Raw genomic sequence first — 57,516 nt, forward strand, 5'->3', positions numbered from 1 at the left:
GCGCCTTCAAGTGGCGGGAGGAGTACTACCCCTACGGCGAGAAGCGGCGCGTAGTTTTTGTCGGGAAGTACGCCTTGCTCGCCTCGGAGGTAGGGTTCAGGTGCCACCTTCGGCTCCTCCGGTCAGCCTCCTTGACCTACCGGTCGCGACAGAACGTCTTTCGGCCGAAGCACGGAGGTCGCCATGACACTCTATATCAGCTACGAACCTCAAGAAAGTTGCAAGCTATCGTGGACACCGAAGGCTGGGAGTCAGCTGGCATTGATTAAGCCGAGTCGAACAAGCGTTCCGATTAAGAAATGAGACCATGATGAAATTCCTGACGTCAGTCGTGATCTCTGTGGCACTCGCTTGGCTCTGTTCGGACGACGCAAAAGCACAGCCCTTTCCACCTGGGTTCGATGTTCGGAATAATGCTGTACGAGGCGCTGACTTCGGCGAGGCGTCCGAGGTAAGGATCGTTCCTTACAATGCCGGTGAGACCCTCTTCGAGAACGAACGGTTTGCAGTCCGCGAAAGGATCAATTTTCTTTCGACCGACCTGCAAACGCATGGCGACGCTATCTGCACGATCACCAAACCCGGTGAGAGATACGAGTATCAGGCCTCTCGACTGGTAGTCATAGTCAAGGCCGAACGGGATGAACCGATCACGCGCGAGTTCCTCTGGAACGAGGTCCGCCCCGTTCTGCGCCGGCTGGTTCATGAGGAGGGCCATTGCCCGATGGCCCACGGCATCACCGCTCATATCTATCTGGAAGGTTGGGATGTCTCCGCCAATGGCGTGCCTTACATACCCGAGGCCTTCTAAATGCCGATCCTGACCATCCCGGCTCTTCAATCATCCGACATCGACGATGGCTACAACTTCCGAAACCGGCGGGCCTATGATTCAATCCATGCCCTCGTGTCAGAGGGTATGATGGTAGCAAGCTTCGCCTTCGCTATCGGGCAGAACCACGCCTGCGGGGAAAATGGCAATGCAGGTGTGAACTGTTCCTTCGAGCTTTTCTCACCAGTCTACCACGGCGCACCCGCTCAGATGCAGATGTACTACGCAGCCAATAAAGCCGCACGGAGCTGGACAAAGGAAGAACGCCAGGCCGTGCGCGTGCACCTCGATGAGGTTCGCCGCGAGTACGTACAGTATGAAAGCTTCGACGGGCACCTTCAGGGAATCGCCTATCGTATCCAGCGAGAGGAATACATTCGCAAACGGAATGCACAGCGGCAAGCCACACTCGCTCAGTGGAATGCAATTCTCGAAGAGGGGATGAGGATCGCGGAGGAAGTCGGCTGGAGCAAGGCTCTGATTTATGGCCTTTTCTCCGGTAGCAATGGCACCTCTGGCGTTTGCGGGACCCGGAGCAATTCGATGATCGACCGCTGTACCGAAGACGCGCTGTTTAACGCGCTCACTCTTTAGGTCGTCAATTCAAATCACTTAGCGTTCCCGCAGCTGCAACTTGCCGGCCACTATTAAGGTGGCGTCCCAGGCGTTCCCTAGTCGAGTTCTTCGAGTGCCGTTTCGAGCCTGGCGCTGAGCTCATGAAATGGAGGATTGTCCTCGAGCATCTTCATGTGAACGATGTCATTGGTTACTGCGAGCGGAGGTCGTCCGTCTCCCGCGAAGTGTTCCGTCAAGAAACGGAACCCTGGATCCATGGCATCCCACCACCATAGAACGTCTTCGCTGAAGTCATTTGGGCTCGATGCCCGCCAACCAGTCGATTTCTGAATGGCGTTTCGCATCGGTTTGTAGTGAGTTTGAATGGTTTCAGCATCAATAGTCGTGATGCGGAACGTATAATGTTTCGGGGCGGCTCGCGGGTCAGCTAAGGCGTCGAAACCCGCTAGATAGTTATTGCCGTCATCATCGACGAATTGAATGAAGTCGGGATGTCTCCACTGCGCTCGACTTCTTCTATGAAACTCTTGCCAATCATCGAATAGCGCGGCGACGTCACTGGCTGAGTAGGTTCGTCCCCCTGAGCGAAAAGTCACCGCTTCCATACCCGTCGCCCAAGTCGCGTTAGGTGCAGGCGTATTCTCGACATACAGTGGAACTCCAGCCTCTCGGCAGGTTCCGATGTAATCCTGTGGAGCGCTTTGCAATCTCCGATAGACCGTCGCTTGATTTTCCTCCGTCAGATTCCGAATCAAGGAGAGTATGCCGTAGCATTCATTGTTTATGCTGAGTTGGCGACCATTGTACCGCTGCCATATCGCCGCGAGGCCCAGACCGTTTCCTTTCCCCAAATAGCGGTCGGACTGCGCCTCATACCGACTGATCCGGTGGCCCCTCAGCGTCCGCTGGTTGCTGAGAAGCGGATCAACGAACCCCTCGATATCGCTCCAGTAGAGGTTAAGGATTAAGGTGGCTCCCATGAGTCCGATGATCTCTCCTCCTTCAGCGACGAGCACCATCGTATCGAAGAGCCAGAGGGGATCGACCGGGCCGAGCGACCCAGCCCGACCGGTGCGGTCCAGTGTTCTGATGAACAGGGCCATCGCGTCCTGCTGAGCTCCGCACGCGGCAATCGCCTGGCGGTCCGCCGTCGTCATCGACAGTTGGTTGGCACCGGTCAGGTAGTCGCCCAAACTCTCCATATCGAGCGCGACGAGATACGGCGCAGTGGCGGCGATGCACTTTGGGTCACGCCCATCGTCCGTCGAAGAAACATTACTGTCCGTGGCGGTCCGAGAAAAAACCGATGTGACAACCGAAATGAGAGCGTTCCGTTCTGCTTCCGCCTTCTCGAGTTCTTCACGCAGCTCGCGTCGGCGCTGCTCAAGCGCCTCAATCTCGGCCTGCACCGTGTCGCGAAGCTGTTTGAGCGCAACGCTGTCAGGCGTCGGCTCTTTGTCGTCGGCTTCGTGCTGATCAGCCAGCAGTCTGTCGATCTCTTCACCGCTCGGAGGTTCCTGACTCGCCCATCCTAGCACCGGCCACAGCACGATGCATAAGATCGATAGAGGCACCATTGCTCTTGACATGAACGTGTCCTCCGCTCGTTCAAACGCTAGATCACGACTGTTCGGAAATCAAAACTTCCCGTCGAAGAGTGGCCTTTGGGGACGATGATGGACGGGGAGGACCCTCGAAGCCATGCCAGATTCTGGCATTTCGCCATGCGTAGCCTGTAGATCAATCGTCGCCCATCCGAAGATTCCGTGCATAGGCTGGCAGTTAGGTAGCCGAGACGATCGCCGCGCTTCGGCGGAGTGAGACAGCGAAGGTGGTGAACGCCCGCCAAGGGAGGTGTGCGGACGCAAATTGTTGTAATCGTGGCGCCAACGGGGGAGCATGGTTGAGGCTATCGAAGGCCTCCTCATTCAATAGCTCATCCTGCAGTCAGCCGTTGAACGACTCGATGAACGCGTTCTTGGGTCGGCTTGCCCGGCTGGATGTAGTGCCAGGCGATGTTCTGATCACTCTGCCAGCGGAGGATCGCGCGACCGGTTAGCTCCGTGCCGTTATCGCTGACAATCGTCTCAGGCTTCCCATAGAGCCGTATCACCGCATCGAGTTAGCGCGCCACCCGCTGCCTTAAGATCGACGTATCGGCCATAAGAGCCAGACACTCGCGGGTGTAGTCGTCGATAACAGCGAAGATCCGAAAGCGGCGGACGTCCCCGAAGGGGTCGGCCAGGAAGTCGAGGAACCAACGCTAATCGGCGCCTGCTGGAACTGGCATGGGCTCTCGCGGTCCGTTGCACTAGGGCATCTCTTTATAGGTTCGACCAAATAGAAACCTTCGGGTTCAGACCCGCTTCAGAGAGTACACGCTTGATCTCATCGAACGGTTCAGCTTCCATCTTCCCAAATGCGATAGCAGAGGCGCGCAAGATATCTTCATCGGACACCTCGTCAGCAGAACCAATATCCGTGTAAGGGTATTTCATCGGCTCGTCTTTGGGGTCGTTCCTGCCTAGTTTCTCTCGGGCCACCCGCGCAATCGCATTAGCGAAGGCACAGCGTTGGTGAGCGCCTATACGAATGAGATCATCCGTCCCAGGCTCGCTCCGCACTATCGCGAAACTGTCCCTCTCAGCCGTGATTGACACAGTTAGTACCTCGTCGCGGTACAGATACAATGTTTGATGCACGCATCTCGCCTTTCAGCTTTCAGTGGACCGCAACCGAGGGTGTGTAGCCATCTCGGCTTTTGAATCAACATACAGGGATGGGCGGCCTTGCCGACGCATGGCCTGATGCCGATCGAACACTCATTTTCGCAATCAGAATAGGAACCTTGCGCAGTCCTCAAGCGAAAAGCAGGCGGTGCGGAAGGCGCAAAAGCGGCCATCGACGATCCCGTTCGCTTCAGGTCTTTACGGCTCGTCGATGCGCACTTCGAGCTAACGCCACGGCGTTTCCAGTCGGGCGAGACGGACAACCCCGGCAAGATATCGAAGGCCGAGGACCTAGACGTGAGATCGACGCCCTACACGGCGGCGAACTCGCTCCTGCTTCGATGCAAGAGACCCTCTGCATCATCTGTCACACACATCCGTGCAGCGGCTTCGACCCTGATGAAGCTACCTCAGACTGCGAAGAGAAGCGTGACCGAGACACCGACGTGAACCAAGCACAACCAACGGAGCTTGACTGCCATGTCCGATGAGAGAAACGGACGTGAAGTGCGAGCAGAAAAGTAGTTGAGATGGTCGACGTATCTACCAGCTCCGTGGCTACTGGATGACAGGATTTCCTATAAGGTACTCACCTGAGTAAAAGTCTTGTCTCATCCACCGAAGTCGCAGTCCTAGTTGCCAGTCTTAAGATCCAAGAGCCGATCGGAATGCGTAGACTATACTTCGTTCGCGCCGATTTGGTTTCAAGCCTCGCCCAGTTGTCCGTCCACCCCGATCGGCTCGACGTTCCCGTCGCGCTCGCCGTCCAAGAGAATGGTCGGTCCCGCGATGGTCTCGACCAGACGGTGGTGCGCTTCGTGGCCCAGATCGAACCGCGTGAGAATGAGTACCACGAACAGCGAACCGGCGGCGGGCACGAGCGTCATGATCGCCTCCAACCCTCCTAGGGTGCTGGCCGTCTGGCTTGTGTTGGCAACGAAACCTGCTGCCGAAAGAAGGAGACCAAGCAGTCCCACACCGAGACCGTTACCGAGCTTAAGAGAAAAGGTGAAACAGCCGAAGACCCCCGCTTCGATCCGGCGGCCAGTTCTTGCCTGACCGTACTCGATGACGTCCGGTACCAAAGCCATGGTCAGCATGTTCGCTCCGCCCACCCCCATACCGACTACAACCGATAAGCCTAGCAGAGCGCCGAACCCGTTCATCGGAAGGGCATAGAACGTCACTAGAGCCAAAGCGACAAGACCGTGTGCGAACTGGAGGGCTCTCGCCTTGTCGATCCTCCGTGCCAGGAGGCCCCATCCGGGGATAGCCAGGAACGTGGCTAGGGTGAACGCGAAGAGAGCTATACCGCCCGCTTCCTCCCGGCCGAGATTGTACTTCGCATAGTAGAGCACCATCTTCGCAAAATTAGGGAGAAGAAGCATTGCTAGAATAGCACAAACGGCGATCATCTGAAGATAGCGGTTTGCCTTCAGCGTACCGACTGCCTCGCCGAGCCCGATAGGGTCCGAACCTGCCTTACCTGGTGCGTCGATCTTTCGGAAAGCTGCTGCGTTCTGCCAGACCAGGACAACGCAGAGAACCGCACCCACCCCCGCGAAAAGCTGAAAGAGGCGCGCCTCTTCCCCCGCGCCGTCTCCGGCCAGGATCGGCCGTGTAGCGAGAGCTATGACGATCAGTGCGGCGCTGCTGAACATCATCTTGACCGCTGCCAAGGTCGCTCGCTCACGGCTGTCCTTGACCGCCTTGGCCATCAGGCTGTTGTGCGGCACGTCGATGATGGTCAGGCTGGTGCGGAAGAGGATCGCAAAAAAGAGCGTCGTCCAGAACGCCGGTAGCCCTAAGATGGCGGGGTCGGTAAAGAAAAGAACGAAGAGACCCGCTGCCACTGGTGCCCCGGCGATCATATAGGGTCTATACTGACCGTACCTTGTCCTCGTGCGGTCGGCGATGTATCCGAACAGAGGGTCGGTTACTGCGTCCCAGAGCAGCGGGATCAATGCGACGAGACCCGCTGCCGCCGGGGCAAGCCCGACGACATCCGTCAGGAAGAATAACCAGACCAGGTTCGGCGCATGAAAGAGCAGCGCCTTGCCGAACTCGCCGAAACCGTAGGAGAGCTTGAGGCGGCGAGAAAGTTCGGGCCTGGTGGTCATCCTTGAGCCACCGGCTTTCTTAAAGCGCGAGAAGTTTCCATCTGCGCAGCTACTAAGCGTTCGAACATGGAGGTGCGCAAAGACGCAGAGGCGGGATCGCCATAGATATTATGCATCTCGTCGCGATCCTCGCCGTGGTCGTAGAGATCGCCGATCAGCTCCTCGCCTCGGCGAAGGGTAAGGCGGCCCTCATCGGTGACGAGGGTCAGCATATCGATGGGTGCGCCGGTGGCAGGGTCGGGGAAGATCTGCTGCTCTTCAACCAGAACATGGTCGCGTACGGACGCCTCCCGTTCTTGCAGCACGGGTGCGAGGTCGTGACCAGCGATGCCGTAATAGGGCTCGAGCCCCATGGCGCCGATCAGGGTCGGGCAAAGGTCGATGGAGCTGGCAAAGGAATCCGTCCGCCCACTGCTCACACCAGGACCCGCGATGACGAGCGGAACGCGGATACAGGCATCGTAGTGGAGGCTGACCTTCAGCATCAGGCCATGATCGCCGAACATGTCGCCGTGGTCTGCCGTGAAGACGATCAACGTATCGTCCGCCTGTCCGCTTTCTTCCAGAGCCGTAAGCACCCGCCCGACTGCGTCGTCGATCATCGTGATCATGCCGTACTCAGCGGCGGCCATCCGCTTGAACTGGTCCTCCGTCGGGCTGAAGGGCATCATCAGATGCACACCGTCGCCCCGGTTCCTGGTCATCTTTCTGAGGCTGGGCACGGAGCTGTCGTGAGGGTCGTAGAACGTCTTCGGCAGGGGAATATCTGCCGCATCGTACATATCGAAATAGCGCCCAGGAGGTGTGAACGGATGGTGTGGGTCGGGGAAGCTTACCTTCAATAAAAAGGGGTCGTCCGAACCTTCTTGATCCCTGAGGAAGGACACTGCCTCTTCCGCCACATAGGTAGTGGGGTAGAGCTCCTCGGGCATGGAAGTACGCCAGACCTGCTGCGTGCCGAAGTCGCCGTCGAGCGCAACGGCCCTACCCTGAATATTCTTCGGATCGACTCCCTTCTCAAGAAGCCAGCGATAGTAGTGACCCGAGCAAAGGTCGGAGTGGAAGACGGTGAGACGCACATGATCGAAGCCGTAGAAGTCTTCTGGAACCTCCACATCGCCCTGACGCCAGAGGTCCATGCGTTCATGGTCAGCCCACCCGTCAGGCCAACCGAGCCGACGGCCATCCTCGGGAGGTTCGGATCCGAGGATGGCCCTGACGGCTTCCGCCGCATCATTCATCACCTGAAGGTGCGACTTACCGACGAGACCCGTCTTGTAGCCTGCTTTCCTCGCCACGCGCGCGAACGTATTGATGCCCCAATCGAGGTCGATGCCGTTCATCCGCGTACCGTGTCCGGACGGCATCATGCCAGTCATGATCGAAGCTCTATTCGGCATGCAGATGGGGTTGGCAACATAGGCCCGGTCAAAGACCCTGCCCCTGTCTGCCAATGCGTCAAGGTTCGGCGTTCGGACGATCTGGTTACCGCCAAAGCCCACATGATCCGCCCGGTGCTGGTCCGTCATGAACAGGAGAATATTGGGACGGCGCGCGGTCACAGCGCCTCTTCTTTGCCCAAGGTCTCGCGCCATGCGGCAATGCGCTCCGTGCCCGCACGGCCTGCCTCGTTCATGGCAGCGACCTTCTCGGAACGCTCCACATCGGCGAGGGCTGTGCGGTAGGACGCCCGGCTCTGAAGGGAAGCCCACCAGTCCGCCAGATGAGGGCGCTCCGCCCACAGCCAGTCGAGGCCTAGATGGGCGAAACGGTTAAGGTAGGGTGTCCACGCCGCATCAGCGAGGGAGTAGCTGCCTGCAAGGTAAGATGCTTCCGTCAGCCGTGCCTCTGCTTCGGCGATAGCACCGTCGACCACGGCGAATGCCTTGCCGACACCAGGAAAATCAAGCCCCTGGTCAAGAAGGGCCGCTCGGATCATGCGCTCCTGGGGGTCCTTGGTTGCCTCGAGCATGGCCTTGCCGCCATCGGGACGCTCGAGATGATCCTGACGGAAAGCGATCGCGTAGGAGAGCACCCCCGTCATGCGGTGAAGGTCGTCGTCGATCCGCTTCATCCACCAACGCATGGCCGCCCTCTTCCCCGCATCCGCCGGACGTAGAGCCGGGTCGGGAAAGGCGTCGTCTAAATACTCGATGATCACCGTGCTCTCGGTGACCACGGTGTCGCCATGCACCAGAGTCGGCACGACACCGCGAGGATTGAGCGCTTTATAAGAGGGATCACGCTGGTCCCCCGCCCTCAGATCAAGCTCCCTCCCCTCCCATGCGATAGCCTTTTCGGCGAGCACCAGGCGCACTTTCTGGGCGCAGGTGGAAAGGTCGTTGTGGTAGAGGGTCAGGCTCAAGCTTTTCCTCCTTAGGCGATCAGTGTCTCGGCCTTCTCGGCCACGATGCGGTTCTCGATGGTTCCTATGCGGTCGAACGCCACCTTCATGACGTCACCCACTTGGCGGAAGACCGGCGGCTTCATAGCCACGCCGACACCGCCGGAAGTACCGGTGAAGATCAGATCCCCAGGCTCCAGGGTAAAGGCCCTGCTGAGATGGGCAATCTGATCCCAGCAGTCGAAAACCATGTGTTTCGTGTTCGAACGTTGTTTCTCCTCGCCATTGACGTGGCAGGTGAAGTCGAGGTCATGCGGGTCTCCGATCTCGTCCGCCGTAACGATCCATGGACCGGTGGGCCCATGGGTGTCGAAACTCTTACCCATGGTCATGGTAGGCGTGGCGAGCTGCCAGTCGCGTACCGAAACATCGTTGCCGCACATGTAGCCGAACACGACCTCATGCGCCCGCTCCCGCGGGACATGCTTGGCGCGCTTGCCGATCACCATGACAAGTTCCGCCTCGTAATCGAGGTAGTGGGAGACCGAAGGCATGTTCACATCCGCATAGGGACCGTTGACGCTGCCGCGCTGCTTGTTGAACCAGATCTGCTCCTTCGGTTTGTCGAGGCCCGTCTCTTCGATGTGGTCGGCATAGTTCAGCCCGATGGCGAGAATCTTTCCAGGCGATGGCACAGGCGCCTCGAGGGCTACCGCCGACAGGGGAAACGACGTCGCCTTACCGGCAACCTGCCTCAGCCCGTCCATCGCCTGCTCGCCTCCCTCGATCAGGGAGATCATTTCCGTCGGAACAGTGCCGCTAGCGGAGATATCAAGCACTTGTTCGCCCTCGACCACTCCGATACGCGTGCGGCCACCTTGCGTGAAGGTTGCGAGCTTCATGACCGTGCTCCTCTGAGAAGGGGGTGCACCGGTCCCCATTGAGTGTCCAGCAGGGACATCAGCGTGTGCTGCTGCTTCTGATCGGTGGCGTCTATCCGGTCGCCATCGGTCCAGTGCTCCAGAATGAAGCCGAAGGGATCGCGCCAGTAGTCGAACATATGTGCACCGACGACATGGCGCCCGACACCCCAGTCATGCTTGTAGCCTTCCCGTTCGAGATGGGCGTGGCCACGCATCAGATCGTCGATCCCCTCCACCTCGAAGGCGGCATGTTCGAAGGCCGGCTCCCCGCCTTCCATGATGAAGAGGGTGTGATGGTCCGTCGTAGCCTTTCCCCGGTCGCAGCGCAGGAAGGCACCGACGACGGTTTTGTCGTCCATGCCTAGGGCTTCATCCGAGACGAGAACACCGAAACGGTCCTGATACCAAGCAAGGCTCTCCCGATAGCTTCCTACCTTGAGGACCACATGGCCGAGACGCCTGACCGACGAGGAGCCGGGCGGCAGAACCAGACGGCCGCCCGGTCTACCCTCGCGGCCATGCTCATTACGTAGATAGCCAGGCTCCTTCGAGGGGGGCTCATTGGAGGGAGCCACCGCAGTGACACTCCAGCCATCAGGATCGGTGAGGCACACGGATGGACCTGCATCGCTGTCCTCGACAGTCCGACCATCTATCTCTGCAAGCGCCTCGAGACCCTCGCGGCTGACGGCGAAGCTGAAGCCGCGAAAGCGTGCCGTATCGCCCTTATCCGCCCGGTAGATGACTGGGCCCCCATGGCTTCCCGCCATACCCAGCACCTGGCTGTTGCTGACTACCTCGGTAAGCCCGAAATCCGTGAGGAAGCAGCGAGCAGTCTCGAGATCCGGCACGTCGAAGTGCACGGCAAGAATATCGTCCGCCTTCGCCGCAGAGGGAACGCTGCGCAAGGTCATGACACGGCCTTTAGCCTACCTGGAAGCGGGTTGGCGTGGATGAAATCCACGATGCCTCGTACCAGCTCCTCGGGGGCGTCTTCCTGGATGAAGTGGTGGCCTCCTTCGATGGTGCGGTGGGCCTGACCGGCGGCACCTGGCATGTTGTTCTGAAGCTGCTTGTCCCAGCCCGCCGTCACCGGGTCGCTATCGCCAAAGAGCGTGAGCACCGGACCGCCAAAGCGCGAGAGAGTCGTCCAGGCCGCCCGGTTGTCGGCCGCGCCCGGATCGTTGGCCTTCACCGGGACGAGGCTTGGAAAGATCCTGGCCGCCGCCTTGTACGAGCCTTTCGGGAAAGGCGCCTCGTAAGCCGCGACCTCCTCATCGCTTAACGTCCTCGTGCTCGCCCGTTGCAGCACTCGGCCGATGGGCATGATCGGCGACCATTTGGCGATGCGCTGCCAACGCATGAAAGCGTCCGACATGCCCTCGCCGCGCGGAAGGCCCGAATTGCTGACCACCACACGGGCAAAGCGCTCAGGTTGCTCCGCCACTAGACGAAGACCAATGAGACCGCCCCAGTCTTGGCAGAAGAGTGTCACACCGCGAAGGTCCATGGCCGTAAGAAAGCTCAGCATCCACTGCACATTGCGGCGATAGCTGTAGACTGACTTGTCCGATGGCTTGTCCGACCGCCCGAAACCGATGAGATCAGGCGCAACCACGCGGAATCCAGCCTCGGCCAGGGGTGGGATCATGTGCCGGTAGAGATAGGACCAGCTCGGCTCACCATGCATGAGAAGCACGACCTCGCCATCCTTCGGCCCCTCATCCACATAGTGCTGACGAAGCGTGCCCAGGCCCTCATCGACGATATCGACATAGTTCGGCGCGAACGGATAATCCGGTAGATTCTCGAAACGCGCATCAGGCGTGCGCAGGACCTGTCCCATGGTTCAACTCCTCGCAAAGCTCGGCAGGAAGCTGCCGTCATCGGTGCCGATCTCCTCGGCGATAAGCGTCTCGAGTCGACGGCTCATCTCCAGAACTTTCTTCTGGTAGAGAGGGTCGTAGGCTAAGTTGACGACCTGGTTCGGATCGGCCCGGTCGTCGTAGAGCTCGATGTCGTTGAGCCCAGTGAGCTCGTCCCACCCTTGCGGGCTGTGATGTTTCTTGGGGCTGAAATAGCGTGCGAAGGTATAGCCGCTGCCGGTGATGCCGCGCATCTGACCTCGCTTCTCGGCAGCGTCCGCCAGCTCTTCTCGCTGCATCTTCCAGTAGGCGTAGGCACGTCCGAGCCCCTCGCGTTCTCGCACCTCCTCCCAGGCATTGGCCGCCTGATGGTCGATGAAAGCGAGGCTGGTCCAGTGGACGAGGACACCGTCGGCACGCGGACCGAGGCCGCTGCCTCCAGCCGCCTGGGCGGACAAGTCCTGGCCCACCACGGTTGGGACATTGCTTTTGATCTCCGCAGTATCGACACCGGCCAGACCCAGGAGGGTCGGCACCAAGTCCACATGGCTGATCGGCGCTTCTGTAGTCCCTGACCCTCCGCCGAGCATGCTGACCAGCATCGGTACACGGCTCGCCTCGGCATAAGGGGTCACGCCCTTTCCGCGCAGGCCGTGGGCGCCGAGAAACTCGCCGTGATCGGAAGTGAAGACCACGATGGTATCATCCATGGCCCCCATCGCCTCAAGACCGCTCAGCAGCGTCTCAAGCCGCCGATCGCAGTCCCGCATGGCGTTCCAATAGTAGTTCTGAAAGCTCCTGGCGATCTCTTCGTCATCATAGGGAAGAACGCCGAAGATCTGCTCATAGGCCCTGGCATACTCCGCCACCGCCGCGGGCTTGCCCTTACGGGTTGCCGGTCCCCATGAACCGAAGACATCATAGCCGAGGTCTTCGGCATAGAGCGGGTCGTCCGGGGGCGGTAGGATGCGCTGAAGCTTGACTTTCTGTGAGCGGACCATAGCATCGTTGGCCGCGAAATACATGATATCGTGGGGATTGACGAGGTTCACCGCCATGAAGAGCGGCTTGCCTTCTTCACCCCTCCTCGCCGCCATGGACAGCGCCTGACCCACCGTGCGCTCGTCGTGGCGGTAGCCGGCCCAAGGGCCGTCTACCTCCATGGTGGTGAGCGGATGGTCGAAGCCAGCCGCCCTCACCGCTTCCTTCACGCGGTCTTCCGGGTAGGGACTTCCCCCTTTACCTAGACGGCTGAGATGCCACTTGCCGCAATAGGCCGTCTCGTAGCCTGCATCCTGGAAGAGGCTACCCATGGTGGCGATGTCCTGCCGGATGTCGGTGGCGTAGGGGATTGGCACGTTCTCCCAGACGGCCGAGGCCTGGGGGTGAGCGCCGGTGTAGATCGTGCCCCTGGCCATGGAGCAGAGCTGGCTTGGCGTGAAGGCGTTCTTGAACGAGATGCTTCGCTCGGCGAGCCGCGCCCTTGCCGGACAGTGGGTCTCGATGAAACCCGAAGGCATAAGGTCCCAAGAGCGCTCCTGATCCGAGGTGATCAGAATTACGTTCGGTCGGCGTGACGTGCTCCGTGCGATCGCCGCATGGGGACGTTCAGCTTTCTTCTCTCTCGTGATCCCATACGCGGCAGCGGCAGCGCCCGTCATCAGTCCAGCGCCGATCAGTATATCGCGGCGGCGGGGCACCCTACGAAACCTCCCCATTGGTGATCCGCAGACGGATAGCGACAAGGGAGTCGATGAGGAGTTCCCGATCTATCTTGCTCTGGTCCGACAGCCACCAGCTCAGAATCTCGTTCATCAAACCGGTCTCGGTTCTAGCCGCCATCTCAGGGTCAATCCCCGCGCGGTAGAAGCCTGTTGCCATACCTCGCTTCAAGCCTGCAGCCCGTTGATGGATGAACATCTCGGTGACGTTCTGCTCAGTCAGGCGCTTGGCGCCCTCGTCACGCAGGGCGATGCGGATGAGATCGGAGTTTTCGGCAGTGAAATCGACGATGATCGTCACATCGCGCCTGTGCTGCTCTTCCGCGTTGGATGCTTCGCCGTCCGCATCACGAAGCTTGGCAGCCAACCCTTCATAGGCCTCAGTCAGGAACTCCGCGACCAGCTCGGACTTGTTGCGGTAGAAATTATAGAACGTACCGTTGGCTACCTCGGCATCGCGGCAGATCTGAGCGACTGAAACAGCCTCTACGCCCTTCTCTGCAAACAGCTTGAGACCGGCATCGCGTATCACCAGCTTGTAGTCGTAGAACGGATCGTCGCTCATGGCCTTCCTCAGAACCCCTGTGTGATGCCGACATAGACCAGACGGCCACGGGGGTCGGCAAGAAGCGGGTCGTAGCCGCCACGGTCTAACACGAAGGGCGGGTCCTCATCGGTAACGTTGATCGCACCGATACGGATCAGTGTGTCCTTGTCACCGAACGTATCGTTCATGGTCAGCGCGTACTGAAGATCGAGAGTGGTGAAGCTGTCGATCTCGGCGCCGCCGTTGAGGTCGTCCTCGTAGCTGTCCGTGTAGCGCGTGATGGCCGTGAAGCGGTGTGGCCCCAGTTCCCAGCCAAGCTGCAGGTTGCCGCGCAGCTCGGGGGCCGGCCTGGTGAAGCTGGTCACGTTGCGGCTGCCCAACCTGTCGACACTGGGGCCGTCTGGCGTTTCAGCGACATCGAAGCTTGCCACCCACGTCCCCATGAGGTCAGCGCTGAAGCTGCCCCAACTGTCCGTATCGCGTGTGTAGCCTAGGGACACATCAAGGCCGTCGGTCTCGATCTCGCCAGCATTGACAAAGTTCACTTCGATCTGACTGATCTGTCCAGTGGCCGGGTTGACGCTAAGGCCGTCCGCGACCGGAACGACAACGCCTGGCGCGACAGTCTGGCAGGTTGCACCGGCTGCCACCGCCTCGACGCTCTCACGGGTGATCACATCCTCATAGTCGTAGCGCCAGTAGTCAGCCGAGAAACGGAAGCCCGCTCGGCGGTTGTCATAGGCGAAGCCCGCCGAGTAGGTGACGGCTTCCTCCGGATTAAGATCACTGTTGCCATTCGTCACCAGCGATGCGGCCACGCGTTGCCCTGTGCAGGGGTTGACGATGGGTCCAACCTGGTTGGTCGTGCCGCCGGTCTGAAGCGGGGTCGGCGCCCGGAAGGAGGTGCCCACCGAACCTCTGAGCAGAAGACCGTCCGCCACCTCAGCGGTCACCGCCACCTTCGGATCGAGTGTATCACCAATACCGTCGGAGTAGCTTTCATACCGGAGCGCCGCTTGCAGATCGACACGATCCGTCAGCGGTATCTGCGCCTCGCCATATACAGAGGCGGCACTGATCGTCTCTTCTTCGAAGTCGTCGGTGGGGAACAGAAAGACGAGCTGTCCAGGTGTGTTGAACAGGTCGTCCGCATCGAAACCAGAACGGTTGGCGCGCCATTGGACACCGAGAGCGTAGCCGATGGGACCGCTATCGAGCAGACCTCCTGCTGCACCGGAGATGCTGGCATCGACCACATCCATCGAGCTCTCGAAGTCGATCGGCACGGACACCGTTGCCGCCTCGACGATGGCAGGGTCGTTAGCAAGAGCGGGATCGGTCTGGGCCGTGCCGAAGACGTTGATATCGTTTCTGATAACGTTCGTGCCAGGAAGGAAGAACACAGATGCCAGAAGATCGTTGAACGCGATGGTGAAGTCGTTCTCGGCGTGGACGTAGGAAATCTCAGCACGCCTGCCGCTGTCCGTCTCATGGGAGATGCCGGTAGCGACCCGCCAGGTCTCACTTTCAGAGGTCTCATCGACCCCGCCCTCGGTCAGGTCGAACGGCCTGCCGACAAACACTGCGGGAGCGCCGAACGGGTTGAACTGGTTGGCTGGCGAGACGACGAGCGCGCCTGACGCCCCTGCACCAGGAAGCGAGGGCGGACGGCCCGTCACCGTGGCCTCCGAGTCGGCATAGGAGACTTCGACAAAGGCCCCGAAGCCGTTCGGCGCCTCGTGGCGGATATCGCCCCAGAGGGCCAGACGCTCCTCGTTGGGCACCAGCGAGAACTGTTCCCTTGTGGAGACTTGACAGAACTGACCACCAGGGGTCGTCAGCGGATTGCCTCCGGCCGCCGCACAGGATGGATCGACGATCGGCCGACCTACCGGCGTGCCCGCGAAATCCGGATCGGCAGGCGGAGCCAGCAGCACGAAGCTGCCTGGGCGAGCCGTGGCGATCTCGAACTCCGTCCCCTGATCGGTGAAGTCACGATCGGTGAAGCGTAGCTCGCTGCGATCGAAATAGGTGGCCGCTAGGGTCACATGGGTGCTGTCACTACCAAAGCCCGCGAGGAAGTTGAGGGTGAGGTCCTCCTGGCTGTCCTCGGTCGTCGTTTGATACTGCGCATCGAGCTCGATTCCCTCGAAGCCCTGGCGGGTCACGAAGTTGACCACACCAGCGACCGCATCCGAGCCGTAGACTGCCGAAGCACCGGTTTTCACCACTTCGGCCCGTTCGATAAGGGACAGAGGGATCTGGTTGATGTCGACGAACTGACTGCCATCGTTGGCAAAGGTCGAAGACAATGTGTTGCGGCGACCGTTGGTCAAGACCAGTGTCGCCCCAAGCCCCAGACCGCGCAGGTTCACCTGCGCCGTACCCAGCGTATTGTTCTGCGTGAAAGCCGAGCGGTTGGCTTCGGAGCCGTAGTTTGCAGGGATGTCGGTGACCAAGTCGGACGCCGTGGAGAAGCCTGCGGACAGAACATCCTCCCGGCCATAGACATCGACGGGCGTCACGGCCTGGAACTGATCACCTTTGATATTCGTCCCCGTAACGACAATCTCGTCGATCTCCTGCTCGTCAAGCTCCTGACCGCTAGCAGTACCTATCAATGCCGCTACGCAGCAGCTACCCAACAGCAACCGATAAGACATTCTGCGCCCCTTTCCACACGGATGATCACGCTCTTCCCTGACATGCCGCTTCTTGATGAGCGACCTCTCATGGCAGTTGAATGCAAACCTCTACTTCTGTCAACTCTAATTATATGCTGCACTGCGGTACGATACTTCACGAACGTGGCGCCGTATCAGCTATGTTCTTGATGACAGACCTCTCATTTCGTGAAAGGGTTGCCTTCGATGTTGAGGTGAGGGGTGCTGGTTCGCCACATACCGCCCCAGGGATAGAGCGATGAAGCTGGTCACTTTCCGACGTTCGGACCACCGCATACCAGAACTCGGTGTCCTGACAGAAGGGCGCGTCGCGAGTCTGACCGCGCTGGAGAAAGGGCCTGCCTTCTCTTCCATGCAAGCCTTGATCGATGCAGGACCGGAAGCGTGGGAGGCTGCCAGACAAGCCGAAAGCACCCTACCCGCCAGCGCCTTTCTGAGAGAAGGCAGCTTCACCTTACTGGCTCCCCTACCCATTCCTGTGCAGATCAGGGACTTCATGGCTTTCGAGCTGCACCTTCGGCAGTCTCTGGAAAGCGTAGCCCGGCTCCGCGCTATGGCCGCCGGGACGGACCAGGAAGAGGCGGTCGAAGCCGCCCGCCGCGCTGGTCAGTTGGAGCCGCCGCCGGTTTGGTTCGACCAGCCGGTCTACTACAAGGCCAACCGCTTTGCCGTCTCCGGTCCGGACGACACTATCTTATGGCCGTCCTACTCATCACTAATGGACTACGAGTGCGAACTTGCCTGCGTGATCGGCAGGCAAGGACGTGATATCGGCAAGAAAAACGCGGCCGCGCATATCTTCGGCTATACGGTGTTCAACGATTTTTCCGCGCGTGATGCTCAGTTTGCTGAGATGGCTGGGATGCTGGGTCCGGCAAAAGGAAAGGATTTCGATGGCGCCAACGCTATGGGGCCATGTATCGTTACCCCGGACGAGATTGGCGACCCCTATGATCTGGACATGACCGTTACCGTGAACGGCGAACACCGCTCGACGGGCAGCTCTTCTTCGATGCATCATCGCTTCGAAGACATGATCGCCTGGGTCAGCCGCTCGGAAACGCTGCAGCCTGGCGAGATTTTCGGGTCAGGTACGGTCGGCGGAGGATGCGGCCTCGAGATGATGCGGTTGTTGGAGGACGGCGATTGCGTCGAGATCACCATCGAGAAGATTGGCACGCTTACCAATACCATCCGAACAAAGGCGCCCTAGCCTATTGTCCGGCCACTGCCGTAGATATGTTCGATACAAACCAGCCTCACTTCGGCAAACTCTCTATCCTAAATGAAGAGATCCAATGATACGGGATCGAAATTGGCTCTGTTAGGGAGCGCGGCAGCGATCTCGTCACTCGTGAGGCCCCACCACCGGCCTAAGGGATCGGCAAACTGTTCCACGGCGAGGGTGGGGATGAGGCGCCCTCCGCCTGCATCCTGATCATGGCCGAACAAAGGCTCAGGAATGTCTCCCAGGATCTTCCGCCCCCTGACGGCACCGCCCATGACAAGATGGTGACCACCCCATCCATGGTCGGTGCCATCCCCGTTCACGGCCAGCGTTCTGCCGAAATCGGAGGCGGTAAAGGTGGTCACCTGGTCCGAAAGACCAAGCTCCTTCAACGCGCCATCGAAAGCAGAGAATGCGCCGTCGATTTGAGAGAGGAGGCCAGGCACCGTATCCGCTTGTCCTGAATGGCTGTCAAAACCGCCAGTGCCGACGAAGAAGATCTGGCGATGTGCAGAGAGGGCTCCCCTGATCGACATGGTTTCGGCGACGGCCTTAAGCTGACTACCCAACGAGCTTTCCGGAAAGGCGGTCGAGAAGCCGGCGGCACCGACACGCGCGGCATCGAAGGCGGTATTGGCGTCAATTCCTGAACGGAACTTTTGCGCCATATCACGGGCAAGGATGTTCGATCCCGTGAAACCATCCGCTCGGAAACGGTTCTTGGCTGCTTCGAGGAAGCTGCTGAACCCTAGCGCTTCGAAGCTTTCGATCGCAGTGATACCCGCGGAGCCGCTGAGCGAGACTTGATAGGGGGAAGCAATCCGGCCCGTGAGAAACGGCCCGACACCTGCTGTGGCCAAGGTCGTGAAGGCGGCGCCGCCCGAGTTGGCGCCGGAGGCGAGGACTGCGTCGGCGAAGAGGCCGCCCCATCCGAGCTGCGCACCTTCCGGAGCACTGGCCTGCCAGACGGACTGCTGATCGTTGTGAGAAAAAAGACGGGGCGGAAGCTTGACGCCTCCCTCTACCGTGGCCGCGGTAACAGGCTCGATCAGTGGACCGACATTGCCGATGACAGCGACACGCCCCTCGTCGAAGAGTGCCTTGATGAAAGGCATTTCCGGCGGCAAAGCAAACTGTCGGCTGCCGAAGGAAGAGGCGTTGTCGGGGTTCAGCGGCAGGAGGTTCTCACGTGACCTTCCCCCGCCATAGCCGTTCAGAAGGGTCTGTCTGATGCCCGCGAAACTATCGTAAGAGGGCTGGTCGTAGGGAAGGATCAGATCGTGACCGTCGAGACCCCCGAACAGGAAGACGCAGACCAAAGCCTTGTAGCCGCCCGTATCTGCCGCGTGAGCTGTCAGAGTACCCGGAAGGCCGGCCATGGCAGATCCGGCGAGGGCGGAGGCAAGGAACTTCCTTCTGTCGAGCCGCATTTTCTTCTCCCTTAGCGTTGCACGAGGTAGTCGGGCGAGGACATGACCATGGTCACAGCAAAGGCCACAGCATCCTCCCGCCCGTCTTCGCTGGCGAAAACATTGTGCGGTAACTCTTCCATCGTTTCGATCAGTAGGCGGCGGGTGTCGGCGGTCATGCTGCCGTAAAGCAGAAGGTTATCGAGGTGGTCGATCAGCGCGGCTGGATCATCGACTAGAGCCAGCTCCTCGGTATAGTCAGGCACGAAGGTCGTTCGTGCTCGCTCTTGGTCGAAGGGTACGGAGAAGTTCGTGAAGACCGGTCGCATGCTGGCGAACTCCTCACGCTGGGTACCAAAGGCGCCGTAGGAGAGAAGGTTGATGTAGCCCGGCGTAGACGAGGCGTTGACGATCTGCAGCTCAGGCGCGTGCAAACCTAGCTCTCCCGATAGCGTACCAGGCGCCACGTAACCTGGCCTGTAGAAATTGAACACCGAAGGCGAGCGGAAGGGATGCTGGCCTAGGACGTTGATCGGCGCCGTGTCGTAGAGCGCCCTTACATATTCAGGACTCGACATATCGGTATCGAACGCACGCATGAAGTGAACGAGACGTATGACCGGCTCTCGGACTTTGCCGAACTGGTCGTCAGGAAGTGCGGCAGCGGGCTGGGCAGCGTCGTCAAACAGAATGGCGGCGATGGTAGCGGCGAGGTCGCCCTTACGCCCCTCACCAACTAAAGCGCCATCAGGAAGGGTATAGAGCCCCTGATCGAACGCGGCAGCCACACGCTCCACATAGGCTGGAGACGGATTGCTTGTCACAAAGCGCTGAATAATTTGTCTACCGACAAACGGCCCTACATTCGGGTGATCCATGATATGGTCAAGGGCGAGACTGATGCTCTGGCGACCCGGTGTATTCTCAGGAATAGTGGTCCCGAGAAAACTCTTCTCCTTCGGAGAGTGCCTGCTCTCGATCATAGGCAGCGGCTGGGTCACCGCAGTTGTAATGGTCGGGATGCGCCCAGCGATGCCGTCGAGGTCGAGGCTGAGATCGGCGCTTGCAAGCCCGGTGAAAACCCTGGCGAGGCCGGTGATGTCTTCATTCGTGTAGAGCTCGATCGGTTTGCCGTCCGGCCCGAGGCGGGGCGTGCCATCCGGGTTCAGCTCTACGAGGCCAATGGTGAAGAGCTGCAGAATCTCGCGAGCGTAGTTCTCGTCCGGCACACGGCCTGCAGCAGAATCGCCCTTCTGGTTGCCAAGATAGGTGAGGTACTCTGCCATCGCGACAGAGTAGGTGACGTCTTCTAAGAGATCGCGGTAGTTGCCGAAGGCATGCTCGGAGAGAATCTCCTGGTAGCGGCCTAGGGTCTGGGGAAAGATGCCCAGAAGCCCGCCGCTGCCGTTCGATACGACAAGAACCTGTGACAGGGCGAAGATCATTCGCTGGCGGAGTTGATCCTCACCTTGTGCGGCATTGCGCCAGAAGACCCAGGAGGTCGAACCCTGGTCGAAGCCGTCAGCCAGCATCATCGGGCGGCGTGTACCCATGCCATAATAGACTTCCACCTCCGAAAGATAAGGGGAGCGAGTGAGAGCGAACTGCTCCTTGATCCAAGCTGATGCATCGGTGCCGGTAAGGCGCGCTACCTCATCAGGCACAGGCCCGAATGTGGCCATGGTTAGGAACCTCGACGTACTCTGTTCCGTGGCGAAGTGGGTGGACGCTGACGGCGGCGGCGGTGCGGGAACTGGGTTCTCATTCTGAGGCGGGACGGGCGGAACACCGTCGCCGCCGCCCCCACCGCATGCTGCCGCGACGAGCAACATCGCAGTCATCATCAGCAGTCTTGATCGTCCCTGCACGTTGCGCATCCCTTCCTTCGTTCGCAGAGGTAGGATACCAACGAAGTGCCCTCCGGGGTTTACCGAAGGCCGCCAAACTGTATCGAAGTGTATCCAGTTGCGGCGCTTCTACCCTTAGCTACTGGCCTAAAACCCGCCGCGGAATTTATTGAACGAAGAGCATCAATGTCGGGGTTAGCCACAACGCTGATGAGCTACTCCCCTTCTTCGGCGGCGTGGCAGCCGCAACATCACACGGTACTGACAGCCCGTGTACCTGCCGCTACGCCCCCCCCCGCCTGCTTCATCGCTCAGCGGACGACTTCGTCCTTGGTAAGATCGGCGCATCCTTACAAGAGATGTGGCAATGAGACCGCCGCTAGACGGTTGGCGATCTTCGAAGGTCCTCCTTCTATTTAGTCCTTCCACAGATGGCTCTACCTAAGCATACTGGATAGGGACTGTTTGGAAGCCGTCCTCAAGTACCAGTACGCGCGCACCCACATGCTTTCTTCAGTGACCCTGACCGAGTTCAGTGCCGCCGCTCCACGCTTGCCAACCAGCGTGCCCGCAAACGCTCGGTGAGATCGTCCAATAACGAACAGTCGGCACCAAAAGGGGGTGCCCGCTAGAGAGACTTTGTCTCCCTGCACAAGATGTCGGTCTGCTGACAGCGGAGATCGATCCCACTGATGCTTGCCGTTGTGCTAAGTGTTTGAGAGATAGGAGGATGAGCCCTTGGCTCGTGATCTCCAACGAGGATATCTCAATGGAGCGGGCGACGGTGTACAGATCTCCATCCAGGGTCGTATTGATAGTGCGAAATACTTGCCGAGGATCGTTGCCGCCAATCCTACAGTCTACCGACAAGGAGCGAAGTCTGCCTCCCCATTGCTCAAGATCCAAGTAGAAAGCTGTGCTTGATCTACCTGGTACTAAGAAGCCTGCTACCAAGGCGTAAGTCCCCCGATCTACGGCATGTTCGGCGCCAACAACTCATGCAGCACAGCTAGCTCATAGGCCAAAGTCATCTGCCTCATTGCAGGTAGTGAGGTAGAGATCTGAAACCGTCTGCGGAGCTTCTACACCCATGAGACGGCCCTCTTTCCAGCGTAGCTTAGGTTTGGAAAACTACCAAAAGGAACCTTTCCTCAGTGGAGTTCTTCATGAGGGTATAGCGGACTACATTGGCGCCCTGGTCACTGGCTATGTGCCGGACCCTGTTCGGGATGAGTGCGCAAGTATGAATGAAGTTTATCTGTGGTCTGACTTCGAGAAGAACCGCGCTGTTCTTAATGCCGCCATCGCTCGGGACGAAAACTTCCAAAGCGACTACCCAAAATCGGCCACGGCGTTCGACAGCTGGCCCGGCAACGCCGGAAACCCTCCAAGGGTTGGCACAGTGAGGCTGGCTGCTGAGTGGGACGCCAAGTCATCACACCCTACGTCATTCAGGCATTCGATAAATACGCCGCTATCGAAAAACTGCTGACCTTGAAACGATCCGACGAAATCTCTCGAGCTATGGCTACGCGCCCTACGTTAACTCGGACACGAACAACCTCGAGCGCGGCTCCCGCTCTCGACGGGAGCAAAGGCGTATTTGCGGACATAATGCGAAGAACGAATTTCGGCCTTCTTCGTTGCCTTCTCGCCTATTTTGCGAACGCACCGGTAGAAGTCCTGTGGTGCGCTTCTGCCGTAGGAGGAACTGGAGAGTTCAATTATGATCAGCACAGGACAGAAGCTATACGAGCGAACTCCATGGCAGGTTCGGATCGACTCCGGCAGATATGGTAGCGACTAAAAGGGACCGATTAGAGCGCCGGAGACTCAATCTCCCTTACACGTTTCGTAGCTGCGATCGTGGTAGTGAAGGACTACGCTTAGTGGTTCTGAATGCTAGAACCGCCATCGTTTCCTTTAACGGAGGATGGTGGGACGCATCTCAAGCTGCAGCGAGGATCGAAAAGGCTAGGCTTCGCTTTCCGCTCATAAAACGGGGAAGAACCGGAAGCCGACTGTACGGTCTGCAGAGGGTGCACCGATTAGAGGGAACGCGCGCTGTCTCCGCGTGTTTACCATATGGTTAGGCAGCAGACTTGGTCATTACCCAAAGGCCGTGAGGATAAGCAATGCAGGCGCAACTCGAACCGCGCTACGTTCTGATCGTGGAAGATGATACGTTTCAAGGTCTTGACCTTGTCGCCACTGTCGAGAAGGCAGGGTATGATGCGTTGGGGCCGTTCGCGGACTGCCAGTCCGTGTTGGAACTGCTCGAGGATTTCATTCCGGACGCTGCGCTTCTGGATATCCGCCTCGAAGGCAAGGAAACCACGAAGCAGGTTGCCGACATCCTGACCGATTTCGGCGTGCCCTTCGCCTTCGTCACTGCTTTTCCAGGTGATGTCGCCAGGCGGATGCCCGAGCATCGCAACGCACCGGTCTTCTCGAAACCATGTAGACCCGTGGATGTCGCCGCACTTGCCGACCGCCTGGTGAAAGCCTCTCCGGTTCCCTGAGCGAACCCAGTACCTGTTCAGTCGGCGCCCGTAGCAGAGCTACGAATGCCGAACGCTGAGCGCTCGCACCATGGCGACGACCTCTTCAGGCCGACATGGTTTGCTGAGCTTCGGTACGTCGTTGAACTGCTGGTCGATATGGCCTTTCGAAGCCGCGTAACCCGTCAGGAAACCGAAGGGGATGTTGCTGGCAGCCAGCCGAGCGGCAAGCTCGAAGCTGTTGCTGCCGTCACCTAGATTGACATCGAGGAGAGCGCAGACCGGTGCCGACTGCTCGAGCCACTTATTCGCCTCAGCCGAAGTCTCGAACGGCCCGGCTACATCGTAGTCTGCTTTTTGTAGCGAACGGGCCAGGTCCAGTCCGATGAGCGCTTCGTCCTCCACAATCATGACCGTGTGATTGTGGTCCATTTCTAGGCACCCCCGTCAGGCAGTCCGATACAGCATCGCACGCCGTCTTCTTCGTAGTGTAGTTGGACCTCACCTTTCAAGTCACGAGCTAGTACCTGCTCGATGAGAAATGATCCAAAACCGGAACGGTTATGCGGGGGCGATACTTCCGGACCCCCCTTTTCCTTCCAGACAATACTGCGTGGGTAATCCGTCCATTCGGCACCGCCTTCGCTGACGGTGACGGTGACCTCTCCCTCGGGTGTCGAGAGCGCGCCGTACTTGGCTGCGTTGGTGACCAGCTCGTGGAAGGCCATACCGAGGCTCAGTACCTCCTTCGGATCGAGCCTTATGTCGTCGCCCTTCACGCGGACCCTGCTGATTTCCGCTGACTGGTACGGAGAGGCTTCCAAGGACAGCACCTCATGAAGGCTCGCGCCTCCCCACCCTTCCGCAGTGAGAAGATCATGGGTCCGGGAGATGGCTTCCAGGCGCGCGGTCAGTCGGTCTTCGTAAGCCGATACGGAGGTCGCGTTGTCGGCTAGGAACCTGGAGATGGCAGCGACAGTGGCAAGGGTGTTTTTCACCCGGTGCTGCAGCTCGCCGAGCAGCATGGTCAAGCGAACCTCCGCCGCGCGGCGTTCGGTGATGTCGTAGCCCGATGCGATCAGCTCGATCACCTCGCCCTCGCCGTCCATCACCGGCGCCACTTGGAAATCGATGGTGATCAGAGCGCCGCCTGCAACGCGGACCTCGACATCATAGCGGACCTGCTCGCCTGACGCTGCGCGCTCGATGGCGCCGCGCACCTGAGCGGCAACCTCCTCGCTATGGCTCCACCAGTAGGTGTCCCAGAACTTCTTGCCGATCACCTCCTCGGCTTTCAGCTCGGCCCGCTCCATGGCGGGCTGGTTTGCCTCCCCCAAGGTTCCGTCGGGCTCGAGAACGGCGGCAAAGGCCACCATGTTGTCGAGAATGCGCCGCAGGCGGCTCTCACTTGCGGCGAGTTTGCGGACCAGAGCGCGCTCCTCGGTGATCTCGCGCACACAGGAGCCAATAGCGAAGACCTCCCCTTCCCCGCTCCTCACGGGGTAGTAGTCCACGATCCAAACGCGCTCACGGTCAGGCTCGGCGGGGGTGTAGCCAGTGACCTCCGTACCGATAACGGCCTTTCCCGTATCGAACACCTGCCGCTGTAGGCCTGCGATCTTCGGGTCGATGTCAGGCACCATCTCCGCCTGCAGACGACCGATATGGGCCTCTGCCGGATGCCCGTTGATCTCCGCAAGCCGATCGTTGATGCGCAGATAGCGCAGGTTTCGATCGAGCAGGTTCAAGCCCACCGGCGTCGTATCGTAGAGCGTTTCCAGCTCGACATACTGCCGCTCCATCTCCTTCGCGTTGCGGGCGAGGAGTTCTTCGGTCCGCTTGCGCTCGCTGATATCGAAGAAGGTGAGCACGAAGCCGTCGAGGCGGTCATCCGTGGTCCGGTAGGGACGCATGCGGAGAAGATAGGTCTCGCCGGTCTTCTCGGTGACGAGTTCCCGCTCGATGGTCTGAAGATCGGCTTTGACCGAACGCGCATCCTCCTCCAGCTCGGGATAGGAGACGCGGGACGCAAAATCGCTGATGGGCCGGCCTGCATCGTTCTCACGGACACCGAAGAGGCGCGTCGTCGCCGGCGTGAAGCTGCGGATATGAAGGCCGGGATCGAGGAAGAGGACGGCGATATCCGTGCTCTCGAAGAGGTTCTTCAGGTCGGAGTTAGCGCGCGCCAGCCGCTGGTTGTTCTCGGTCAGCTCCGCGTTGACGGTCTCGAGCTCCTCGTTGATCGACTGCAGCTCTTCGCGGCTCGTCTCCAGCTCCTCGTTGGAGGACTGAAGCTCCTCGTTCATCGACAGGAGCTCTTCGTTGGAGCTGCGCAGTTCCTGCCCTGACGATTCGTACTCCGCCGTCGCCGCCGAGAGCTGGCGCCGAAGAGCTGCGTTCTCTCTCGTCAGAAGGTCCCGCTCTTCGAGGTCTCGGTCGGCGATATGCTCGCCTAGGGTGGAGCCGCGGCTCAGCCTCGCTTCGCTCAGCACCAGGAGGAACTGGTTATCCTCGAAGGCGGGGGCCGCGGTCACGTCGAACAGGCGCCGCTCCCCCGGCGTGCCGACCAGCACGTCGAATACCGTGTGCGTCTCACCTTTCCCCTTGGCTTCCGAGAGCGCCGCACGGACGGGCATTCTAAGATCGGGAACCAGGAAGCTGTCGATGGAGGTGGCCGGGGCGCCCCTGCTCGGTCTCACAAAAGCCGTCATCGCCTCGGACAGGTAGACGACCTCTCCCGCCGCACCGATCAGGGCGAAGGGCTGCGCGAAGCGCTGCAGGTAGAGCTGCTCGACCTTGGTCTCGCGAGTGGCTTCATGGACCGGCAGGCTGGCCCAGTTGACCGGCGCGCCCCCATCGCCCGTTCGAGGCCGGGGCGCATGGTCCGCGAGGGCCGAGTACCGGGTCTCGGCATCTGCCCGCCTACGGAACAATCTGGATTTCTTGTCGACGGTTTCGAAGAGGTCGTCATCGCCTGCAAGCCCTTCCGACGGGCCGAGAAGAAGGTGGCCTTTCCCGCGAATGGCAAAGTGAAGCCTGGGGATGACCCTCTGCTGCAATGGCAGCGACAGGTAGATCAGAAGGTTGCGGCACGAAACGAAATCGATCCGGGAGAAAGGCGGGTCCTGCGCCAGATTATGCGGTGAGAAGACGCAGATTTCACGCAGGCGGGGGTTTATCCTGTAGCCGCTATGATCGGCGGCGAGAAACTGCTCAAGAAGCCGTTTAGGCACATTCTGCACCGCCGCGTCCGTGTACCGCCCTGATCGTGCATGCGCCAAGCTGCCCAGATCGATATCCGTACCGAAAATCTGGAGCGGCGCCGGGTTGTCATGCCGTTCCACCGCCTCGACCAGCAGCATGGCGAGAGAGTAGACCTCTTCCCCGGTCGAACAGCCGGGCACCCATATGCGCACCGGCTCTCCCTTGCGGGCGGCAAGGGGCTCGATGACCCGCTCCCGCACGAGGTCGAACACCTCCTCGTCCCGGAAAAACTTCGTCACCCCGATCAGGAAGTCCTGGAGGAGACGTCCGGCTTCGTGATCGTCGTCCTTCAGCCTGTCGAGATAGGCGTCCACCGTCCGTGTGTGCTGAAGGCCCATGCGCCGAGCGATGCGGCGGATGAGCGTGGCGGGCTTGTAGGCGGAGAAATCGTGACCGGTACGGCTGACGATCTCCGTGATCTCGGATAGCCGGTCCTCGATCTGCTCATGCAGGTCATTGCGTGAGGCCTGGCTGGACATGGCGCGAAAATGGGAGGCGAGATCGGCTAGCCTCAGCGGAACATCGCGGGCGGGCTGAACGAAGTCGACCAGGCCCGTGGCGACGGCGGCATTGGGCATACCTGGGAAGCGCGCGTTCTCGCTGGACTGCGCGATGCCGATCCCGCCCGCTTCCTTCACCGCCCTCAGACCCGCCGTGCCGTCCGTCCCCGTGCCGGACAACACCACGCAGATACCCGTGCGCCCCCGGACCCGCGCCAAGCTCGAGAAGAAGCGGTCGATCGGCGCGTGGGGCCTCTCCTTCGGGTCACGAGGGACGAGGCGGAAAGACTCGCTGTTCAACTCGACGTCAGAAGTCGACGGCGCGATGTGGATGGCGTCCGGAACGATCTTCGCTCCGTCTTCGATCATCCGCACGGGAAGGCGTGTCTTCTCGGCTAGAAGCTGATGCAGGATCGAGGGTTTGTCCGGCGAGAGATGCTGCACCACCACATAGGCGAGGCCAGCGTCAGGCGGCAGACCGGCTACGATCTCCTGAAGCGGCTCGAGCCCCCCGGCGGAGGCACCGATACCGACGAGCCCGACCAGTGAGGAGCTTCCTTTGCCTTCGCCCTCTAGCACCATGCTCAGAATGACCTACCCGTTGTTTTGGAACGGCAGAATGCGGAACCTCGATCTCATGTGCCTCTAGCCATACAGAGGGCAAACGGACAGTCTTGGTTCCCGTATTCGGTGTTTCGTGCAAGGCAGGGCCTCGCGAGCAGTATGTGATAGAGGGTAGCAACAACCATGAGCGATCGGGATCGGCAGTCTTCCATCCCCCGCAGCCTGCTGCGCCGGGGGCTGAACGAGGTTCCCCTGTCCTTGGTGATCACCGATCCGCGGCAGGACGACAACCCGATCGTCTATGTGAACCGCGCCTTCACCGAGCTGACCGGCTATGAGGCGTCTGCGATCATCGGTCGCAACTGCCGCTTCCTCCAGGGCGAGGATACCGAGCCGAGCATGGTGCAGGAGCTTCGCGAGAGTATCGACGCGGAGCGCCAAGTCACCGTCGACCTCACCAACTACCGCGCTGATGGCGAAGCGTTCTGCAACCGGTTGATGATCACGCCGCTCAAGGACGAGAACGGCACCGTGACCCATTTCCTAGGGGTTCAGACGCTGTGGGAGAAGCAAAGCGCCGAGCGCGCCACCCTGCAGCGGATCGACGACGCCCTCAGGCAGATGCAGCACGATGTGGGAAACCACCTGTCGACCATCGTCGCGATCACGCGTCTCGAAGCCTATCAGGGTGCCGAGAGTGATCAAAAAGCCGACCTCATCGCCGACCGTATGGAAGCCATCAGCCTGGTCTATGAGATGAGGTCGGCCGCGATTGGGCAGCTCGAAGAGATTCCGCTGAGCGCCTACCTGACCCAGTTGATCGCCTCCCGCGTTCGCGAGGAACCCAGCGAGGATGTCGAGCTCCGTATCGACACGGGAGATGTGTGCTACGACCCCACCACGGTCGGCCGTATAGGCTTGGCCGTGGGCGAGATGCTCCGTGTGGCCAGCGAAGGTAAGCGGACGATCGGCGCCTGGGTGGACGGAAGCACCGTCCGTATCGAGATCAGCGACAGCGGAGAGATCAGCGATTGGCCGGAGGACAAGTCCTTGTCGGGACGGATCGCTGCGGATCTCGCGCGCCGGATCGGCGGAGAAGTCTCTCAGAACGCATCTCAAGAAGGCAGGGTCCTGTCGCTCAACCTGCCCGTCACTCTGGCGTAACTGCGGCTTGGCTCTCTTGCTACGCATAGGCTGAAGTCGAAACGCTCACGGTTCCTCCCTAGCGATGTTCCAGATGCCGGCGGAGCAGATCACAGAGCAGCGCCTCGGTCGCCCGTCCACGAACCGGGAGGCCCGCGAACTGTTCACCAGTGATGAAGACATCCCATGACCGCATCGACACCGTCGTGATCGGCGGGTCCGCGGGCGGGTTCAGCACGCTCAAGACGCTGCTCGCCGAGCTGCCGCCCTCGCTTCCAGCCGTGGTCCTCGTGACGCTGCACCGCGGGCCGACGGAGGTTGCGACCCTCGCGACCCTCCTCGCCCGCTATTCCAGCCTTCCCACGATCGACCCGGAAGAAGGCGAGACGCTGCGCGAGGGAACGGTGATTTTCGCTCCGCTGGACCGGCATATGCTGATCGGCGATGGGCACGTCCATCTCAGGCGCGGACCGGCAGAGAACGGCTTCAGGCCGGCTATCGATCCCCTGTTTCGCTCTGCCGCCGTCTATCGGCCCACCCGCACCGTCGGGGTGGTTCTGTCCGGGCGCCTCGATGACGGCGCGTCGGGTCTGAGGGCGATCTGGCGAGTGGGCGGACGCGCTTTGGTGCAGGACCCCACGGACGCTCTCGCCGGAGAGATGCCGAGCGCCGCGCGAAGGGCTGTCCCGGACGCCCAGGTCGGAACGGCCTCCGAGCTGGCAGCGATGATCGCCGCCATGGTCGGCGAGAAGGCAGACCGCCCGGCGGCTGCACCGCAAGACATCCGCACAGAACTCACCATTTCGGCACTGGAGGCATCGACCATGGAAATGACCGAAAGTCTCGGAGAGCTGTCACCTTACAACTGTCCCGACTGCAACGGGGTCCTCTGGGAGATCAAGGACGGCGAGCTGGTGCGCTACCGCTGCCATACGGGTCACGCCTACTCAGAAGACACCCTCGTCGAAAGCCAACTGGAAGCGCTGGAGCGGAGCTTGGAAGACAGCCTTAGGGCCCAACGAGGCCACGCCTCGTTACTGCGTAGAATGGCAGAGCGATCCCCATCAACCAAGAACCGGGAACGTCTCTTAGCGAGAGCGGAAGGCTACGAAGAGGACAGCCGCCTGGTGGAACAAGCCCTCCGCAGAAGGGCGGCACGGCAGTAGCAGGTCGATCGTAGGGGTTTCATTTAACCTATCTGATGAGCGTAAGCTTGGCGCGGAGGCCTGTTTACGGACATACTGAAACGCCAAACTACTCCGTTCGTCCGCCCACGGCGCAACCACACTGACCTTAATTTTTGTTGGCGACGCACGCTCCGTAAGACGCGCCGCTGAATATGACTGCTGCCGAACCTGCGTTTGTCCCCTTAGGCACCGATGCGAATACGTTTGCGTGCTTGAACGTGGGCGAGCTGCTAATCAACGGGCCAAGGGGTCGTGCCGTCCACCGGCAGGGCATCAGCTTCGAGCCCCATCCGGTGCGAGGCGTTGTCGTGGGCGTAGAAGACGAGGGACTGCTGCAGGTAGCCCTTCGAAGCCACGTGAGCTTTGGCGGTGTCGCCGAAGGTCAGGCCCCACATCTCGAGCCAAGCCGTCACGTCACGGCCCAGAACCTCCGACCACGTCACCAGCAGCCGGTCGTTCATGTTGAGCTCAGCGGCGTCTTCCCGCGCCCAGCCCGAATAGCCGAGACCCGCGCGGCGCTCGTACCAAAGGTCATCGCCCTCCTTCGCTTCCTCGAACGCCGTCTGCATCACCTGCATCATGCCGAGCGCCATCCAGCCTCCATCGATGGTCGTCTCATTGGCCGCGATCGAGAGGAGCTGCATCATCACGACCTGGCTTTCCTGCCAGCTCTTACCGATGCGGTAGTCCTGCATGAAGCTTTCCGGGTCCGCCTCATTCCTCGCCTGCTGCAGAAGCTCGTACATCTCTTTGTACTTGAGGCTGCGTCCCGTATGCGGAGCGTGCTCGTCGCCCCAGACCTCGACCTGTCGGCGCTGGTGGTAGTGCATGTAGAGGTCGGTCTGGCTGTGGAACTCCCAGCCCTCGAAGAGACTGGTATAATGCTCGACGCCGTGGCCATGCTCGTGAATGGCGATGGTGCCCGTTGGCTCGAAGCGCCCATCGATGTCGGCAGGATTGCCGCCGCAGCCCGAGCTGCACGACGCCTGATCCGCATAGATATGCTCGATCTCATCGAGCTTACGCATGGGAAGGCCCCGGGCCTCGGCGAAGGCCTTGATCTGGGGATCGCCGGGGACGAGCCCGCCTTCGAAGCCTCCGACCTCGTAGATCCAACGGTGGAACAGCTTGGTATAATCCGTATAGGTCGCGACCCAATCGCCCATGTAGTCGTCGTAGCGCTCCATGAGACCCGGCATGTAATAGTAGCCGTTCATCTTGCCGTGGATTTCGAAGTCCTGGGTGGCGACCTCGACCCAATCATACTCCTCGGCCGCAATGGCCGCTGCGAAGGCGGCGTTGTCTTCCGGGCTGCGCCAATAGGGATGCTGGCCGACGCCCTCGAAGCGGAACGACATCTTCTCGCCTTCCGTCTCGAAATAGACGTGGACCGGGCCGCCGATGGCCGTGGTCAGGGTCACGCTCTCCCCTGCCCTCAACCGGACCTTGGCGGTCGCCACGTGCTTGGGCCGCCGGTAGTAGCTGTAGCCGTCCCAGCGGAAGGTGTAGCTGTCGTTGCCGAACTGGCGGACCGAGCCCGAGCGGTTGGAGTTCACCCTGATCCAGGCGTCACCTTCGGCGCTGTCGAGGCGCGTCACGGTGAAGGACCGTCCGGGCAGGGCGTAAGTGCCGGTCGAACGGAAACCCTTGTAGCTCGTGCGGTCCACCGTCACCGACACGGGATCGACCCCGCTGAGGTCCTTCTCCGCGAAAGTGCCGAGGTCGGGTTGCTTCGGATTGAGGGACCGCACGGTGGGATGGATATGGTCCGCGAACATGCCGCGGTGGAACTCGGCGATCTGATAGCTCGGTGCTGAGATCGGAAACTCAACCTTGGAGCGCAGATGATCGGCCAGGAGAACGAGGAGTTTCTCATAGGTCCGGCCTTCTTCGGTGAACAGATCGATACCGTGCTCGTCGAGCCGGTCGAAAAGCTCTTTGAGGTCCGTGACCGCCGGATTGAACGTCGTGGTCCAGGGGTGCTCGTTCGGGCATCGCGTCTCATCGCAGGCTCCGAAATCATAGTCGTAGCTGCCTGCTTTAAGGTCGATGAGGATGTCGCGGGTCGCCGCGACCTCGTCCGGCAGGGTACTGAAGAGAGAGGACGGATCCCAGCCGCCGATTTGCACGCTGGTCTCGCTGAGGTCCTGGGCATGGGTCAAGCCGAGGACCCTGAGAACTGCCTCGCTGCCGCGCGACAGGCCGCCCTCATGGTGGAAATAGAGAACCGGCACGCCGCGTTCGAACGCTGCGCGCACGCCTGCAGCGAGTTCCTCGGCTGACTGGCTCGTCGGCACATGACCGGAAATCACGAGAAGGTCCGAACCGGCGTCAATACACTTCACGAGGCTCGCACCGTCGCAGCTTTGTTCCGTGTTTAGCTTGGCCCCTAGCTGCGCATCGAGCCAGTTCCTGACCGAGGAGCGAGCTGGATCATCAAAACTCTCAGCAAGATGGGCTGTGACGACCGAAGGGCTGGAGCCGCTATCCGTACCGGTGAGCCATGAAAGGACATTGTCGAGAAAGTCCGAAAACTGAGTGTTGACGCTCGAAGGGTCGAGGGCGGCATCTCTCACCGGGTTGCCGCCGAGGGCCAGCCACTTCGTACCGCCGACGGTCCCGGCAGCGCCAAGGGCAAGATGTCCATCCCGCCACCCAGCGGTCGGCAGCAGAACCGGCGCCTGAGCACCGAAGCCCGCGGAAAGCGCGGCCACCGGGCCGACAGGCTCCCAGACCAGCCAGTTCAGACTGCCTGCGGTGGAGCCGCCGTTCTCCTCATAACCGAACAACGGCCATAGGAGAGGATCGAAGCGGGTCTTCCCCGCCTCGATCTCTGCGGCGAGCGCCGCATAGTAGTCCGCCGGGTCAGTAACGTGACGGTGGTCTCCGGTGGCCAGGGCTGCCTCCATGCCGCCCTCGAGAACGGTGAGGTGGAAGACGAGTTCCGCTTTCTCCTGACCGTCGCTGACCTCGATGGTGATGTCGCTGTAGTAGCCCGTGTCCTCGTCTCCGGGCGTGCCTGCGATCGTGGATGCCGCCTCGTCCAGGACGAGAAAGGATGGCATGTTCAGGGCGGTAAGGTTCAGCGAGTCCCCGTCCGGATCGGTCGCGGTGAAACTGAGACTGAAAGCTGATCCGATGACGGTACTACGATCCGCTCCCCCGTCCGACGATATCGTCGGTGCGCTGTTGCTGGCAGGCGGAGGGGCGGGCGGCGTAGATGGTGAGGACGGACTAGGAGCTTGAGGTTCTCTGTCGGTAGAACCACCGCCACCACCGCAGGCCGAAAGAGCGAGCGCGGCCACGGTGGCACCCGGCAGAGCTATGAGGCTCCTTCTACGAAACCATCTCGAGCCGTCCATTGTGTCTGCCCTTCCCAACAACCAACCGACCATAGGTCTGCAGGGTGAAAAGATCGTTGGCTCAGCGATCTAGGGTTGCGGCCGGACCAATTCAGAAACAAAGCCGCAGGTACGGGTGGGTCTTGACGATGCGAGGTTTCGACGATGGGTTCAAATCCCCACCCGGCTCCTCCGCACTCGCTCGGATGAACCTCGAAAAAATCAGATATCGAATTGATTCTGTTTGCTTAACTAAGACTGACATCGCGCAGGAGCGTGAGGTACGTCCCGAGGCTGCTTGATGAGAACAGCCTTACTTTCAACCATTTGTGCAGCACTACTTTGCGGCATCTCCCAGGCTGCTATTCAAATCGACATCACCGGAAAGCATGGTGAAGGTTTCTCGACGATCAGCTTCTCGGGATCGACGACGAGCCGTAGCTCATTGTTCGTACGGTCCACTGGCACCAGCGGTTGGCAAGCCGGTGACTAAATGCAGATCGGCGAAGCTGACGTTGCGCATTTTCTGAAAGGCACAAGCGTCCAGGACCTTCTTCTGAACCTTACTGGCAGTGCCTTCATAGCGATTATAGGCATTGGAAAAAACCCATCAATCAGATCTTTCTGGACAGCGATTTCGGCGACTTCACCGCTGACGATCTGAGCTTCAGATTCCTTACGACATTCGGCTATAGCAGCGGTCAATCGGTCATCGCTGGCGGGAGCGGTATGATCGCCATCGATATCAGCGCGTTCAACACAGGCATCTATACTACCGAACGTGGGAATCCGAGCGTGATGTCTAGGGACGTCGTCACTCTCTATTACGAAAACCGCCGTGCCGCTTCCCGGCGCCCTCCCCCCTGATGGCGGTTGCTGCTTTGGCTCGGGGCCGTCGTAAGAATGCCGACTGAACTCGACGTGCTCGTGAGAGCTAGAGGAAGCTGATGAGATGCCCCGGAGCCTGCAGGCAGCAGCTTACGGTTGCTGTTCACCTGTGCGGGCTGGCGAACTGGGGTGAAGGCATCGGCAGCTTGTCATGGAAAGACGACCAGCCGACCTCCACCCTCTAAACGCTACGTTTTGACGCCGCAGAGCATCTAATCACAGCTAAACACTACGTGGCAACTCTGCCCACGGAGGAGTTAGCTCACAGTTGTAGATGCAGGCTCCTGCCCTGGGGGTATGGAACGGTCTCTAAACTGACCGCCTCTTGCGAAGGAAGGTCAGACCGGCAAGGCCAGCGCCGAAGAGCGGGAGCGCAGCCGGGACTGGGACTTCATTGCTGACCAGGACCGTCAGCGTGTCGCCATTGGTGAGGGTGTAGACATAGCTGTCATCCGTGAAGCCGAACGCTTCGAGGGCAACGCCGAGAAAGGTCATGGTGCCCGAAAGCTCACCGCCGGTGAAGTCCGCCGGTAGCCAGAGCGAGTCGGTTGCACCCAAGAGAAAGATGATGTCACCACTGACCGAGTCGGCATCGATATTGCCGCCCGTCCCGAAGACCGAAGGACCGACCGCGCTATAAAGGCGCTGGTTCTCACCGGCGCCGCCAAAACCCACGCGTGCGTTGTTCATATCGACGAAGCCAGTGTTGGCGCTTGCGAAGAGCCCCTGATCTGTCACACCGGTGAGATCGAGCGTGCCCGACAACTCGGCGATCGTGTTCCCGCCTTCTTCAGTGAAGGTGACGAAGGCAGCGGCATTGGCTGAAGCGCCCAAAAGAGCGAGGATGCCCATCGAGGCGGAGATCAGATTCTTCATGGCGTTCCCCCAGAAATCATTGATGATTTCTTACGTTGTGAGAATTGTACTTGCAACAAAAAACCGTGTGTTCGGTTCTTGCCGCCGGAGGGCACTGAAGCACCCTGAAGCAGTCAGTATGCTGCCATTCACATCTACGACCATCGACTGGTCGGGTGCGTTGGCACATGGAGAATGCAGATCTGCAACCCTGTATTGGGCTATGGTCAGGAATAGATTGCGACATTGAAGGGGCTATTTGAGCTGCTGTTCCAGAAACGTGCCAGACCGTCGCCGTTTCAATTGACGTGGGAGCAAAGATCAAACCGTCAGCACAGCCGCAGTGAGGAAGCACTAGATAGCCGAGACCACGAGGTCGCTGCTATAACCTTCGGGTCCGCTCCGCCTAGACCGTAGGGTCGAAAGGCCACCAAACCCTTAGAAGTTGTATCGAAGCTTCCCGCTCGCTGACTGATATTCCGAAGTCTCGCCGAAGCGGGCGCCATAGCCGAAGCGAAGGTCGAGGGTCTTGCCGAGCGGGATTTCGAAGCCTGCCTCGAGGACCCCTACGGTCTGGTCGAACTCTGTCGTCACCCCATAGGCCTCGGCCGTTTGCGCCGCACCTTGGAACCGGGTGGCGGAAAATTCGGTGTTGCCGTTGAGCTGGACACCGACCCTCAGATAACCGCTCGCGCGACGGCTTGTGCCTTGGTGCCAGTAGCCGACCTCCAAAGCAGGGGTCGCTGCGTAGAGGAACTCGCTCATCGCGTCGCTTTCGATGTTGAAGGCCCCAAGACCGGTCTCCTCGAACGAGCTGCGGTGGAAATGCTCGAGATCGAGATCGACCATCGGCCGGAGATAGGCGGCCCCGCGCTCGAAGGTCATCTGGTGACGGCTCTTGATTGCCGCCGTCGTGGTGGAGCTTTCCGTAAGGCCCGTCAGGCTTCCGCCGCCGGTCGGGGAGGCCATCGTCCGTGTCATCTCCTGATCGGCGTGCCCGAGAGAGAAGGCGGTCTTCATCATGTAGCGGTTGCCGGGCACGTATTTCGTGGACAACCCCAAGAGGAAGCGCTGGGTCTCGGTTGCGGCGCGGCGGCCCACGGTAGCCTCCGCCGTCTCGTAGCCCCCGGAAAGACCGACACGCCAGCTGTCCGGCACTTTCCGCTGGGTCCCCGCGTAGAAGCCGACGCCGTCCTCTTCGGACCCTGTATTCTCGAGCGTGGGGTCGAGGGTGAGGTTGCAGCCGACCACCTTGCTCCAGTTGCAGGTCTCTTCGATGAGAGCCGAAGCCGCCCTGTCATTGGCGCCGCCGCAGCTGAACTGGCTGCCGAGGTGAGGCGCGGCCCCGCTCGACCCATCACCGAGGGGCGATCCGAACACGTCGGGGTTGATGGTGTCGAGGAAGTCCGAGATCGGGCCAGGGTCCTCTGAGTTGGCGAGGGTGATGAGGATGTCCTCAAGCTCGCCTGCCTGGCCATTCGCCCCCAAGGTGCCGAGGAGATAATCCACCACCTTGGTGTTCTGCTGCTTGAGGCCGAGGGCCTGATAGGTCTGGGCGCTCGTGACGGGGACGATGTTGATTCCCACCGACCCCGCCGTGCTGACCAGCTCGAAATCCAGAAGCGGCTTGGTGTCGATGATCGTCGGTGCCGCCGAAACCGTCACGCCGTTCGTCGCAGCAAAGATCATTTCCGAGTTCTCGATGTTCTCAAGGCTCAGGAGGTTGGGCAGGATCTCCCCGCCATCGAGGGTCAGCGCACCTTCGATGGCGATCAGGTCCGAAGCTCCGTCCGAAAAGTCGAGATCGACTTCCAGCGTGCCGAGGCTCGCCAGCCTCAGATCGCCCGCGAGATAAGTCGTCTGCACCGTACCCAGACCACCGGGCGACAGGATGCCGTTATTGGTTAGCAGTCCGCCGCCGAGATCGACGATCGGGCCGAGGTCGAAGCGCGCGCCTTCGTTGTTAAGGAGGGCATTGGTGCCGCCGCCGAGCTCGACATTGCCGATGACCGTGCCGTTGTTGGTGACGGTCTCGTCGCCTCGTGTCGCGAGGATGGCGTTGCCGCTCAGTGCCCAGACGGTGGTGTCCGAAGCGATATTGATGGCGTTCGTGCCGCCCTCGTCGAGGAAGATCCCGACGCCGGCCACACCGCCGCCGCCCTGTATCTCTCCGCCGCTGTTCGCGCAGGGATCACCTTCGAAACCGAGCTGACTATGGTCGATGCCTATCCTGTCCGCTGCCTCGAGAATGTACTCGGTTGTGGAGGTGGAACAACCAACGCTCTGGGCGAAGATGCCGTAACCGTCGATAGTGTTCACATAGATCGAACCATCATGGCTGACCGTCACCGCGCCGCCGGAGCCAATACCGCCCTTGGTCCCGGCATGCACGAGAGCGGCGCTGCCTTCGTCGCGGGTGAGATCGACAAGCCCGCCGCCACCAGCGCATCCTTGGGCTGTTTGGCTATCCAGGTCTTCAAGCGCTCCATGCGAGCCTCCAATGTTGGTCGTGGCGGGAGAGAACCGCGAGAGAGGCCCCTCGGCGGAAAGATCGGTGGACCGTCCCCGGCATTTCGTCCGTCTTCTGACCGAAGGTGCAAACGAGGAAACCGAGAGACTGGAGGGCCGGGAATCGCAGGGCGCGGCGGAGGCGGCGTTTAGGGGGGCAGCCTGCCGCCTCTTTCGGGGAGGAAGGGCACGCCGCGCCCTGCGAAACTGATGCGCTGAGGAGAGCCATCACTGCTCACCCCGTGCGAAGAAGCCGGAAAGGAAGACGATTTCGACGTCGACGCCCGTGGGCATCTCGATCACCGGCTGGTACTGCTCGGCCCGATCGATGAGGTAGTCGGAGACTGTGTCGGCCGCGGTGGAAAGCCCTTCGCCAAGGCCCCCCGCGGCGATCTCCCCCGAGGAGAGTCCGCGGTTCGTCAGCACCGTGGTGCCGCCGGAACCGATCGCACCGCCAGCGCCGAGGGCGAGGTCGGTGTTGCGCGAGATACCGCGGCCGAAACCGCCGATGACACCAGCGATCAGCGCCTTTTCGACGATGTCGCCCTCACGGGAGACGACGCGACCACGGATGCCGACCTTGCCGAGCTGCGCCACATAGCCTTCGACCTGGCTCTCGGCGATCTCGCCGCCGCCCCGATCGCAGGTGATCTTCTGAAGCTGCACATAGACCCGCTCGGAGGCGAGTTCGGCGTGGGCCGCGCCGTTGACGAGGCAGCCGGTGAGGTCGGTGTCGAGGCGCTGACCATCTTGGAGAACCGAGAAAGCCGGGCCAGTGATGCGCAGCAGGACGGGTTTGGGATCGGCAGAGAGCCGGACGCCCGTCGACATATCGACACCGACAATGACGTTGGCCCTCGCATAGGCATTAGGCGGGACGTAGTCGCCGTCATCGGCATCATAGATCGCCGGTCGTAGCACCTTCGTATCGAGAGCATCGTCAGCAGAGGTGAAGGTCATGATCTCGACAGTGCGCGGTACGACTGGCGCGATGGGGAGCGGCGCCGCCCCTTGGACCTGAGGTCCGATCGGGACGACGCCCCGGTGCACGAAGGGATCGCCGCCGGCAGGGCGTGGGCTTTGCGGCGAGGTCGGTGCAGCATTCGGTGGGGCGGAAGGAGACGGTTCGCCCGCGACCCTCGCGGCTAGGTCTTCGAACATGGCGAGAGCGTCGTTTCGGGTCTTGTTGAGTTCGGCGCGCGTACCTGCCAGCTCGCGGTCCTTCTCGGTTAGGATGGCGGAGAGACGGCGGACCTGCTCTTCCAGGCTGCCGACCGACTCCTCAACCGAGGCGAGGCGGGTGCCGGTCTCGGAGAGAAAGTCAGCGCCGAGACCGGGTGGGTTGATGACATCGGTCATGGCGCGTCTGCGCCTGAGATCCTCCGCACGCGACTGGTTGTCCGAGCCCTCGCCGGAGAAGACCCAGAAGCCTGCGGCCGTGAGGGCGAGGGTGGACGCTCCGCCGAGGACGAGCCGCTGGGTGCGGCGGCGTTTGAGGTTTTCCTCGCTCATGACGCCTCCCGCGAGATGACCAGCACGCGGGCACGGGATTTGGCGGGTAGCTCGGAGGCCCCCCGGACCGTGACGGCAATAACGCCCGGCGCCATGAAGGCAGTCTCGTCGATGGTGACCGTGCCAGGCGACGGGTTGCGGACGGAGAAGACGCGACCCGTGAGACGTTCACTGCGATAGGTGCTGATGGGGCGGATCCTGAGGGACCCCGCTACTCGTTCTCTCGAATTGGGGCGACTGATCTCGTAGCCTTCAGCGAGAGCATTAGCCCACATCGCTCTGATCAGCGCGACGACGGCCTCGTCTTCCTGAGACGCTAGAACAGGCCGGTCGGCGCGCTCACGCTCCAGCGCAGGGTTGCGCACCATAATCTGGGTCGAAGGCGTCGCCTTTGCGGCTAGCGCGACCTAATAGGTCGCACCGCTCCGTGTGGTGACGAAGAAGCTGGCCGCTCCGGGACGGGACGAACGGCGCGTCCCGTCGAGTGAGATGTAGAGATCGCCGGTGGTCGGCTCGTGGGCGATGGAGAAGCCAGCGCCCTCCCCGCCTGCGGCCATCTGTACCGAAGCCGCCGCGTCGCCGAGAAAGGAAAGCCGCGTGACGCCGGTCTCGCTGGCGTAGCCGCTGACCGTGCCGCCATCGGCAGCTTCTACGATCTGTTCGGCATGAGCCGAAGATATCAGCGCGGTCGCGCAAAGGATGAGCGTAGCACGGATCATCGCTCGGTCTCCGATGCAGGTTTGAGGAGGGGCGAGGTCTGTGCCTGCGAGGCATCGACATCGATCGGATAGAAATCCTCGAGCCAGAGCCGCATCGATTGGTAGCGCCAGTCCGCGGCGTAGATCGTCCGCTCGGTCTTCACCCGGTCGGGGCCGAGATAAGTGTGAAGCTCGCCTCGGATCTCGGAGGTCAGCCGAACAGGATCGACGAAGATCTTTGTTGGGTAGAAGACGGTGGAGGATTTGGTGGCGAGAAGCCGCCGCTCGGTCGCCATCAGCGCTGCCTCGATCTCCCCGTGGGAGGTCGGGTGGGCGAGGCGCAAGATGTTGTCCCGGAAATAGCTGAGATTGTGCGGGTGGCGGTTGAGGAACAGCCCGGCGACATCGCGGGTGGTCTGCTCGAGATATTCAGGGCTCGGCGCCTCGGCGGTGATCGCCGCATCGGCCTTGAGGGTCGGCGTCAGGATGACGGTCTCGCCTTTCGTGGCGATGACATAGGCCTGAAGGGCTGAGCCGAGGCAGAGCACCATCCCGGCGACGGCCAGCATGTTCCGCTGGCGGAGGGCCGTCTGAAGGCGCGTATAGGCGACGGTTGTATCCATGGCCCCTACCCCGCCAGTTCGCGTTTGTAGGAAGGCAGCGTGCGCCCCAAGGCGAAGAGACCTGATGGCAGCGCCCAGTAGGCCGCAAAACGAACGACTGAGAGGCTCTCGCCCTTTTTGAACCGTTTAATGAGGTTGACCCCCAAGAAGCCAGCGATGATGCCTTCGACGAAGCGGGAGAGAAGGATCCCGATCATGAAGCCGCCGATCAGGATAATGAACTCATCGATGGTCCAGAAGGCGAGCTTCTCGGGATCGTCGAGAGTAGAAGGAATGCGGTATCGGTCAGCCTGCGCCATAACCTCTTTGATCGCGCCCCGCGGTTCTTCCGAAAACGTGGCTCCCCCTGCCGGGGCCGGAGCCTCGCCTTTGCTTTCGGCCGCGTGCTCGATCGCGCTCCTTTGTGCTGAGGGGGCTTGGAGCCCCGGTTGACGAAGGGGTTGGGTTAGATGATCGCCGTCACGGAGGACTGGACGATGGGACCGCCGATACCGGCAGCGACACCGACCGCGATCGGCACACCGACATGGCCGAGGGACCAGCCGCTCGTTGCCATACGGACGACGCCGTACATAAGCGAGACGAGGGCCGCGAGCTTACCGGCCGAGCCGTTGATATAGCCCGCGACGGTGGTCACCGCGGTGTCGAAGGTGGTGTCGGCACCGGCCATGGCGGCGCTCGACAGAACCGCGAGGCCGACGGCTAGAAGGCTTGCGCCGACAATGGCCTGGGCGGACCGTTCGATCCTTTGTTTGGTGAGAGTGAGTTGCATAGATGCTCCGTTTGCTGACGCCGCCGAACGCCGGCGACGAGGTCATGAAGCAGCAAATCAGCAGCTAGAACAATATAGGAACATCGGCAGAAACAGGACCAGCTCGGCAACAACCGGACCGCCGTTGCAAGGCGGTCGACTTATGCTGACAGCCTTGCCGGATCAGCGGCTGGATTCGATCGTGAATGGGCAGGCTTTCGTCGCCACGACGGCAGACTTGGTGCCGCTGCGGCAGCCCTTCTGACTCACTGGCATGACTACAATCCGGTAAGGTTGGGTTTGGACCCCTCGCCCGACTTCTGTTAGCAGTCCTGGCAAGACTATAAGGACAGCTAGCGCATGGCTGTGATTCACCAGATCAGGCTCAGCGGCAACCCAGCATTCCAAGACACGCTGAAGGAAGTGCGGATTCGAGCCTGTGTGCTGGGCGTTTCGGTCGGGCAAGCAACAGAGATCGGTAGTTTGGCTGTGCGTTCAGCGACGGCAGCTGAGATCATCGAATGGCTGGAACAGAACCCATGGGGTGATCTAGGGGCTAGAGACGAGGCCCCCAACCCCACCTCCTTCGAGCTACGCGAGGAGGATGCTGCTAGGTTGAGGCTTCTGCGCGGCGAACTGATCGGGCTTGGTCGTCACGACCTTACCCTTCGCGACATCGCTCATATTGCGATCGGCATTCTAGCCGGACGGTCCGACGAAGAGGTCAGGCGACCGTCCTCCACTTAGGATAGCGAGTCTCCCGTCCGGAACACCACCCCTAGTCGTGAGACCTGTCAGTTCGGATTCCGGGTTGCGAGTCCGAACCCATTCGTTCATGCTCTGTTCTCCGCAGGGTGCGCGGAGGAACGGATGATGGAGACAGATAAGAAGACGGTTGATGAGAACGAGATTGCCCGCCGGATCGGGCGCGACATCCGTGCAGCGCGGAAGCGTAAGGGATGGAGCCAGTCGCTTTTGGCCGAACAGGTCGGTTTGAAGTGCGGCTCGACCATCCAGCGCTTCGAAGCTGGTAAGCGGTACCCAGAGCTTTTGCTTGTGCTGAAGTTGGCGCGTGTACTCGAGCTACCCGTTCTGGAAGCGATAGCCGACTTTCTCGGCCGCGAACTGCCGAGTAGTAGCCAGGACCAGAAATACAGAACCCTGGCGAGAGCGTTGGTAACGAGCGACGCGCTGACCTCGTCGACCCTATGATCCGCAAATTTGTAACCGAACACATCGAACATCTCGATAAGGACGATATCGCCTTGGCGCTTCTTCGCTTGGTCGCCGCGCAGGAGAACGACGCAGCGTAGCCCTTCCGAGGCTTCAACAGTACTAGTACGGAAAGATTTGCTTTCGGTATGCGCTCGCGCTGCCGCCTATGTCTGCCTCATCTCGTTTACAAGCCGACCGTCTCCGCGTTGCTCTTTGCCAGCTTTCTACGCTGATAGAAGCGAGCGAGAAGACGGGCGCAGCGTCTCCCTACTGGCCGCTCTTCGACCGTTTGGAGAACGAGCTGGAGAAGGTCGAGGCTCGTTCGCAAAGGCTTGCTGACTATCTGGACGACCATCAAATCGCTGACCTTAGATTGACGGAACGATCTCAGGCGCGAAATAAAGCGTAATCGCTTCGAGTTGTTTCCTACGCCATTCGAGCGAGCCGCCATCGCCGTACTTCGGACGGCTGTTCGCGTGACCCATGAGGCGGCAGCGAAGGTCGTAATCGAGCCCTGCTTCCTGCATTCGTTTTTCGAAGGAATGCCTCACCGAGTAGACACCGTGCTTCGGAGTCGGGAGAAGATCGTTTGTCCGAAGCGCTTTCATAAGAACAGCCGATAGTGAGGTCTCTTTGTCTCGGTACCGAGTAAAGCCCTCGGGAGCTTGCCGCATCGCTTCGAGGGACACGCCGAGGAGCGGAATCTCGCGAACGCTCGCTTCGGTCTTGATCTGCCGGTCCTTCCGAAAGCCGATTGCCAGGTGTGGTACGTCGTGATCCAAACGGATGTTCTCCGGGACGAGGTTGCAAATCTCAGAGGGACGACAGCCGGTTTCGATGAGAGCCAGGAAGATAAGCTGCGCTTCGGCGTTCAACCGGCCGAACGCGCCAGGGCGGAGGATCTTGTTCTCGATCCACTCCCGCTCGAAAGGCGGTACGACTCGCTTCTCGGTCTTCCTCGCGGAGAAGGACAAACCATCGAACGGGTTCTTAACGTCGAGCGCCAACCAGTCCGCATAGGTTCGGAAGAGCTTCCGCATGTTGCCGAAGTTGCGGTTTGCGAAGTTGGCCGAGACGGGCTTGTCGCCCTTCCGCCCTTCGATCCGGTCGAGCCAGTACCGGTAGTACTTCTGCGCATCGGTTCGGTTGATTTCGAGAAGCGGTTTGTTGCCGATCACCGCAACGAAGTCCTCCACCGCTTGGCGCTTCACCTTGAGGCGTTGGCCGACCTGATGGGGGCTCATGCCGCGCGCTTCGTCCGCTGCCATGGTTTCAAGGTAGAACTCCATAGCCTGCCGCACGCGAAGGCTTGGCTCCTGGACACCGCCCAAGACGGCGTCGGCATCCCTACTGTTCCCCTCGGTCGCCTTCGCGATACGCTCCACGATCTCATCGACGGGGAGCGAGGTGGCCAGCTTGTCGGCGGTGAAGTATTCGAAGCCGAGGGCCTGAGCCCGCGTCTTCGCTGCCTCGTAACGCTCCATGGCCGTTTCAGCGACAAGCCCGTCAGCGACACCTGACCAGTAAAGCTCATCGGCTTGTTCGAGGGCATCGCGCTTCAGCCGAGCAACCTCGACCGAATGGGTCTTTAGCGACACCTGGATCAGCTTCCGGTCGTCCCAGCTCTGCGCATGCGTCGGTACACGGCGGACATAGTGCCAGCGGGTTCCCCGACGCTTTAGATAGCGGTCGGGATCGCGTGCGATCTGCGGTGACGGTTTGGTGCGGATGGCCATGTACTTCTCACTCTCTGTAGTGCAATTTGTAGTGCAAAACAACGAGCAAGGGCAATGAAGTACGCAGAGCATCGGAAAAATGCTCAGTTTCACAGTAACTTATCTGGAATCCTATGGTGCGGTCGAGAAGACTCGAACTTCCACGGGTTTTACCCCACAGCGACCTCAACGCTGCGCGTCTACCAATTCCGCCACGACCGCATAAAGCTTGGAAAGGCGCTGCCTTTCTAGCGAGACGCGGCGGTAGCAAAGGGTTTTGGGGGATGCAAGTGGCTCCTGAATGATTTTCCGGCCCCCGAGGCGATGCCCCTCGTTTTGGTCGCGACCGGACCTTCTCAAGCCTTCGACGCCGGGCCACATAGCCGCTATGGACAGACCGGCGAAGAGCAACTGGCGGCCCCATCCGGTGCTCTGGCACCGAAGCGACGGCCTCGTTTCCTACCCCGACGCTGAAGCCGTCATGGAGGAGATGGTCGCCGACATTCGCGACGGGGGCGAGGAGCGCGTCTGGCTGCTGGAGCATCCTCCCCTCTACACCGCCGGGACCAGTGCGAAGCCTACCGACCTCGTCGATCCTGGCCGCTTTCCTGTGTTTCCCAGCCCCCGCGGTGGTCAGTACACCTATCATGGCCCCGGCCAGCGGGTGGCCTATCTCATGCTCGATCTCAGCCGCCGGGAAAAGGATGTCCGCCGCTTCGTGCAGGATGTGGAGGCGTGGATCATCGGTGCCCTGGCGCATCTAGGTGTCGCCTCGTCCATTAAACCGGGCCGAGTGGGCGTCTGGGTCGATGGACCAGGAGGCTGCGAGGACAAGATCGCCGCCATCGGCATTAGGGTCCGGCGCTGGGTGACCTTTCACGGGGCCGCGCTCAATGTCCGCCCCGATCTCTCTCATTTCGGCGGTATCGTGCCCTGCGGGATCAGCGACGAGCGCTTCGGCGTTACGAGCCTGGCGGCTCTGGGCATGGCAGCACCGTCGGTGGAAGCTGCGGACGACGCGCTCCGCTCCTCCTTCGAAGAAGTGTTCGGACCGGTACAGGAGGTGTCGCTCTAACGCATCGAACCGCGAATTAGACGCCGGTTTGCTGCGAAAAATGCTTCAAGGCAAAACCAAGAGCAGCGGGCTGATTCCCTGAAGCGGTTCGCTTCTCTAGGCGGCGTCGGCCTCTTTCACCGTCGCCAGGAGCCGGAGCAGCTCACGCTCGTTCACCGGCTTGCTCAGCACGCCGATGGCGCCGCTCTTCTGACCCATCTCGGCAGCATCGCGGCCCGTCTGGTAGATGAGCGGAATGCCGGCATCGGCCAGCCGGGCAGCGCCCATCTCCACATCACCATCGGAGAGAGACTTGTCGAGGATTGCCACCTGGGCGGAGCTGAGATCCATGGTGAGAAGCTCGCCGACCGAGGTGACCATGGTCGTCTCGGCGCCCTGCTCGACGAGGACGTCTTCGAGATGCTGGGCGATGAGGAAATCATCCTCCGCCACCACCACATGAAGCCCCTGTAGCGAACCGGTCAGCACGGCGTTCTCCTTTTCCCTACCCACCTGAAAACCCCTGATAATCCGCTATCACCGGGGCAGAGGGTTCGGTTCCGTCTACACAAAATAGTGTTTGCCTTCGGATGGCCAACAAAAAACCGCCCCGAGGGGCGGTTTCCTGCGTTTTTGCTCCCATCGGGAGAGGGCCTGAACGGCGCTTCTAGCGTTTGGAGAACTGGAAGCTCCGGCGGGCTTTCGCCTTGCCGTATTTCTTCCGCTCCACCGCGCGGCTGTCGCGGGTCAGGAAGCCGCCCTTCTTGAGGACCGAGCGCAGGCCCGGCTCGTAATAGGTCAGCGCACGGGAGATGCCGTGGCGGATGGCGCCTGCCTGACCGGACGGACCAGAGCCCTTGACGGTGCAGTAGACATCGAACTGGTCGAGGCGCTCGGCGGCCTCGAGAGGCTGGCGGAGCACCATCTGAAGGACCGGACGGCCGAAATACTCGGTGTACTCTTTCTTGTTGACGGTGATCTTGCCGGAGCCGGGCTTGATCCAGACGCGGGCGACGGCGGTCTTCCGCTTGCCGGTGGCGTAGGAGCGTCCGAGATCGTCGATCTTGGGCTCGGCGAGGGTCTGGGTTTCCTCGACCGTGTCCGCGCCTTCGGCGATCACGCCGCTTTCGGTGGCCAGTTCCTTGAGGCTGTCGAGGCCTTGGGTCTCACTCATTCTCTAGTTTCCTTAGCCGCGGGGCGTGTTCTTGGAGTTCATGGCAGCGATGTCGAGCTTCTCGGGCTTCTGGGCCTCATGGGGATGCTCGGGGCCGGCATAGACGTGCAGGTTCTTGAACTGACGGCGGGCCAGCGGGCTCTCTTTCGGCAGCATGCGCTGCACGGCCTTCTCGAGCACGCGCTCGGGGAAGCGGCCGTCAAGCACCTTGTCGGCGGTGCGGGACTTGATGCCGCCCGGATAGCCGGTGTGCCAGTAGTAGGTCTGCTGGGTGCGCTTGCGGCCTGTGAAGGCCACCTTCTCCGCGTTGATGACGATGACGTTGTCGCCGTCATCCACATGGGGGGTGAAGGTGGGCAGGTGCTTGCCGCGAAGACGCAGGGCGATGATCGAGGCGAGACGGCCGACGACGAGGTTCTCAGCGTCGATCACGACCCATTTCTTCTCAACATCGGCAGGCTTGGTGTTGTAGGTACGCGAGGCGTCGGTTTGCATCGCCGGTTCCTTAGCTTGCTCTTGGAAAAACGAAGCCGCGCCTCTCAGGCAAATGACCAAAACTGTCAACAGGGCTGCGAGAAATAATGTAAAAGCAGGGCGTTATGAATGTGGTACGATGTTACCACAAATAGTAGGGTTGCTTGCAAGTTGTTGGCGCAGCGCACTTTTCCGGCTCACCGCCGATCCCGGAGCTTGCGATTTTCCTGACATGACGCCACCACCGGATCAGCGGATAAGGAGTTCCCATGCGGCACACGAAGCTCATGCTACTGGCTGGCGCGGCGTTACTGGCCTCTTGCGGAGAGCCAGCGCCTGAAACCGGGGAGAACCCCCGCGAAGACGCGGCAGCCGAGGCACCAACGTCTTCGCCGCGGATGGCCCAGGCGAGGGCCGATCTCGAGTTCGGCCAGTTCGAGAGTGCTGTGGGCGACCTCACCTCCTATGAGAGCGTGCCCTTCGGCTTCCAGAGCCTCGTCCTCGCCGCCAACGGGGCAGCCGGGATCAGCGCTATCCGCGCGGATGGGGGTGAGGCGAGCACCATCGAGCCTCGCGGCGAGCCGCCCTACCGTCTCGCCGTCACCTATGATGGCGAGGGCGCAGGCCAGCTCTTCGTGCTGGATAGCGCCGGGGGGCTAGCCGCCTTCTCGCTGCCGAGCGGCGAAGAGATGGCCAGCAACGACATCGCCTATGTCGGCATCCAAGACATCTGCTCGAACGGGACGGTCGTGCTCGGCGTCGGAAGCGGCGGCGGCAGGGTCCTCATGGGCGACGATGACGGCCTCGCCGCTCAGGTTCCCGAGGGCGCGTCGGCCTGCGAAGGGGTGAACGGCGAGTTCTATGTCCGCGACGGCGAAGGCTGGTCGAGACTGACGGGCCAGGGCCTGGATCCGACCCCCCTGCCGTCCAACGCTGTCGCCCTAGTCGGCACTGGCGAGGAGGTCTTCGCCATCGGTGTGAACGGCGCCGGAGGCGAGCTCCTGATCAACGAGCGGGCGGTGAAGACGATCAGGGCCGACGGCTCCCCCTTGCGCCCTCTGCAGGTGGCACCCGCCTACGGCAATCTCGGCGGGGTCACGCGCGACGGCGGCCTGATCGTGCTCGATGAGGAGCGGCGCCTCTACCTTCTACCCTGGGCGGAAGTCGCGACGGCGCTGGAGCTGCCTACCAACCTACCCTCACAGCGGCCCGCACGAGCCGCAGAGACGCTGCCCGGCCCTACCCTGCCCACGGTCCAGGACAGCCCGGCGATCAGCTTTGAAGAGCGGGAGCAGCCCGAGGCGGAGCTTCCGGCGCCTCCCTCCGGCGGGGGTCGCTGAGCGCGTAGAGGCTGAACACCCCTCCTGCGAGGACTAGCAGCGCCCCTGCCTGGTGGGCGAGGCCGAGCCAGAGCGGCACCGCTGTCACCAGCGCCACGATGCCGAGGGCGAACTGCAGAAGCGTGCTGCCGCCGATGAGGCCCGCCTCCAGCAGCCGCTTCTGCTGAACGGCGCGAACCACGAAGAGGGCAGCCGCAGCCACCACGACGAAGGCCATGAGCCGGTGGTTGAACTGGACCGCCTGGGTCCGCTCGAAGAGGTCGGCAAGCTGCGGCGACGCACCGAAATAGCCCTCCGGCACCACCCGCCCGTCCATGAGCGGCCAAGTGTTGTAGCTCGACCCGGCGCGGAGGCCTGCCACGAAAGCCCCTAGCACGATCTGCACACTGGCCGCGCCGAGGAAGAGGCCGGCGAGACGGCCAAGCTTCGGATCGCTCATCCTGAACCCGCGCGGCCTCAACAGGGCCAGAGCCTGCCAGATCACCAGACTGAACAGAAGAAGCGCCGTCGAAAGGTGCAGCGCTAGGCGGTACTGGCTGACATCGACCCGCTCGGAGAGGCCGGAGCTGACCATGTACCAGCCGATCGCGCCCTGGAGGCAGATGAGGAGGAAAAGGCCGACAAGCCGCCAGCGCAGCCGCCCCCTCATCCTTCCCGTGGCCCAGAAGACCGCCAAAGGGATCAGGAAGGCGAGGCCGATGAAGCGGCCGAGATTGCGGTGTCCCCACTCCCACCAGAAGATGAACTTGAACTCCTCGAGGCTCATGCCCCGGTTCACCCGTTCATACTCCGGGATCTCTTTGTAGAGCGCGAACGCCTCCTGCCAGTCCGCCTCCGACAAGGGCGGCAGCGTGCCCATGACGAGGTCCCACTGGGTGATCGACAGGCCCGAATCGGTCAGGCGGGTGGCGCCGCCGACGATCACCATCAAGGCGATCAGCCCGGCCATCGTGAGCAGCCAGAAGGCCACGGGGCGGTTGGGGTTCTGAAGCTCCATCGCGCCGCTATATAGGTAGGGACGACGTGCGCGAAAGAGCGCATAAGGGCGCGGATGACGGAAGGGAGCTCCATGGAGCCGAGACACAAGAAGCTCATCTTCGCCCTGGGCTTCGTGCCCTTCATCATCCTCTATATGGGGCTGGCCCTCTGGATATGGGACCAGCTTCCCGATCACCGGGCGGTGGACTTCATCTTCTTCGTCGCTGCCGGGGTCGCCTGGGCCTTCCCGCTGAAGCCGTTCATGAAGTGGATGAACAGCCCGGCTGGCTGAGGGTTGGATACTTCAACCAGAAGCCGTCCCACGGCTGCGAAGCGGTCCGTGGGACCCAACACCATAAGCAGGATTAAGAACGCATCGATTAAAGATGGGTCCCATGGACAGCGCTGCGCGCTGCCATGGGAAGGCGTAGGGGGAAAGCAAAATCCGTAGGGCGGGCGACAAAGCCGACTGCGCCCTACTGCCCTTCTTCCTCGGGCACGCGGAAGATCTGGCCTGGATAGATGAGGTCCGGGTCTCTGATCTGGCCGCGGTTGGCCTCGTAGATGACGGTGTACTGCTCGCCCGTGCCGTAGGCCCTGCGTGCGATCACCCAGAGGTTGTTGCCGGGCTGCACGATGACGTTGCCTTCGGAGAAGACGATGTCCTCGCGGCTGGCTTGCTCGAAGGGCACCTCGATGGCGTATTTCGGCTGGCCCTCCTCGTCGAGCTGGACGATCTGGAGGGTATAGAGCCCCGGTGCCAGCGTTCCGCTGACGGACCACGTGCCGCCCGCATCGGTCTGGGTTTCGGCCAGCGGCGTGCCGTTGGCGAAGATCTGCACGACAGAGCCGGGCTCGGCTCGGCCGGAGAGGATGACGTTGCCCTCGCGGTCGTAGTCGATGGTCTCGATGACCAGCGGGCCGAGGCTTTCGTCGATGGGGCCTCGCTGCAGCACCTCGGTCGCCCCGCCCGGCGTGGTGCGCAGGACGACGAGGTCCTCGCCATCCGCGTCGGGCACGTAGATGATGACGGTGTCCTCGGAGGTGAGCTGCATGCCGTCGGGCGTCGTCTGGCGGATGGTCAGCTCCACCGGCCCGGCGGACAGGGGCGTGTCCACTAGCATGGCGAAGGCGCCGTCGGAGGCCACGGTCTCCTCGGCGATCACCTCGCCATTGGCAAGCAGCTCGACCCTCGCGCCTGGCTCGCCCCGGCCCGCCATGGTGACGAAGCCGGTGCGGTCGACCCGGACGATGTCGAAGCTCGGCGCCGCCACTGCGGCCTCCACGGGCTCGTCGCCATCCGTCTCCTCGGTCTGGTCGAGGTCGATCGGCAGGCTCTCGCGGTTCTGATAGGCCCACCAGCCCGCAAAACCGAGCGCGATCAACAAAAGAAGAAGGAGAAAGCCGCGCATCTTGAACCCCTGAAAACCACCTAAGCCCTACACCCGTAGCGGGGCGTATCGCGAACCGCAGAACCGGTAACCACTTCTGCTGCCAAACGCCCTAACCTATCTCTTGCTACGCCTTCCCCGGCGCTGCAAGGCCATCTGCCGGCCGCCTGTCCGCACGAAAAGGAAACACCATGTCTGAGCACCCCCTCAACTCGATCTGCGTCTATTGCGGCAGCCGTTTCGGCGAGCGCGACATCTACAGCCAGGTCGCCAAGGAAACCGGCGAGGCCATCGCCGGTGCGGGGATGCGGCTCGTCTTCGGCGGCGGGGCGCAGGGTCTGATGGGCGTCGCGGCCGCCGCGGCGCGCGACGCCGGCGGCAAGGTGCTCGGCATCATCCCTAGCTTCCTCCAGGCCCAGGAAGGCCTTCTCGACAACATCGAGAGCCGCGAGGTCGAGACCATGCACGAGCGCAAGATCGGCCTCTTCGACGAGAGCGACGCCTTCGCGGTGCTGCCCGGCGGCATCGGCACGCTGGAGGAGATGGTCGAGGTGATGAGCTGGTCGAGCCTCGCCATCCACCGAAAGCCGATCATCGTCATCAACACGGACGGCTACTGGAACCCCTTCATCGAGCTGATCGACCATGTCTGCAAGGAAGGCTTCGCCTATCCAGGCCTGCCCCGATCGCTCACCGTCGTGGACCATCCCGGCCAGCTGATCGAGGCGGCGCGCCGCGCTCAGAAAGAGCCCATCGAGAAGATGTAAGGCGGCCCCAGGCGGTTGGTGGTTACGGATCAGTTTGAAGTCGTGTAGGTGTCGTTTGCAAACAGACGAGACGTAAGTGCTGGTGGCCCCTCCCCCTCAGCCTGCCGGCAGCTCCCCCTCTAGAGGGGGAGCGAGATAGAGAGCGGCGCTGGTTCTGCTTCCCTCCCCCACTGGTGGGGGAGGTGCCCGAAGGGCGGAAGGGGGCGGCTTGCGTTTGCGATGGATGCAAACGCTTTTGAGAAGACACGTCCTCGGCGATACTCGTCCCCATCGCTGAAAACCGCCGTGCCCCGCGCAGTTTACCTCCGGCTAACGCTAACGGGTCCAGGGTCCGGCTATGGACCAGCTACTCTACGTGCTGAGCTTGGGCTTTTCGGGCAGCGACGCCGTGCGCGCGCTGATCCTGCTGCTCGTGGGCGCTTTGTTCGTGGGCAAGCGCATCCTGCCGCTCAAGATGACGGTCATCCTGCTCGTCATCGACCTCGTCTGGCCCTACGCCGCCGCTGCGTTCGAGCCGGGAGGCGCGGCGAGCGCCCCCTCCATGATCCAGGGGCAGGCGATGCATTGGCAGGACGGCCTGGCGGCCTTTCTGGTCCGCGCCGCGGGCTTCTATATCTTTATCCGCGGCAGCTACTCGCTGCGCCGCAAGCTTCATCAGGACGCCGCGGACGGCAGCGGCAAGCTGCTACCCTTCTGAAGCCGCGCTGCTGCAGAACACCGTGCTGGCGAGCTCGTAGGCGAACCCCTCCCGCGCCCAGATCCAACCCCAATCGGTCTCGTCTCGGTTGCTGAAGGCGACGAGCGAGCGCTGAAGATCGGGGGCCTGCAGGGTCAGGATCTTCGTCCCTTTCAGATGGCCGCGCCGCTCGATCAGGGAGAGGGTCTCGCTGCAGCCTTCGAGCTGAGCTTCCTGCCCCCAGACCGTCAGGGCGACATAGCCTAGCTCAGGCACGCCCCGGCCGAACTCCTCCCTGAGGCCGGGATCGGTGACGATGCCTCCCGTGACGAAGAGCTGTGTGAGCTTCAGAAGATCCATCGGCTGACCGACGATGGCCGAATCGGCGGACAGCGCCGCAAGCTCGAGCGGATCGTCGTGGGGCAGGCCGCCGACCGTGCCCTGAACCTCGGCCTCGTCCCCCTTCTGCGTCACCACCCTGATCGAAGGCAGGCCGTAGCGCTCGGCGATCCGCTCACGGACCAGCACGTCGAAGGTCTGGCCGGTGACCGCTTCGAGCACCTCCGCCAGCACGAGAAAGTCGCAGGCATTGTAGTTGAACCCCGCCCCCGGCTCGGCCAGCGGCGCGCCTCGGCAGTAGGCGAAGTCGGGCGTGCCGCGTGAGACGAAGGGGACGGCACCGGTCTCGGGATCGGGGACCTGCTCGTCGGGGTCCGCGAGACCCGATGTGTGGCTGAGGAGCTGACGCAGCGTGACGCCTTCGAAGTGAGGCGGCGCGTCGCTCAGCACATCGGTGATCGGACCGTCGAGGGCCAGCTTGCCCTTCTCGATCTCCTGAAGGGTCAGGAACCCGGCGACCATCTTCGTCACCGAAGCCCACCGCCACTCGCTGCCTAGTCGGTGCGGAACGCCGCTCCCCGCCGCCGTCTCGCCATAGGCTGCGGCGTGGATCGCCTCTCCATCGGTACCTGCGAGGACGACGCCCGCGAACGTGTCGTCCTGGGTGTAGCGCGCCGCGATCTCGTCGATGGCTGCCATGGTCGGCGGCGGAGGGGACGGCTGGCTCGAGCAGGCCGCCAGCAGACCGGCGGCGAGAAGAAGACGTGGAAACATATCGGACACCGAATCTTTTACCGTAGGATGATCCGCGGTCACGCCGAGCTGTCAAGCAAACCGCTCATGCAGACGTAGGTTGATGAACCACGGAAGAGAACCGTTACACGCCCCCGCCTCTCCCTCCGGGAGAGGTCGAAGACTGCGTGAGCAGGCTTCGGGTGAGGGCCTTCTAAGTCCTTAGCTCAGTCACCCCCCGCTACCCGACAGAACACTACCAAGGCTCAGGACTTCCGGTCGCCTCCAGCAATGACCCGTCCAGCTCGACCGCATCCAGCGGCTGCTTAAGCGGCGTCACCCTGACCGCGATGCGGTTGGCGTCGCCCTCGAAGCGTTCGGAGATCAGCCGCACCACCTGCCGGTCGTCCCGCCAGAACACCCCGGACAGCGCGTCGAGGATCGCCTTGGCAATGTTGTCGACATCGTGGGCGCCCGCCTTCTCGCGCATCACGCTCGTCCAGATGCGGACCTCATAGGGGCCAACCCAGGAGCGCACCCCCGCCCCCTCCCGCCTCGCATGGGCGGAGACGAACTTCTTGAGGGCGCGCGTCTGGGTCGTGGCCGCGTCGATGATGACCAGGGCCACCTCGCCCTCGCTCAGTATCCTCACCTTGCCCGCGCCCGATCCCATCGGTGCTATGTGGCTCGGGACGCTTCTTGGACCAGCCCGTTACCGCGTTGCGCAGGCGGGCGGTCTCGCCTAACCCGCCGCCTGATGCATAGAACGGAGCGCCCCATGGCCGAGACCCGCACCGAAACCGACAGCTTTGGTCCCCTCGACGTCCCCTCGGACAAGTATTACGGCGCCCAGTCCGCCCGCTCGCTGATCAATTTCGACATCGGCACGGAGACCATGCCCGCCGCCGTCGTGCGCGCGCTGGGCATCGTCAAGCGCTCCGCCGCCAGGGCCAACATGAAGCTCGGCAATCTCGACGAGAAGGTGGGCGACGCCATCGTCAACGCCGCCACCGAGGTTGCCGAAGGGAAGCTCGACGGCCACTTTCCTCTGTCCGTCTGGCAGACGGGCTCGGGCACCCAGTCCAACATGAACGTCAACGAGGTGGTGGCGAACCGCGCCATCGAGATCTTGGGCGGTGAGATCGGCTCGAAGGACCCCGTCCACCCCAACGATCACGTCAACCGCTCTCAGTCCTCGAACGATACCTTCCCCACGGCCATGCACATCGCCGCGGCGGAAGAGATCGTCCACCGCCTCGTCCCGGCACTGACGACCCTGCGCAATGCTCTGAACGACAAGTCCGAAGCCTTCAAGGACATCATCAAGATCGGCCGGACCCACACCCAGGACGCCACGCCCCTGACCCTGGGTCAGGAGTTCTCCGGCTACGTCGCGATGCTGGACTACGGGATCGCAGGCCTCGAAGAGAAGCTGCCCAACCTCTATGAGCTGGCCCAGGGCGGCACCGCCGTAGGCACCGGTCTGAACGCCAAGCCGGGCTTTGCGGAAGGGTTCGCCGAAGAGGTAGCAAGCTTCACCAAACTACCTTTCGTCACGGCACCGAACAAGTTCCAGGCGCTGGCCACCAAGGACGCGATGGTCGCGGCCCACGGTGCGCTCAACAACCTCGCCGTTTCGCTCTTCAAGATCGCCAACGATATCCGCTTCCTCGGCTCCGGCCCCCGTTCAGGGCTCGGCGAGCTGCAGCTTCCCGAGAACGAGCCCGGCTCCTCGATCATGCCGGGCAAGGTGAACCCCACCCAGTGCGAGGCGATGACCATGGTCTGCGCGCAGGTCATGGGCAACAACACGGCCGTCAGCTTCGCAGGGTCGCAGGGCCATTTCGAGCTCAACGTCTACAAACCGGTCATCGTCTACAACGTCATCCAGTCGGTCCGCCTTCTGGCTGACGCCTCCGTGTCGTTCACGGAGAAATGCGTCACCGGCATCGAAGCCAACGAGGACCGCATCCAGGACCTGATGGAGCGCTCGCTGATGCTGGTGACGGCCCTGGCGCCGACCATCGGCTACGACAACGCGACGACCATCGCCAAGACCGCCCACAAGAACGGCACCACCTTGCGCGAAGAGGCGATCGGACTCGGCTTCGTCAGCGAGGAGGACTATGACGAGATCGTCCGTCCCGAGAAGATGATCGGACCTCGGTAACCTCAACTCCGTCATCCCGGCTGCAGAGCCGGGATCCATGGATGTTCTGTTTTAAGTGGAACGAACTGCGGTCCATGGGTCCCGGATAAGCCTTGCAGCTTTCCGGGATGACGGTCGGCCCTACTCCAGCACCCTGATATCGACGTCCATGTTCCGCGTGGCCGCCGGGTCCACGTTCAACAATACTCCGGTCAGGGAAGCCAGACGCACCAGCGCCTGGTCCCTCGCCCATAGGGTCGCGACCTCGTCGAGGGCGGTTCGGTAGTAGTCCTCATTGGCGAGAACGAAGTCCGTGATCGTCTTGGTACCGCGTTCCAGCTCGAGAACGGTCGTGTCCAGACGATCCCTGGCCGCATCGGTGGCGGCCGCGCGGCGGCTCTGGACCGCGCCCTGCCGCTGCACCCCTAGGACGGCGGTGCGAACAGCGAGTTCGAGCTGCTGCCGCTGTGCTTCGAACTCGGCCGAAGCCCCGCGCAGGCGAGCGCGACTCTCCAGCCTGTCCGCACGCAGACGGCCGCCGGTGTAGAAGTCCTGGCGGAAGGAGAAGCCCACCCGGTCGTCGCGGCTCCAGCGGTCGCCCATGACGAAGTCGCCATCGTCGAACACGCCGATCACGAAGGCATTGAGCGAGATGGTCGGCAGCCCGGCCCGCCGCGCGCCTCTGTAGCGCGCCTCGGCGGCTCTAACCTGCGACTTGGCCTGCGCCAGGAAGAACGCGTTGTCCTCCGCCAACACATAGGCTTCGGCAGGCTCCAACGTGCCGAGAACCGTGGCCAGCGCCTCGCCGAGCCGGATGGCCGAGGGCTCTTCGACGCAACGGATCTCACGGCCCGTGAGGACGGACAGCTCCATGGCCACCTCGTCCGCGCGCAAGGAGGCGAGCTCGAGGGAGGCTTCGGAGGAGGCGAAGCGCGCCTCGATCTGGCGGGCGTCGGACCGGGTCACAAGGCCCCGTTCGAGCTGACGCTCGACCGTGTCGGCCTCCTGGGCGTAGCCGTCGACCTGGGCCTGGGTCAGGGCCGCCATCTTGGAGGTACGCAGAAGTTCGTAGTAGAGAAGAATGGTCTGTTCGGCGATCTCCGTCTGGGCCTGAAGCTCACCCGCCTGTGCCGCGCGCAGGGTCTGGCGCGCCTCGTCGATGGCCGCCTGCTGCTGGCCGAAGGTGAAGAGGTCCCAGTTCGCCCTGAAACCCACCTGGTCGTCGCGCACCGTGTCGATGGGCAGCGTATCCCCGAGGCCGAGCGTACCGAAGGTGCTGACCTGGGGCAGGCTGCGGGAGCGAGTGGCGAGAACACGGGCTCGCGCCACATCGCGCTCCGCCTCGGCCTGTCCGAGCTGCGGCGCCAGGTCGAGCGCCGCGTCGATGGTCTCGGGCAGGGTCATGCAGCGCCCGACCGGTGCGGCCTGTTCCACTGGCCGGTCTTCTGATCCGTCGACGGTAAGGGCGCCGGGTTCCTGCAAACTCAACGCCAGAAAGAGTGCCCCTGCAATCATCAGTTCAGACTAAGCCCCCTTCTCACCGTCGCCGCGATCGGTTCTAGAAGATAGTCGAGAAAGGTCCTTTGGCGACCCGAGGCGATGAACGCCTCGATGGGCAGGCCCGGCACCAGCTCCACCGATGGCAGCCCGGTCAGGGTATCAGGGTCGAGCTCGACCCGCGCTTCGTAGAACTGCGCACCGTTGGCGGGGTCCTCCTTGAGGTCGGCGCTGACCGACAGCACCTCGCCATTGATCCGCGGCACCCGGTACTGTTTGTAGGCGGAGAGCTGCGCGTAGACCTCCTGACCCGGCGCCACCGCCTCTCTGTCCGTGGGCGGAAGCTTGACGAGGGCGATGATGCGGCCTTCCGAGGGAACGATCTCCATCACCGGCTCGCCCGCGATGACCACACCGCCCACCGTGTTGGCGGTCAGGCCCAGGATTGTCCCCGCCTGAGGCGCCTTGAGGAGGGTACGGCTGAGGCGGTCGTCATTGGCTTCGAGCCTTTCGGACAGGGCGAGGACCTCGCGCGAGGCCTCGTCCGCCTGCTCCTCCACTTGTCGGCGGAAGCGGCTTTCGAGCTCGGCGATCTGGTCGGCGGTCTCCTCGGCCTGGCGGCTCGCGAGGTTCCGGTCGCTGGTGAGCCGCGCCAGCTCCGCCTCGAGGCCGAGGACCTCACGCTCCGAGCGCTGAACATTGTTCATCGTATCGAGCTGCTCGGCGAGCGCCTCCTTTCGGCGGGAGAGCTCGTCGCGGCCCACGGCGAGGCTTTCGCGCGTGGCGGCGATCTGCGCGGTGAGGTCCTGGGCGCGGGCAGCGGCGTTGTCGCGCCTCGTTGCGAGCACCTGCCGC

Annotated in this window: 49 protein-coding genes, 1 tRNA gene and 2 pseudogenes (1 of these 52 only partly in view); 16 read left to right on the top strand and 36 right to left on the bottom strand. The window is 61.7% G+C overall.

All coding sequences use genetic code 11. The features are described from left to right. From NOG11_RS10690 to NOG11_RS10700, 3 genes are all read left to right on the top strand, one after another. The coding region (locus NOG11_RS10690) for a hypothetical protein (protein WP_256619755.1) at positions 1–269 on the top strand (269 nt) is incomplete at its 5' end. Positions 270–307: 38 nt separating this feature from the next. After that, entirely contained in the window at positions 308–811 is a 504-nt protein-coding gene (locus NOG11_RS10695) for a hypothetical protein (protein WP_256619756.1), read from the top strand. Continuing rightward, the gene (locus NOG11_RS10700; protein ID WP_256619757.1) at positions 812–1,426 is read left to right on the top strand and encodes a hypothetical protein; all 615 of its coding nucleotides are present in this window, start codon (positions 812–814) and stop codon (positions 1,424–1,426) included. A gap of 77 nt (positions 1,427–1,503) precedes the next feature. Here NOG11_RS10700 and NOG11_RS10705 read toward each other — a convergent pair whose 3' ends face one another. The 3 genes and pseudogenes from NOG11_RS10705 to NOG11_RS10715 form a co-directional block, all read right to left on the bottom strand. Continuing rightward, positions 1,504–2,997, bottom strand: coding sequence for a hypothetical protein (locus NOG11_RS10705; protein WP_256619758.1), 1,494 nt, complete (start codon positions 2,995–2,997; stop codon positions 1,504–1,506). 48 nt (positions 2,998–3,045) lie between these two features. Further along, positions 3,046–3,713 (bottom strand): annotated as a pseudogene (locus NOG11_RS10710) (integrase core domain-containing protein); the annotation flags it as partial. Positions 3,714–3,732: 19 nt separating this feature from the next. Then, a complete protein-coding gene (locus tag NOG11_RS10715; protein ID WP_256619759.1) occupies positions 3,733–3,906 on the bottom strand; it encodes a hypothetical protein in 174 nt (57 codons plus the stop codon). A 393-nt stretch (positions 3,907–4,299) separates the two neighbouring features. Here NOG11_RS10715 and NOG11_RS10720 point away from each other — a divergent pair. Further along, positions 4,300–4,542 (top strand): annotated as a pseudogene (locus NOG11_RS10720) (transposase); the annotation flags it as partial. A gap of 299 nt (positions 4,543–4,841) precedes the next feature. Here NOG11_RS10720 and NOG11_RS10725 read toward each other — a convergent pair. Genes NOG11_RS10725 through NOG11_RS10765 form a run of 9 tightly spaced genes read right to left on the bottom strand, consistent with a single transcriptional unit; the run spans position 4,842 to position 16,320 of the window. Further along, a complete protein-coding gene (locus NOG11_RS10725; protein ID WP_256619760.1) occupies positions 4,842–6,257 on the bottom strand; it encodes an MFS transporter in 1,416 nt (471 codons plus the stop codon). Continuing rightward, positions 6,254–7,819 (bottom strand): sulfatase family protein, encoded by a 1,566-nt coding sequence (locus NOG11_RS10730; protein ID WP_256619761.1) that lies wholly within the window; start codon positions 7,817–7,819, stop codon positions 6,254–6,256. Before NOG11_RS10730 ends, NOG11_RS10725 begins: the two co-directional genes overlap by 4 nt. After that, entirely contained in the window at positions 7,816–8,622 is an 807-nt protein-coding gene (locus tag NOG11_RS10735) for a glutathione S-transferase family protein (protein ID WP_256619762.1), read from the bottom strand. The genes NOG11_RS10730 and NOG11_RS10735 overlap by 4 nt, the downstream gene beginning before the upstream one ends. Positions 8,623–8,633: 11 nt before the next feature. Continuing rightward, positions 8,634–9,503, bottom strand: coding sequence for a fumarylacetoacetate hydrolase family protein (locus NOG11_RS10740; protein WP_256619763.1), 870 nt, complete (start codon positions 9,501–9,503; stop codon positions 8,634–8,636). Further along, a complete protein-coding gene (locus tag NOG11_RS10745; protein WP_256619764.1) occupies positions 9,500–10,438 on the bottom strand; it encodes a VOC family protein in 939 nt (312 codons plus the stop codon). The genes NOG11_RS10740 and NOG11_RS10745 overlap by 4 nt, the downstream gene beginning before the upstream one ends. Continuing rightward, positions 10,435–11,370: a haloalkane dehalogenase gene (locus NOG11_RS10750; RefSeq protein ID WP_256619765.1), complete on the bottom strand. Its 936-nt coding sequence runs from the start codon at positions 11,368–11,370 to the stop codon at positions 10,435–10,437. The genes NOG11_RS10745 and NOG11_RS10750 overlap by 4 nt, the downstream gene beginning before the upstream one ends. 3 nt (positions 11,371–11,373) lie before the next feature. After that, complete coding sequence (locus NOG11_RS10755) at positions 11,374–13,089, bottom strand: sulfatase family protein (RefSeq protein ID WP_256619766.1); 1,716 nt, start codon at positions 13,087–13,089, stop codon at positions 11,374–11,376. Between the two features lies 1 nt (position 13,090). Further along, positions 13,091–13,675, bottom strand: coding sequence for a TetR/AcrR family transcriptional regulator (locus NOG11_RS10760; RefSeq protein WP_256619767.1), 585 nt, complete (start codon positions 13,673–13,675; stop codon positions 13,091–13,093). A gap of 8 nt (positions 13,676–13,683) precedes the next feature. After that, positions 13,684–16,320, bottom strand: a complete 2,637-nt coding sequence (locus NOG11_RS10765) for a TonB-dependent receptor (RefSeq protein ID WP_256619768.1) — start codon at positions 16,318–16,320, stop codon at positions 13,684–13,686. 259 nt (positions 16,321–16,579) lie between these two features. Between NOG11_RS10765 and NOG11_RS10770 the strand changes: the two genes are divergently transcribed. Then, complete coding sequence (locus NOG11_RS10770; RefSeq protein ID WP_256619769.1) at positions 16,580–17,554, top strand: fumarylacetoacetate hydrolase family protein; 975 nt, start codon at positions 16,580–16,582, stop codon at positions 17,552–17,554. Positions 17,555–17,622: 68 nt separating this feature from the next. Here NOG11_RS10770 and NOG11_RS10775 read toward each other — a convergent pair whose 3' ends face one another. After that, on the bottom strand, positions 17,623–18,999 hold the full coding sequence (locus tag NOG11_RS10775; RefSeq protein WP_256619770.1) for a DUF1501 domain-containing protein: 1,377 nt from the start codon (positions 18,997–18,999) through the stop codon (positions 17,623–17,625). Positions 19,000–19,010: 11 nt separating this feature from the next. Continuing rightward, positions 19,011–20,855 (bottom strand): DUF1800 domain-containing protein, encoded by a 1,845-nt coding sequence (locus NOG11_RS10780; protein ID WP_370468267.1) that lies wholly within the window; start codon positions 20,853–20,855, stop codon positions 19,011–19,013. A 2,105-nt stretch (positions 20,856–22,960) separates the two neighbouring features. Between NOG11_RS10780 and NOG11_RS10785 the strand changes: the two genes are divergently transcribed. Beyond that, positions 22,961–23,347 (top strand): response regulator, encoded by a 387-nt coding sequence (locus NOG11_RS10785; RefSeq protein ID WP_256619772.1) that lies wholly within the window; start codon positions 22,961–22,963, stop codon positions 23,345–23,347. A gap of 39 nt (positions 23,348–23,386) precedes the next feature. Here NOG11_RS10785 and NOG11_RS10790 read toward each other — a convergent pair whose 3' ends face one another. Next, on the bottom strand, positions 23,387–23,758 hold the full coding sequence (locus tag NOG11_RS10790; protein WP_256619773.1) for a response regulator: 372 nt from the start codon (positions 23,756–23,758) through the stop codon (positions 23,387–23,389). 2 nt (positions 23,759–23,760) lie between these two features. Next, positions 23,761–27,672, bottom strand: a complete 3,912-nt coding sequence (locus tag NOG11_RS10795; RefSeq protein WP_256619774.1) for a chemotaxis protein CheB — start codon at positions 27,670–27,672, stop codon at positions 23,761–23,763. Between the two features lie 165 nt (positions 27,673–27,837). Here NOG11_RS10795 and NOG11_RS10800 point away from each other — a divergent pair, with 165 nt between their 5' ends. Then, positions 27,838–28,818 (top strand): PAS domain-containing protein, encoded by a 981-nt coding sequence (locus tag NOG11_RS10800; RefSeq protein ID WP_256619776.1) that lies wholly within the window; start codon positions 27,838–27,840, stop codon positions 28,816–28,818. A gap of 152 nt (positions 28,819–28,970) precedes the next feature. Further along, positions 28,971–29,963, top strand: coding sequence for a chemotaxis protein CheB (locus tag NOG11_RS10805; RefSeq protein ID WP_256619777.1), 993 nt, complete (start codon positions 28,971–28,973; stop codon positions 29,961–29,963). 251 nt (positions 29,964–30,214) lie between these two features. On the opposite strand, the gene NOG11_RS10810 is transcribed toward NOG11_RS10805, so the two are convergent. The 9 genes from NOG11_RS10810 to NOG11_RS10845 form a co-directional block, all read right to left on the bottom strand. Then, the gene (locus NOG11_RS10810) at positions 30,215–33,379 is read right to left on the bottom strand and encodes an ImpA family metalloprotease (protein WP_370468268.1); all 3,165 of its coding nucleotides are present in this window, start codon (positions 33,377–33,379) and stop codon (positions 30,215–30,217) included. A gap of 1,143 nt (positions 33,380–34,522) precedes the next feature. Beyond that, positions 34,523–35,089: a PEP-CTERM sorting domain-containing protein gene (locus tag NOG11_RS10815; RefSeq protein WP_256619779.1), complete on the bottom strand. Its 567-nt coding sequence runs from the start codon at positions 35,087–35,089 to the stop codon at positions 34,523–34,525. A gap of 417 nt (positions 35,090–35,506) precedes the next feature. Then, positions 35,507–37,459 (bottom strand): autotransporter family protein, encoded by a 1,953-nt coding sequence (locus tag NOG11_RS15190; protein ID WP_256619780.1) that lies wholly within the window; start codon positions 37,457–37,459, stop codon positions 35,507–35,509. A gap of 345 nt (positions 37,460–37,804) precedes the next feature. Next, positions 37,805–39,088, bottom strand: a complete 1,284-nt coding sequence (locus tag NOG11_RS10825; RefSeq protein ID WP_256619781.1) for a TraB/VirB10 family protein — start codon at positions 39,086–39,088, stop codon at positions 37,805–37,807. After that, a complete protein-coding gene (locus NOG11_RS15260; protein ID WP_440590426.1) occupies positions 39,085–39,456 on the bottom strand; it encodes a hypothetical protein in 372 nt (123 codons plus the stop codon). Before NOG11_RS15260 ends, NOG11_RS10825 begins: the two co-directional genes overlap by 4 nt. A gap of 39 nt (positions 39,457–39,495) precedes the next feature. Continuing rightward, the gene (locus NOG11_RS15265; protein ID WP_440590427.1) at positions 39,496–39,807 is read right to left on the bottom strand and encodes a TraK domain-containing protein; all 312 of its coding nucleotides are present in this window, start codon (positions 39,805–39,807) and stop codon (positions 39,496–39,498) included. Continuing rightward, a complete protein-coding gene (locus NOG11_RS10835; protein ID WP_256619782.1) occupies positions 39,804–40,409 on the bottom strand; it encodes a type IV conjugative transfer system protein TraE in 606 nt (201 codons plus the stop codon). The genes NOG11_RS15265 and NOG11_RS10835 overlap by 4 nt, the downstream gene beginning before the upstream one ends. Before the next feature lie 5 nt (positions 40,410–40,414). Then, entirely contained in the window at positions 40,415–40,708 is a 294-nt protein-coding gene (traL, locus tag NOG11_RS10840) for a type IV conjugative transfer system protein TraL (protein WP_256619783.1), read from the bottom strand. A gap of 146 nt (positions 40,709–40,854) precedes the next feature. Next, positions 40,855–41,181, bottom strand: coding sequence for a hypothetical protein (locus NOG11_RS10845; protein ID WP_256619784.1), 327 nt, complete (start codon positions 41,179–41,181; stop codon positions 40,855–40,857). A gap of 339 nt (positions 41,182–41,520) precedes the next feature. Here NOG11_RS10845 and NOG11_RS10850 point away from each other — a divergent pair, with 339 nt between their 5' ends. Next, positions 41,521–41,907 (top strand): hypothetical protein, encoded by a 387-nt coding sequence (locus tag NOG11_RS10850; RefSeq protein ID WP_256619785.1) that lies wholly within the window; start codon positions 41,521–41,523, stop codon positions 41,905–41,907. A 123-nt stretch (positions 41,908–42,030) separates the two neighbouring features. Continuing rightward, positions 42,031–42,372, top strand: a complete 342-nt coding sequence (locus tag NOG11_RS10855) for a helix-turn-helix domain-containing protein (protein WP_256619786.1) — start codon at positions 42,031–42,033, stop codon at positions 42,370–42,372. A 371-nt stretch (positions 42,373–42,743) separates the two neighbouring features. Here the strand turns inward: NOG11_RS10855 and NOG11_RS10860 are convergent, their stop codons facing one another. Further along, a complete protein-coding gene (locus tag NOG11_RS10860) occupies positions 42,744–44,111 on the bottom strand; it encodes a DUF6538 domain-containing protein (RefSeq protein WP_256619787.1) in 1,368 nt (455 codons plus the stop codon). 114 nt (positions 44,112–44,225) lie between these two features. Continuing rightward, positions 44,226–44,312: transfer RNA gene (locus NOG11_RS10865), tRNA-Leu, on the bottom strand. 166 nt (positions 44,313–44,478) lie between these two features. Here NOG11_RS10865 and lipB point away from each other — a divergent pair. Next, complete coding sequence (gene lipB, locus NOG11_RS10870) at positions 44,479–45,165, top strand: lipoyl(octanoyl) transferase LipB (protein ID WP_256619788.1); 687 nt, start codon at positions 44,479–44,481, stop codon at positions 45,163–45,165. A gap of 96 nt (positions 45,166–45,261) precedes the next feature. On the opposite strand, the gene NOG11_RS10875 is transcribed toward lipB, so the two are convergent. The 3 genes from NOG11_RS10875 to rplM form a co-directional block, all read right to left on the bottom strand. Beyond that, positions 45,262–45,657 (bottom strand): hypothetical protein, encoded by a 396-nt coding sequence (locus NOG11_RS10875; RefSeq protein WP_256619789.1) that lies wholly within the window; start codon positions 45,655–45,657, stop codon positions 45,262–45,264. A gap of 154 nt (positions 45,658–45,811) precedes the next feature. Beyond that, the gene (rpsI, locus tag NOG11_RS10880) at positions 45,812–46,318 is read right to left on the bottom strand and encodes a 30S ribosomal protein S9 (protein WP_370468269.1); all 507 of its coding nucleotides are present in this window, start codon (positions 46,316–46,318) and stop codon (positions 45,812–45,814) included. A 12-nt stretch (positions 46,319–46,330) separates the two neighbouring features. Further along, positions 46,331–46,813: a 50S ribosomal protein L13 gene (gene rplM, locus NOG11_RS10885; RefSeq protein WP_256619790.1), complete on the bottom strand. Its 483-nt coding sequence runs from the start codon at positions 46,811–46,813 to the stop codon at positions 46,331–46,333. A 248-nt stretch (positions 46,814–47,061) separates the two neighbouring features. Here rplM and NOG11_RS10890 point away from each other — a divergent pair, with 248 nt between their 5' ends. Further along, positions 47,062–48,132: a hypothetical protein gene (locus NOG11_RS10890; RefSeq protein WP_256619791.1), complete on the top strand. Its 1,071-nt coding sequence runs from the start codon at positions 47,062–47,064 to the stop codon at positions 48,130–48,132. On the opposite strand, the gene NOG11_RS10895 is transcribed toward NOG11_RS10890, so the two are convergent. After that, positions 48,065–49,129: a COX15/CtaA family protein gene (locus NOG11_RS10895; protein ID WP_256619792.1), complete on the bottom strand. Its 1,065-nt coding sequence runs from the start codon at positions 49,127–49,129 to the stop codon at positions 48,065–48,067. The genes NOG11_RS10890 and NOG11_RS10895 overlap by 68 nt on opposite strands. 72 nt (positions 49,130–49,201) lie before the next feature. Between NOG11_RS10895 and NOG11_RS10900 the strand changes: the two genes are divergently transcribed. Continuing rightward, the gene (locus tag NOG11_RS10900) at positions 49,202–49,402 is read left to right on the top strand and encodes a DUF2842 domain-containing protein (protein ID WP_256619793.1); all 201 of its coding nucleotides are present in this window, start codon (positions 49,202–49,204) and stop codon (positions 49,400–49,402) included. 184 nt (positions 49,403–49,586) lie between these two features. On the opposite strand, the gene NOG11_RS10905 is transcribed toward NOG11_RS10900, so the two are convergent. Further along, the gene (locus NOG11_RS10905) at positions 49,587–50,522 is read right to left on the bottom strand and encodes an Ig-like domain-containing protein (RefSeq protein ID WP_256619794.1); all 936 of its coding nucleotides are present in this window, start codon (positions 50,520–50,522) and stop codon (positions 49,587–49,589) included. 170 nt (positions 50,523–50,692) lie between these two features. Between NOG11_RS10905 and NOG11_RS10910 the strand changes: the two genes are divergently transcribed. Together NOG11_RS10910 and NOG11_RS10915 are read left to right on the top strand one after the other, a co-directional pair. Beyond that, positions 50,693–51,268 carry an LOG family protein gene (locus tag NOG11_RS10910; protein ID WP_256619795.1) on the top strand — a complete coding sequence of 192 codons (576 nt, stop codon included), beginning with the start codon at positions 50,693–50,695 and terminating at the stop codon, positions 51,266–51,268. Between the two features lie 337 nt (positions 51,269–51,605). Beyond that, a complete protein-coding gene (locus NOG11_RS10915; RefSeq protein WP_256619796.1) occupies positions 51,606–51,965 on the top strand; it encodes a hypothetical protein in 360 nt (119 codons plus the stop codon). Here the strand turns inward: NOG11_RS10915 and NOG11_RS10920 are convergent. Together NOG11_RS10920 and NOG11_RS10925 are read right to left on the bottom strand one after the other, a co-directional pair. After that, on the bottom strand, positions 51,954–53,057 hold the full coding sequence (locus NOG11_RS10920) for a serine hydrolase domain-containing protein (RefSeq protein ID WP_256619797.1): 1,104 nt from the start codon (positions 53,055–53,057) through the stop codon (positions 51,954–51,956). The genes NOG11_RS10915 and NOG11_RS10920 overlap by 12 nt on opposite strands. Positions 53,058–53,271: 214 nt before the next feature. Continuing rightward, positions 53,272–53,688, bottom strand: coding sequence for a RusA family crossover junction endodeoxyribonuclease (locus tag NOG11_RS10925; RefSeq protein ID WP_256619798.1), 417 nt, complete (start codon positions 53,686–53,688; stop codon positions 53,272–53,274). Between the two features lie 105 nt (positions 53,689–53,793). On the opposite strand from NOG11_RS10925, the gene fumC reads away from it, so the two are divergent. Further along, complete coding sequence (gene fumC, locus NOG11_RS10930) at positions 53,794–55,185, top strand: class II fumarate hydratase (protein ID WP_256619799.1); 1,392 nt, start codon at positions 53,794–53,796, stop codon at positions 55,183–55,185. 120 nt (positions 55,186–55,305) lie between these two features. Here the strand turns inward: fumC and NOG11_RS10935 are convergent, their stop codons facing one another. Together NOG11_RS10935 and NOG11_RS10940 are read right to left on the bottom strand one after the other, a co-directional pair. Continuing rightward, entirely contained in the window at positions 55,306–56,598 is a 1,293-nt protein-coding gene (locus NOG11_RS10935; RefSeq protein WP_256619800.1) for a TolC family protein, read from the bottom strand. An 80-nt stretch (positions 56,599–56,678) separates the two neighbouring features. Continuing rightward, positions 56,679–57,516, bottom strand: partial view of an HlyD family type I secretion periplasmic adaptor subunit gene (locus NOG11_RS10940; protein WP_256619801.1) — the 3' portion only. The gene runs 461 nt beyond the window's last position; 838 of the gene's 1,299 nt are visible here — the last part of the coding sequence; the start codon falls outside the window, past its right edge; its stop codon occupies positions 56,679–56,681.

Origin of the sequence: Parvularcula maris (assembly GCF_024505085.1) — a bacterium.
Lineage (GTDB): Bacteria > Pseudomonadota > Alphaproteobacteria > Caulobacterales > Parvularculaceae > Parvularcula > Parvularcula maris.

Bases quoted from the DNA above. Each gene is read 5' to 3' on its own strand.
- NOG11_RS10700 (WP_256619757.1), top strand. From the start codon at position 812: ATGCCGATCCTGACCATCCCGGCTCTTCAATCATCCGACATCGACGAT.
- NOG11_RS15265 (WP_440590427.1), bottom strand. From the start codon at position 39,807: ATGATCCGTGCTACGCTCATCCTTTGCGCGACCGCGCTGATATCTTCG.
- NOG11_RS10805 (WP_256619777.1), top strand. From the start codon at position 28,971: ATGAAGACATCCCATGACCGCATCGACACCGTCGTGATCGGCGGGTCC.
- rpsI (WP_370468269.1), bottom strand. From the start codon at position 46,318: ATGAGTGAGACCCAAGGCCTCGACAGCCTCAAGGAACTGGCCACCGAA.
- traL (WP_256619783.1), bottom strand. From the start codon at position 40,708: ATGGCGCAGGCTGACCGATACCGCATTCCTTCTACTCTCGACGATCCC.
- NOG11_RS10890 (WP_256619791.1), top strand. From the start codon at position 47,062: ATGCGGCACACGAAGCTCATGCTACTGGCTGGCGCGGCGTTACTGGCC.
- fumC (WP_256619799.1), top strand. From the start codon at position 53,794: ATGGCCGAGACCCGCACCGAAACCGACAGCTTTGGTCCCCTCGACGTC.
- NOG11_RS10770 (WP_256619769.1), top strand. From the start codon at position 16,580: ATGAAGCTGGTCACTTTCCGACGTTCGGACCACCGCATACCAGAACTC.
- NOG11_RS10825 (WP_256619781.1), bottom strand. From the start codon at position 39,088: ATGAGCGAGGAAAACCTCAAACGCCGCCGCACCCAGCGGCTCGTCCTC.
- NOG11_RS10810 (WP_370468268.1), bottom strand. From the start codon at position 33,379: ATGGTCGGTTGGTTGTTGGGAAGGGCAGACACAATGGACGGCTCGAGA.
- NOG11_RS10895 (WP_256619792.1), bottom strand. From the start codon at position 49,129: ATGGAGCTTCAGAACCCCAACCGCCCCGTGGCCTTCTGGCTGCTCACG.
- NOG11_RS10900 (WP_256619793.1), top strand. From the start codon at position 49,202: ATGGAGCCGAGACACAAGAAGCTCATCTTCGCCCTGGGCTTCGTGCCC.
- NOG11_RS10715 (WP_256619759.1), bottom strand. From the start codon at position 3,906: ATGAAATACCCTTACACGGATATTGGTTCTGCTGACGAGGTGTCCGAT.
- NOG11_RS10775 (WP_256619770.1), bottom strand. From the start codon at position 18,999: ATGCGGCTCGACAGAAGGAAGTTCCTTGCCTCCGCCCTCGCCGGATCT.
- NOG11_RS10910 (WP_256619795.1), top strand. From the start codon at position 50,693: ATGTCTGAGCACCCCCTCAACTCGATCTGCGTCTATTGCGGCAGCCGT.
- NOG11_RS10920 (WP_256619797.1), bottom strand. From the start codon at position 53,057: ATGTTTCCACGTCTTCTTCTCGCCGCCGGTCTGCTGGCGGCCTGCTCG.
- NOG11_RS10695 (WP_256619756.1), top strand. From the start codon at position 308: ATGATGAAATTCCTGACGTCAGTCGTGATCTCTGTGGCACTCGCTTGG.
- NOG11_RS10790 (WP_256619773.1), bottom strand. From the start codon at position 23,758: ATGGACCACAATCACACGGTCATGATTGTGGAGGACGAAGCGCTCATC.
- NOG11_RS10800 (WP_256619776.1), top strand. From the start codon at position 27,838: ATGAGCGATCGGGATCGGCAGTCTTCCATCCCCCGCAGCCTGCTGCGC.
- NOG11_RS10850 (WP_256619785.1), top strand. From the start codon at position 41,521: ATGGCTGTGATTCACCAGATCAGGCTCAGCGGCAACCCAGCATTCCAA.
- NOG11_RS15260 (WP_440590426.1), bottom strand. From the start codon at position 39,456: ATGGTGCGCAACCCTGCGCTGGAGCGTGAGCGCGCCGACCGGCCTGTT.
- NOG11_RS10750 (WP_256619765.1), bottom strand. From the start codon at position 11,370: ATGGGACAGGTCCTGCGCACGCCTGATGCGCGTTTCGAGAATCTACCG.
- NOG11_RS10860 (WP_256619787.1), bottom strand. From the start codon at position 44,111: ATGGCCATCCGCACCAAACCGTCACCGCAGATCGCACGCGATCCCGAC.
- NOG11_RS10905 (WP_256619794.1), bottom strand. From the start codon at position 50,522: ATGCGCGGCTTTCTCCTTCTTCTTTTGTTGATCGCGCTCGGTTTTGCG.
- lipB (WP_256619788.1), top strand. From the start codon at position 44,479: ATGGACAGACCGGCGAAGAGCAACTGGCGGCCCCATCCGGTGCTCTGG.
- NOG11_RS10705 (WP_256619758.1), bottom strand. From the start codon at position 2,997: ATGTCAAGAGCAATGGTGCCTCTATCGATCTTATGCATCGTGCTGTGG.
- NOG11_RS10845 (WP_256619784.1), bottom strand. From the start codon at position 41,181: ATGCAACTCACTCTCACCAAACAAAGGATCGAACGGTCCGCCCAGGCC.
- NOG11_RS10835 (WP_256619782.1), bottom strand. From the start codon at position 40,409: ATGGATACAACCGTCGCCTATACGCGCCTTCAGACGGCCCTCCGCCAG.
- NOG11_RS10855 (WP_256619786.1), top strand. From the start codon at position 42,031: ATGATGGAGACAGATAAGAAGACGGTTGATGAGAACGAGATTGCCCGC.
- NOG11_RS10915 (WP_256619796.1), top strand. From the start codon at position 51,606: ATGGACCAGCTACTCTACGTGCTGAGCTTGGGCTTTTCGGGCAGCGAC.
- NOG11_RS10780 (WP_370468267.1), bottom strand. From the start codon at position 20,855: ATGCGCAACGTGCAGGGACGATCAAGACTGCTGATGATGACTGCGATG.
- NOG11_RS10740 (WP_256619763.1), bottom strand. From the start codon at position 9,503: ATGAAGCTCGCAACCTTCACGCAAGGTGGCCGCACGCGTATCGGAGTG.
- NOG11_RS10795 (WP_256619774.1), bottom strand. From the start codon at position 27,672: ATGGTGCTAGAGGGCGAAGGCAAAGGAAGCTCCTCACTGGTCGGGCTC.
- rplM (WP_256619790.1), bottom strand. From the start codon at position 46,813: ATGCAAACCGACGCCTCGCGTACCTACAACACCAAGCCTGCCGATGTT.
- NOG11_RS10725 (WP_256619760.1), bottom strand. From the start codon at position 6,257: ATGACCACCAGGCCCGAACTTTCTCGCCGCCTCAAGCTCTCCTACGGT.
- NOG11_RS10785 (WP_256619772.1), top strand. From the start codon at position 22,961: ATGCAGGCGCAACTCGAACCGCGCTACGTTCTGATCGTGGAAGATGAT.
- NOG11_RS10925 (WP_256619798.1), bottom strand. From the start codon at position 53,688: ATGGGATCGGGCGCGGGCAAGGTGAGGATACTGAGCGAGGGCGAGGTG.
- NOG11_RS10765 (WP_256619768.1), bottom strand. From the start codon at position 16,320: ATGTCTTATCGGTTGCTGTTGGGTAGCTGCTGCGTAGCGGCATTGATA.
- NOG11_RS10745 (WP_256619764.1), bottom strand. From the start codon at position 10,438: ATGACCTTGCGCAGCGTTCCCTCTGCGGCGAAGGCGGACGATATTCTT.
- NOG11_RS10815 (WP_256619779.1), bottom strand. From the start codon at position 35,089: ATGAAGAATCTGATCTCCGCCTCGATGGGCATCCTCGCTCTTTTGGGC.
- NOG11_RS10760 (WP_256619767.1), bottom strand. From the start codon at position 13,675: ATGAGCGACGATCCGTTCTACGACTACAAGCTGGTGATACGCGATGCC.